The organism is Clostridium aromativorans (assembly GCF_020908015.1).
Lineage (GTDB): Bacteria > Bacillota > Clostridia > Clostridiales > Clostridiaceae > Clostridium_B > Clostridium_B aromativorans.
Window position 1 is genome coordinate 1 of sequence record NZ_JAJJPB010000012.1, and the last position, 57,671, is coordinate 57,671.

Sequence of the window (57,671 nt, forward strand, 5' to 3'; positions counted from 1 at the left end):
TGCTTCATTCCGGTGCTCATTTACCTAAGTAAACTCTGCTCCTCATTCGGCCTTTTCCTTGCTGTACTCGTTACTGTCAATTTCAAGCATATTACTTACGAAATTACTTTCTTTGCTGCTGTCGCAGCTCAAAAGAATTGCTGGTTTATTCTCATATAAGTTTCCCTATATTTATTCTGTTCAATTTTCAAGGATCATCCTAAATATCAACAACTATTTTATTTTACCATATTAGTTTAAGATTATCAATACCTCACAAATATAAACTTTCAATGCCTTTTTAATTAATACAGCTTTTATATTCTAACATCTTAATTGAATAGAGTCAATACATTTTTAAAATTTTTTATCAAAGCTTAATCACAATAACCAGTGGTATATTTAAGTCTATTAAATATACCACTGACAACAATTATAAAAAACTATTTATTTTCAATATCATCACTACAATTTATTTTGGCAATAGCAACTACTCTTTGTTCCTCTCCCGTTTTCATAAGTGTAACACCCATAGTGTTCCTACTCGTAGTAGATATTTCAGATACATTGAGTCTTATAGCCACATTACTGCTATTTATGAGCATAATCTCATCTTCATCTTTTACAATTCTAGCTCCAACTATTAATCCCGTTTTTTCCGTAACTTTATATGTTATCATGCCCTTTCCACCTCTCCTATGGATAGTATATTCATCTATAGGAGTTCTCTTACCAAATCCATTTTCGCTTACGACAAGAACATCTTGACTCTCATCGACAATATCCATAGAAACAGCTATATCACTATCTCTCAATGTTATTGCTTTTACACCTGTAGTATTTCTGCCTGTAGGCCTCACATCTTCCTCGCTAAATCTTATTGCATAACCATTTTTGGTGAAAATAATTATTTCGCTTTTCCCCGTAGTCATTCTAACCTGTATAAGTTCATCTTCATCTTTTAAATTTATAGCATTTAGACCATTTCTTCTTATGGAAGTATATTGATCTATTTTAGTTTTCTTAATTAAACCGTTCTTAGTTGCCATTATGAAATAATTATCCTTATCAATTTCTTTAAAAGCTATAACGGCTTGAATTTTTTCATCTATATCTAAAGGTAGTAAATTAATTAAATTTGTACCTTTAGCAGTTCTACCTGCCTCAGGGATCTCATATCCTTTAAGCTTATATACCTTGCCCTTATTTGTAAAGAATAAAATATGACTGTGAGTTGAAGTAATAAATATATGCTCTACAAAATCATCTTCTTTAGTAGCCATTGCCTGGATTCCCCTTCCACCTCTTCTTTGAGAAGAATAGGTATCTGCTGGGATTCTTTTTATATAACCTTCATGAGTTAAGGTTATAACCACTTCTTTTTCATCAATTAAATCTTCGATATTTATGTCACTATTACTTACTTGTATTTCAGTTTTTCTTTCATCACCATATTTATTTTTTATTTCAATAAGTTCGTCTTTAATTATACTCAATAAAATAGATTTATTTTCCAAAATTTCTTTTAAATGCCTAATTGTTTCCATCAACTCATTGTATTCATTCTCAATTTTTTCTCTTTCAAGACCTGTAAGTCTTTGAAGCCGCATATCCAATATAGCCTGGGCCTGTTTTTCAGAAAGATCAAATTCAGCCATCAAACCCTTTCTCGCAATTTCTGTAGTTTTAGAAGATCTTATTAAATTTATTACTGCATCAATATGATCTAACGCTATTTTCAATCCTTCAAGAATATGAGCTCTAGCTTGTGCTTTATCTAAGTTAAACTGAGTCCTCCTGGTTACAACCTCTTCTTGAAACTGCAAATAATAAACAAGCATTTGTTTTAAACTCAATACTTTTGGTTCATTATTTACAAGAGTCAGCATTATTATTCCAAAAGTATCTTGCATTCTTGTATGTTTATACAACTGATTGAGAGTAACATTGGGATTAGCATCTCTTTTTAATTCTATTACAACTCTCATTCCATCTCTATCTGATTCATCTCTAATATCTGATATTCCATCTATTTTTTTATTTTTCACAAGATCAGCTATATTTTCTATAAGTTTTGATTTATTTACCTGATATGGAATTTCAGTTATAAGTATTCTATTTCTCCCATTTACCTCTTCAATTTCAGTTCTAGCCCTTACTAATATTTTCCCCCTTCCAGTTTTATAGGCATCTTTTATGCCTGAGGTACCAATTATTATACCCGAAGTTGGAAAATCAGGCCCCTTTATAGATGTCATCAATTCATCAATCGTAACTTCTGGATTATCTATTATCATTATCACACCATTTATAACCTCAGTGAGATTATGCGGTGGTATATTTGTAGCCATGCCAACAGCTATCCCCGCTGATCCATTTACAAGTAAATTAGGAAATCTGGATGGTAATACAGAAGGTTCCTTTTCTTCACCGTCAAAATTGGGAACAAAATCTACCGTATTTTTATTTATATCCCTTAACATTTCAAGAGTTATTTTATTCATCTTTGCTTCAGTATATCTCATAGCTGCTGCACTATCCCCATCTACTGAACCAAAATTTCCATGTCCGTCAACTAGAGTATACCTTATTGAAAAATCCTGTGCCATTCTGACTAAAGCATCATAAACAGCTGAATCTCCATGAGGATGATATTTACCAAGCACATCCCCTACAATTCTAGCACATTTTCTATAACCCTTTTCTGGAGTCAACCCAAGTTCATGCATAGAATATAATATTCTTCTATGAACTGGCTTTAATCCATCTCTTACATCTGGAAGAGCACGGCTTACAATAACACTCATTGCATATTCTATATAACTTTTTTTCATTTCTTTACTTATGTCTACTGGTAAAATTTTACCTTCATCAAACATCAACTACACCTCTCTACTATATATCTAAGTTTACAACTTTCCCAGCATTTTCTTCTATAAAATTTCTACGAGGTTCTACCTTATCACCCATAAGTATAGTGAAAATTTCATCAGCAGCCATAGCATCATCTACATTTACTTGAATAAGTGTTCTAGTACTAGGATTCATTGTAGTATCCCAAAGCTGCTCTGAATCCATCTCTCCAAGACCTTTATACCTTTGTATATCCACGTTGCTATCTTTTCCACCTAATTCATTTAACACTATTTCAAGTTCCTTATCCGAATATGCATAGTATTCCTTTTTATTTTTATATACTCTATACAAAGGCGGTTGAGCTATATAGACATGACCATTTTCTACAAGAGCTTTCATATATCTGAAAAAAAATGTAAGTAATAACGTTCTTATATGTGCTCCATCAACATCTGCATCTGTCATTATTATTATTTTTTCATACCTTATTTTACCAATGTCAAATTCTTTTCCTATTCCAGCGCCAAAAGCAGTTATCATAGATCTTATCTCTTCATAACCCAGTATCTTATCAAGTCTCTGTTTCTCAACATTCATTATTTTACCTCTAAGTGGCAATATGGCTTGAAAATTTCTATCTCTACCCTGTTTTGCTGATCCTCCTGCAGAATCTCCCTCAACTAAATATATTTCACATTCAGAGGAATCTTTAGATGAACAATCGGCGAGTTTTCCCGGAAGAGATGTATTTTCAAGTATGGACTTACGTCTTGTAAGTTCCCTTGCTTTTCTCGCAGCTTCTCTAGCACGAGATGCCATTAAAGATTTGTCTAATATTATTTTTGCAACTTGAGGATTTTCCTGTAAAAAATTATTCAACCCTTCTCCCAGTATACTATCTACTATACCACGCATCTCACTATTTCCAAGTTTTGTTTTAGTCTGGCCTTCAAATTGGGGATCTACCAGCTTTACAGATATTACAGCTGTAAGACCTTCCCTTATATCCTCTCCTGATAAATTTTTATCATTTTCTTTCAATATTCCAAACTTTTTTGCATAATCATTTAACACTCTTGTCAAAGCTGACTTAAATCCAGCTAGATGAGTCCCACCTTCAACTGTATCTATGTTATTGGCAAAAGAAAAAATATTTTCAGTATACCCATCATTGTATTGAATAGCAATTTCTACAGAATAATCTTCCTTTTTTCCTTCTATATACACGGGTGCTTTGTGAATTGTCTGCTTATTTCTGTTTAGGTATGTTACAAACGATTTTATTCCGCCCTCATAGTGAAATAGTTCTTCTTTTTCATCTCTTTCATCTTTTAAATTTATCTTTATATTTCTATTTAAAAAAGCTAGTTCCCTTAATCTCTGTGATAATATATCATAATCATATTCTATATCTTCAAATATTTCAGAATCAGGCTTGAAATGAATTTTAGTACCATGCTTATCAGTATCACCTATTATATCTAATCCCGTTGCTACTTTTCCCCTTTTAAAAACCTGTCTCCATATATGTCCTTCTCTCTCTACTTCAACTTCACAGATCTCAGATAGTGCATTTACAACAGAGGCACCTACTCCATGAAGCCCACCAGAAACTTTATATCCTCCACCACCAAACTTTCCTCCTGCATGCAATATGGTCATTATTACCTCCACAGTAGGTTTCTTCATCTTGTGATGCATTCCCACAGGCATACCTCTTCCATTATCTATAACTGTGATTGAGTTATCTTTATGAATAATTACATCTATCTTATCACAATATCCTGCTAATGCTTCATCTATACTGTTATCTACTATTTCATATACTAAATGGTGAAGTCCTCTTGAACTTGTACTTCCAATATACATCCCTGGTCTTTTTCTCACAGCTTCTAAACCTTCTAGCACCTGTATCTGATTTTCATCATAAACTTGTTTTTTTTCCTGCTGCATATCTATCCTCCTATTCGTCTTAAAGTTCATAATCTAAAGCTTTTGATCTTTTAGTTAATGTAGATGAAGATATAGGTGACAAATAAATTTTACTCTTTTTATTTACTTCGGCAATAATAAAAGACTTAGGTTTATCTTTCGTAATCTTTTGAACAAATCCATCTTCTTCAGCCATTCTCAAAAATTGAATCGTGTCAGAATTATATGTTGAAGTATCAACATCAAATATTCCAATTACATCTTTTATTGGAACGACTATATTTTCACCTAAATGTAAAAACATAAATAATCTCCTTTCAAAACTAAATCATAGTTATCTTACCATTTTTTACAACAAATAAATCTGCTTTACTTTGAGAATTTTTTTTAATATCGTCTATTCCTGTACAAGTTATAAATGTTTGTATTTTATTTATAGAATTTAATATATAATTTTGCCTATTTGAGTCCAATTCAGATAAAACATCATCTAATAACAAAACAGGATACTCACCTATAATCTCCTTTATTATTTCAAGAGAAGCAAATTTCATAGTTAAAACTGATGTTTTCTGTTGCCCCTGAGAACCGAAATTTCTGACATTTATTCCATTTATATTTGTGATAAGATCATCTCTATGTGGCCCGCAAAGAGTAGTTCCTCGTTCCATATCCCTTTTTCTGTTTACATTCAACAATTCAAATAAGCTATTTTCTGGTTTATTTACATCTTCTAATTGTGTCACGTATCTAAATTCTATATTTTCAGTTCCTGAGGTTATATCATTATGAATAATTTTTCCTTTTTCGCTAAGCCTTTTTATATATTTATTTCGCATCTCTACTATAAATCCGCCATATTTAGATAACTGTTTGTCATAAATCTTAATTATGTCATAATTATGGTTGATCCATTTTTTTAGTAAAGCATTTCTTTCATTTAAAACTTTGTTGTATTGAACTAGATTATAATAATATTTTTTACTAAATTTACAAAGTTCAATATCTAAAAATTTTCTTCTATAAATCGGTGATTCTTTTACTATTTTCAAATCCTCAGGGGAAAACATTACTACATTAAAAACTCCCATAAGTTGAGATAATTTATTTACCTTTATGGAATTTATATTTATTCCTTTTTTACCTTCTTTAAATATCTTTATTTCTATACTTTTATCTAATTGTTTCTTTTCTATATAAGCTTTTATGTAAGCCTCTTTACCCTGCCAGTTAATTAACTCTTTATCTTTATTTGTCCTAGGAGATCTGCCTATACTGCAGTAATATATACTTTCAAGTAAATTTGTTTTTCCCTGAGCGTTCCCCCCAGTAAATACATTTATACCTTTGTCAAATTTGATATTAAGCTCTCTATAATTTCTGAAATTTATAAGTTTTAAGTATTTAATATACATTTTAAAAACACCTATTTATAATTATATCACATTATATAATACATAATTAATAATAAATTTTAACGTAATTATATAATTTTATAGGTTTTATTTTCAAATTCAACAGTAAAATCTTTATAAAGTTTCCTACTTCTTCTTGTTTCCATTTTTCCATTTACCTTTACCATACCTTTTTTTATAAAAATTTTAGCTTCAGCTCCCTGTGAAACAGCTCCACACCATTTTAAAAACGAATCCAGTTTTATTACATCTGTATTTATTTTAACTTCATACATTTTCTATTATCTCCAATTTATTTATTTTTAACTATTTAAAAGTCTAACTGGCAAAACTAAATAAGTACAATTATCTTCGATCTTATTTTTAATTATACATGGACTTACACTACTGGAAAATTCTAATATAATTTCCTCCTCATCCATTATTTTTAAAACATCGATTAAATACTTTGAATTAAATGCAATTTTTAAAGTATCGCCTTGCAAAATTATATTTAATTCTTCTCTTACCATTCCCAATTGAGAATTAGATGTTATAACCATTCTATTTTCTTCAAGCTCTAGTTTTATTAAATTGGTATTACTATCTTTAGCCATTAATGAAGCTCTTTCAATACAATTTAAAAGTTCATCTTTTTTAGCTGTGACTTTCATATTAAATTCTTCAGGGATTATGGAATTATATTTTATAAATTCACCTTCTAAAAGTCTAGATATAACTTTGGTATTAGATAAGTTAAATAATATATGGTTTGGTGTGAATGTTATATTTACATTTTTATCATTGTCTTCTAAAATTTTAGAAACTTCGTTTAAGGTTTTACCTGGAATTACAGCATTTATTATGTTATCAGTGTTTAGATTTTCCGATCTTAAAGCAAGTCTATATCCGTCTAAAGCTATTAAATTCAATTTTTTATTTTTAATTTCAAATAAAACCCCTGTGAGGATAGGTCTTGTTTCATCTTGTGCTGTAGCGAATATAACACTCTTTATCATGTTTTTTAGTATTTTCTGTGGTATTGAAAAAATCATATTTTCTTTTATATTAGGTATTTCTGGAAAATCTTCAGCATTCATATATATTAAAGTGAATTTTGATTTTTGACATAGTATTTCTACAGAATTATTTTCTATGGTTGAAATACTTATATTGTCATCAGGTAACTTTCTTATAATTTCTCCAAATAGTCTTGAATCAATTACAATCGTTCCTTCTTCTTCAACATCTGCATTTATTTTGGTTTCTATGCTTAAATCTATATCTGAGCCTATTAGTATAATTTTATTATCTGAAGCAGTTAATTTTAATCCATTCAATATAGGCATGCTAGATTTTCCGGTTATTGCCCTTTGAGCCGTAATTATGGCTTCTTGTAAATCTAATTTTTTGCATTTAATTTTCATTTTTATTATATCTCCTTTATTGATAACATATTTTATTTAGATATATATAGATAATAAATTTTTTAGTAGTAGTAGTAGTAGGTATTGTTAGTATGTTCATAAATGCTAGAGGTGTTAATACTACTGAAAAAAATAAAAAAAATAAGTGTGGATAAGTAAATGATTGAAGCTCGTATTATCCACATAATAAAAAAATAATATATATAAAAAATATTATCAACAGCATATCATAAAATAATTATAAACATATGTTGATAATTATTTTTGATTTAAACGTTTTGTTAAATCATTTATAGCATTTTGAAGACTCTCATCTTTCTTTAAATTATTTGATATTTTTTCATAGGCATGTATTACGGTAGTATGATCTCTACCTCCAAATTCTTCTCCTATTTTAGGCAGTGACATATCTGTAAGTTTTCTACATAAATACATTGCTATTTGTCTTGGAAAAGCTACATTTCTAGTTCTTCTAGCTGATTTGAAATCAGACACCTTTAAGTTATAGTAATTTGCTACTACATCTTGTATTAAGTCTATTGTAACTTGTTTAGATTGTTTACTTGAAATTATATCTTTTAATGCTTCTACGGCTAAATCAATGCTTATCTCCTTGTTTGTAAGTGAGGAAAAAGCAGCTATGCGTATTAATGCTCCTTCTAATTCTCTAATATTTGATTTGATTTTTGTAGCTATATATACCATGACTTCATTTGGGATGTTTAAATTTTCCACATCTGCCTTCTTTTTTAATATGGCCATCCTAGTTTCAAAATCTGGTGGCTGTATATCGGCTATAAGCCCCCATTCGAATCTGGATCTAAGTCTATCTTCTAATGTAGGAATTTCTTTTGGCGGTCGATCGCTTGATAAGATTATCTGTTTATTTGCTTCGTATAAAGCATTAAAAGTGTGAAAGAATTCTTCTTGGGTACTTTCTTTACCAGCTATAAATTGGATATCGTCTATTAATAGTACGTCTATATTTCTATATTTATTTCTAAATTCTACATTTTTATCATCTTTTATTGAATTTATGAGTTCATTTGTAAATTTTTCAGATGAAACATAAGTTACTTTAGATTTTTTATTGTTTTCTAATATATAATGGCCTATAGCATGCATTAAATGGGTTTTACCAAGACCTACTCCTCCATATATAAACAGTGGATTATATGCTTTGGCCGGTGATTCGGCTACAGCAAGAGATGCTGCATGAGCAAATCTATTACTATTTCCTATAACAAAAGAATCAAAAGTGTATTTGGGATTTAACATGGTTGTTTCGTCATTTGTGGTTATTGATCTTTTAGTATATTCTTGAGGCTTATTATCTAGTGTTAATGCTTCCTCTGATTTAGATAAAACTAAAAATTTAATATTATATTTTTTTGAGGTAATTAATTTTAATGCATTAGATATTAGGTTTGTATATTTACTGGATAATATTCCTTTAGTTAAGTCATTTGGTACGCTTAGTACGAAAGTATTATTTTCGATGGATACAGGAGTAATACTTTTAATCCATGTGTTAAAACTTACTTCAGTAATTTCACCTTTTATTATGTTTAAAGATTGTTCCCATATTTCGTTTGGATGGGCATTCATTTTGTATCCTCCAGTCTTAAAAAATAAATCTGAGTTTAAATATTCCATTATTATATTTTGTTGACATGTGTGTATAAAAATATTCACATGTGTATAATTAAGTTTATAAAATTAAGGTAAAAAAATTATAATTTTAAGTAGTAAAATAAATATTAACATTATTTACAATGAATAATGTTAGTAAAATAGGAAAATATATAGAAATAAAAAAAATTCAAAACAAGTTATGCACATACTTATCCACAATTGTGGATAAGTAGTATAAATTTTTAAGTTATTAACAATCCTCTATTTATAATATCAAAACAAAACAACCTATTCAAGAAATTATCCACAAAATATATATAAAAATATTAAACGTGAAATTTATACTTTTGAATTTATATTGACATTATAAGTTAGTGAATATATAATTTAATAGTAAAACTTTAAACTGGAGTTGTTTATTTAATAATGAAAATATTAAATTTCATATATGAGAATTGAGTATAGAAAATTAATATTAATAGTGAAAGGAGATTTATGGTATTATGTGGATGACTTATCAGCCAAAAAAGAAACAGAGAAAAAAAGAACATGGCTTTAGGAAGAGAATGAGAACTCTATCGGGAAGAAACATTATTAAGAGAAGAAGACAAAAAGGTAGAAAGAGATTAACAGCATAGGCCGCTTTTGTGGCCTTTTTCTGCAAGTAGAAAAAAGGAGCAAAAATGAAAATTTACAGAATAAAAAAAAATGCAGAATTTCGTGCTGTATACAAAAGAGGAAGATCTTTTTCTAATAGCTTATTGGTATTATATATTTATAAAAATAGGAAAAATATAAATAGGTTAGGTATATCTATAAATAAAAGAGTAGGGAAAAGTGTTGAGAGAAATAGAATAAAACGTTTGATTAAAGAGATTTGTAGGCTAAATAGTGATAACATAAAAATAGGTTATGATTTAGTATTTATAGCTAGAAACTTATCAAATGGTAAAAATTACGTGGAAATAGAGAATTCCATAAAAAATTTAATCAAAAAAGCTGGTTTGTATAATAGATGAAAAAATTTTTAATTTTTTTAATTAAATTATATAGAAAATATATATCACCTCTAAAAAGACCATGTTGCAGATTTTATCCTACTTGTTCACAATATGCATTGGAAGCATTACAAAAATATGGTATTATAAAAGGTGGATTTATGTCTATAAAAAGAATATTGAGATGTAATCCATTTTGCAAAGGTGGATATGATCCGGTTAAATAAATTTCAGGAGGTTTAATATTTTGCAGTATTTAAATGATGCTTTTGTTCGATTTTTTAATTTCTTACATAATAGTGTAATTTCGTTTATACCTAATCCAAATGTTTCTTATGGTATAGCAATAATTTTAATGACTATAATAATTAGGATTATAATACTTCCATTGGGAATAAAACAATTGAGGTCTTCGTTTGCTATGAATGAAATTCAACCGGAAGTTAAAAAACTGCAGGAAAAGTATAAAAAAGATCCACAAAGAGCACAGCAGGAAATGATGAAGTTGTACAAAGAAAAAGGAGCGAGCCCTTTTAGTGGATGTTTACCGCTTCTTATTCAGTGGCCTATTTTAATAGCTCTCTACTATGTTTTTAATAATTTATCTGGCATAAATGGTGTTAGTTTTTTATGGATGAAGGATTTAGCTAAAACAGATATGCTTCTTGCTATTATATCGGGAGCAACTACTTATTTATCAGGAGTTTTGGTGATGCCTTCTACCGGGGAACAAGCTAAACAGAGTAAAATGATGAATATTGGAATGTCTGTATTTATGGTGTACATGAGTATGAGATTTAAATCGGCATTAGTATTGTATTGGGTTGTTAGTAATTTAATTCAAATAGCACAAACTGTAGTTATTAAAAAAATTGAGATGGGTAAAAAAACTAAAACTAGTAAGGCCTAGGGGGTGGCTATGTGGCATGAAGGTTATAGAGACTACAGGAAAAACCGTTGAAGAGGCACTTAAAAATGCATTGCAGGAATTGAAAGTTGAAAAGGATAAAGTGGAAGTTGAGGTATTAGATGAAGGAAATAAAGGGTTTTTAAATTTTATAGGGGTACGACCAGCTAAAATAAAGGTTAAAGTAAAAAGGGATTACATATATGAGGCAAAAGTATTTTTGAAAAGTATCTTAGATAAAATGAAAGTAAAGGCAGAAATAAAAATAAAGGAAGAGAATAATGTAATAAAAATATATTTAACCGGTTCAGATATGGGAATACTCATAGGTTATAGAGGAGAGACTTTGGATGCAATTCAGTATCTTTTAAGCCTTGTGATAAATAAAAATCATGAAATGGAATATAAAAGAGTAATTTTAGATACTGAAAATTACAGGGCAAAAAGAGAGGAGACTTTGAGGAGGCTTGCTAGAAGAGTGGCCGAAAAAGTTAGAAGGACAGGTAGAATAGTTAAGTTGGAACCGATGAACCCTTATGAAAGAAGAGTAATTCATTCTGCTCTCCAAAATGATTTTTATGTAAATACCTATAGTGAGGGTCAAGAGCCTTTTAGAAGAGTTGTAGTGGATTTGAAGAAAGCCTAGAGGCTTTCTTTTTTACATATTAAGAGAATTGTGAATGAAGAGACTATATATTAGTATTTTATCAAGTGATTAGAATTAAGAGGAAGTGAAATAATGGAAAGAGTTAATACAATAGCTGCAATAGCTACAGCTTTAGGTGAAAGTGGAATATCAATTGTAAGAGTTTCGGGAAAAAATTCTCTTGAAATAGTAAATAAAATATTTAGGGGAAAAAATAATAGAACATTGTTAGATATAAGATCGTACTCAATGAGATATGGCTTTATAGTGGAAGAGAAAACTGGAGAATTATTGGATGAAGTTTTGGTAAGTTTTATGAAAGCCCCTAAAAGTTACACAGCTGAAAATACAGTTGAAATAAATTGTCATGGTGGAATTCTAGCTGCTAAGAAAGTACTTGAAGAAGTTATAAAATCTGGAGCTAGAATGGCAGAACCAGGGGAGTTTACTAAAAGAGCATTTTTAAATGGAAGGATTGATTTAAGTCAGGCTGAGGCAGTAATTGATATAATCAATTCAAAAACTGAAATTTCTATGAAAACTGCAGTTCAACAGTCTAAGGGGAAAATTTCCAAAGAAGTTAATTTGTTAAGAGAAGATCTTTTGGAAATAATTGCATCAATTGAGGCTACTGTTGACTACCCAGAAGCTGATTTAGAGGAAATAACATCTGATGAAGTTTCTTTAAAGTTAAAGAAAATATTAAACAGAATGGATTATATGTTGAGTAATGCGGAAGAAGGCAAAATAATTAGGGAAGGATTGAGCATAGTAATTGTTGGAAAGCCGAATGTAGGCAAATCTTCTCTTTTAAATTCGCTGATAATGGAAAATAGGGCTATAGTTACTGATGTACCAGGTACTACAAGAGATGTTATAGAAGAATATATGAATATAGATGGAATACCTGTGAAGATAATTGATACAGCTGGAATCAGAAAAACCGATAATTTAGTAGAAAAGATTGGAGTTAAAAAATCCAAGGAGAGAATTGATAGTTCGGATTTAATTATATTGATGTTGGATTCAAGCAAAGAATTGGATGATGAAGACGAAGAAATAATAAATTATATAAATGATAAAAAATATATAATTTTATTAAATAAAATAGATATAGGTGATAAAATAGATTTAGATAATATTTGTGGACTGAATTCGAAATTTGTAATAAAGACTTCAATTAAATTAGGTAAGGGATTGGATAAAGTTAAAATCTGTATTAAAGAGCTGTTTTTTAAGGGCGAAATCAAGCCTGCAGATTTATTTATAACTAATGTTAGACATAAGGAAAGCTTAATTAGAGCCAGGGAAAACTGCGTTGAAGCGTTAGATGCATTAAAAAATACTTCTGCTATAGATTTAGCTTCTATAGATATGAGAAATGCCTGGATTAATTTGGGAAAGATAACTGGTGATACTTTAGAAGAAAATATAATTGATAAGATATTTTCACAATTTTGTTTAGGAAAGTAGGTAGTTGATATTGGAATACTTTTCGGGTAAATATGATGTAATAGTTGTAGGAGGAGGTCATGCCGGATGTGAGGCAGGGCTTGCTGCAGCTAGAATGGGATGTAAAACTTTGATGTGTACTATGAATTTGGATAGCATAGGATTTATGCCTTGTAACCCTAATGTCGGAGGAACGGCCAAAGGTCATTTGGTTAGGGAGATAGATGCGTTGGGAGGTGAAATGGGCGTAAATATCGATCATACTTTTATTCAATCAAGAATGTTGAATACTTCAAAAGGACCTGCAGTACATTCATTGCGGGCTCAGGCTGATAAGAGAAATTACTCAGGGAGAATGAAAAGAGTAATTGAGAAACAGCACAACTTGTATTTGAGGCAGCTGGAAGTAGTAAAAATAAAAACAGATAAAAATAAAAGAGTTTGTGGAGTACTTACTAAAAATGGGGCATATTTTCAAGCGAAGGCTGTAGTTTTGGCTACAGGAACTTATTTAAAAGGTAAAGTAATTATAGGAGACGTTAGTTATAGTTCTGGTCCCAATGGTTTTATGCCATCTAATGATCTTTCACAGAGTTTACTTGATTTAGGGATAGAACTTAGGAGGTTTAAAACGGGTACACCTGCTAGGATAAATAAGAGAAGTGTAGATTTCTCAAAGATGATAGAGCAACCGGGTGATAAAAGGATAATTCCATTTTCATTTATGAGTGAAAAATTAGATAGAGATCAAGTTTCCTGCTATTTAACTTATACTACAAAAAATACATCGAAAATTATAAGAAATAATATAGATAGATCACCACTTTATAATGGATCAATAAAATCTGTAGGTCCAAGATATTGTCCATCGATTGAAGATAAGATAGTTAGATTTCCAGATAAGGAACAACATCAAATATTTATAGAACCTGAGGGAGAAAATACAGATGAAATGTATGTGGATGGTGCTTCTACATCTATGCCTGAAGACGTACAAATTGCCATGTATAAAACTATAATTGGGCTTGAAAATGTAGAATTTTTAAGAACAGGTTATGCTATTGAATATGACTGTATAAATCCACTTCAGTTAAAGCTTTCTTTAGAATTCAAAAAAGTTGAAGGTCTATTTGGAGCAGGTCAGTTAAATGGGAGCTCTGGATATGAGGAGGCAGCTTCCCAAGGAATAATTGCGGGTATTAATGCTGCTCTTAAATCTAAAGGAAAGGAACCTTTTATTTTAAAGAGATCTGATGCTTATATAGGTGTTTTGATAGATGATTTAGTTACAAAAGGAACTGAAGAACCTTATAGAATGATGACATCTCGATCTGAATACAGGTTATTGCTTAGGCAGGACAATGCAGATTTAAGGCTTACGGAAAAAGGGTATAAAATAAGGCTGGTCGATGAAAAAAGATATAAAAGATATTTGAAAAGAAAGTATAATATAGAAAAAGAACTGAGTAGAATTAAAAGTGTCCAAATAACACCGAAAAAAGAAGTGATTGATTTTTTAAATTCATTGAATTCTTCTGAATTAAAAAAAAGTGTTAGCTTATATGAACTGATTAAAAGGCCAGAGCTTAATTATTTTAATGTAGAGGGGTTGGATATGAACAGACCTGAATTAAGTGAGGACGTTCAGGAAGAGGTTAATATAATTTCAAAATACGAGGGATATATAAACAAACAACTTGAGCAGGTAGATCAATTTAAAAAATTTGAAAACAAACTTATACCTGGTGATATAGATTATGCTGAGATTAAAGGACTGAGGATAGAAGCTATACAAAAATTGGATAAAGTGAAACCTATGAATATTGGCCAGGCCTCTAGAATTTCAGGGGTTTCACCGGCGGATATTTCTGTATTGCTGATTTATATGGAAAAAAGAATCAGAGAAAGAGCTTTATCTAAGGGCTAATTGCTTTTTTCTAGATTCTTCTAAAGCTCAGATACAAAAAAGCATTTCTTATCTGAACTTTAGAATTATTTGATAGTCATTTAAAATAACAATGATGTGGAGAAATTTTATGAATCATTTTCAAATTATGAAAGAAGTATGTAATGATATTGAATTGAGTTTCAATGAAGAAAAGTATAACAAGTTTATGAAATATAAAGATATATTAAAATTATGGAATAATAAAATGAATCTTACTGCAATAGTAGAAGACGAGGATATTGTTAAAAAGCATTTTATAGATTGTATAGAAATATTTAAATTTTCACCTATAAAAGCTGCTTTAAATATTATAGATGTTGGAACAGGAGCTGGATTTCCAGGAATTCCTATTAAGATACTTGATGAAAGAAAAAGAATCACACTGTTAGATTCTTTAAATAAGAGGATAAATTTTTTAAATCAAGTTGTGTTAAAACTTAAATTGGATGAGATAAACTGTATACATGGAAGAGCAGAAGATTTTTCTAAAAAACTGGAATATAGAGAAAAGTTTGATATGGCTGTGTCAAGAGCAGTGGCAAATTTGGCAGTTTTAAGTGAATTTTGTATTCCATATGTAAAAACAGATGGATATTTTATAGCTATGAAAGGTCCTGCAGTGGAGAATGAAATAAAAGATGGTAGAAATGCAATTAATATTTTAGGTGGGAAAGTAGAGGATATAATCAAGGTAGAAAATTATGGGTTTAATCATAATTTAGTCGTAATAAAAAAGATTAGGGAAACTCCTAAAATTTACCCAAGAAAATCGGGAGTAATTATTAAAAAACCACTGAAATAAATGTAGCAATTTGTCATACGAAATTTATACGAACTAGCAGGATTTTATAAAAGAATAAAGAAATGTTAATAATAGGAAACATAAGAGGGATGATTAAATATGCAAAAGAATATTAATTATATACCTGTAGATTTAATTTTGCCTAATGTATATCAGCCACGAAAATATTTTGACGAAGAGAGTTTGGAAGGATTGGCTCAATCCATAAATGCATACGGGGTAATTCAGCCTTTGTCAGTGAGAAAATTAGGTGAAAATAAGTATGAATTGGTTGCTGGAGAGAGAAGACTTAAAGCGGCAAAAAAGGCAGGATTAACTGAAGTACCTGTAATAATAGTTGATATAAGTGATAAACAATCTGCGGCTATAGCACTTTTAGAAAATTTGCAAAGAGAAGATCTTAATTTTTTGGAGGAAGCAGAGGCATATTACAATTTAATAAAAGATCATTCTTATACTCAAGAAAAATTAGCTGAGGTTATAGGAAAAAAGCAATCTACTATTGCAAATAAGATCAGGTTATTGAAATTAGATAATGAAATTAGGAATATATTATTGGATAATGGTTTAACTGAGAGACATGCAAGAGCACTGCTTAAGCTTCCTACTGTGGAGCTTCAGAAAAAGGTATTGAAAGATGTAGTTAAAAAAAATTTAAATGTGAAGAAGACAGAAGAACTCATCAGTAGGGAATTGGATAAAATCATAAACAGAAAAACAAAAAAAAGTAAGGCAAAAAAAATAAAGGGGATATTTTCTCCTAAAGTTTATATAAATACAGTTAAACAGATATTTGATAAATATGGGTTAAATGCGAATTATAAATCCCAGAATTTTGACGATAGAATACAAATAATAATTACAATACCTAAAAAATAAGATGTTTCATGTGAAACATCTTATTTTTTATAAACTAAATAATTATATCGTAAAATCATACACTTTAAAAAAGTATATGATTATTTTATTTTAAAATTAAATTTATATGAAAACTCTTTTATTATTTTAAATAAAAATATATAATTAAAAATAAAGTAAAGAATGAATTGAGGGGGTGAACAGTATAAAAATTATATCAATATTTAATCAAAAAGGTGGAGTTGGAAAAACTACTACGTGTATTAATTTGAGTGCATATTTAGCTATACAGGGATATAAGGTATTGGATATAGATATCGATCCACAGGGAAATACTACTAGTGGGTTAGGTATTGATAAAAGAGGTATAGAAAATTCTATATATGATGTGTTAAACTCAGAAATCAGTATAGATGATAGTGTAAGAAAATGTGAGCTCATAGATAATTTTTTTATAATTCCTTCTACAATGGAGTTAGCTGGTGCTGAAGTAGAGCTTATAGATAAAAAGAATAGAGAAAATATATTGAATAACAAATTAAAAAGCTTAACACAAGAATATGATTTCGTATTCATAGATTGTCCACCGTCTTTGGGACTATTAACTATAAATGCACTTACAGCATCTCATAGTGTTATTATACCTATTCAATGTGAATTTTATGCATTAGAAGGAGTTGGACAACTAATAAGCACGATACAATTAGTTAAAAAGTCACTAAATAAGAATTTAGAAGTTGAAGGTGTAATTATGAGTATGTGTGATATGAGAACTAATTTATCTACTCAAGTTATTTCGGAAGTGAAAAAGTTTTTTAAAGATAAAGTATATAAAACTACTGTACCTAGAAATATAAGGCTGGCAGAAGCTCCGAGTTTTGGGCTTCCTGTAGTGCTTTATGACGATAAATGTAAGGGGGCGGAAGCCTATGAATTATTGACTAAAGAGTTTTTACATAGGCAAAAGGAGTGAATAGGATTTGAGTAAAAAATATGGATTAGGTAAGGGACTTAGAGCATTGATACCTGATAACACTTTAGAGGATGAAGGAGAAGGAGCCCAAAATGATATAAATTATATTAATATTGATTTTATAAAAGCTAATAAGACTCAACCTAGAAAAAGTTTTGATAAGGATAAAATAGAACAACTTTCTCAATCAATAAAAGAACATGGTATAATACAACCTCTTATACTTAATAAAATTGAAGATAATACGTATAACATAGTAGCAGGTGAAAGAAGATGGAGAGCAGCTAAACTTATTGGTATTAAAGAAATACCTGCAATTATAATGAATTTATCTGATAGAGAGATTTTGGAAGTTTCCCTTATAGAAAATATACAGAGACAGGATTTAAATCCCATAGAAGAGGCTTTAGCCTATAAGAGGTTAATTAATGATTTTAATATAACTCAAGAAGAATTAAGCCGTAGAATAGGAAAGTCCAGAACGGCAATTTCTAATTGTATGAGACTCCTAAATCTAGATGAAAGAGTTCAAAAATATCTTATAGATGGGGTTATTAGTGAAGGGCATGGAAGGGCACTTTTGGGCGTAGAAAATGGAGAATTGCAGTATAAGTTAGCTTTGAATATAATAAATAAAAATTTAACGGTAAGAGATGTAGAAAAAATTATTAAAAATTTGAATTCTACAAAAAAAGATGAAGAAAAATCTGTTAAAAAGGAAAATATTTATTATTTAGATATAAAGGAGAGATTAGAAAATTTATTTGGAACTAAGGTTTTATTGATGAATAAAAAGGATAAGGGGAAAATACAGATAGAATACTATTCTCAGGAAGATTTACAGAGGATATTAGATATATTAAAAATTTAATAAATTTTGATGTTTCACGTGAAACATTTTTATATCATGAAGGGAGAAAAATATGCAAAATATCATTAACTTAATAAATAATTTGCAATTGTATATTGTAATTGGACTAGTTGTATTAGTGATAATATTGTTAATCATGAATGTTATAATTTTTAAATCACTAAATAGATTGGAAAAAAGGTATAGAAAACTTATGCGTGGCTCAAATGGCAAAAATTTGGAGGAACTTATTGTAAAATATTTAGATAATATAGATAATGTAAAAAAAGAATCTGATGATATTAAAAAATTGTATAGTAATCTAAATTCAAAAGTAAAAAATTGTATTCAGAAATTATCAATCATACGATATAGGGCTTTTGAAGATGTAGGTAGTGATCTTAGTTTCTCAATTGCATTATTGGATGAAAATAATGATGGTGTGATAATTACTGGAATATATGGAAGAGATGAAAGTACAACTTATGCAAAGCCTATAGACAGTGGTATGTCTAGATATGAACTGTCCCAGGAGGAAAAACAGGTCCTAGAGGAATGTATAAATAAAAGAATATAGATTATTTACATAAAAAAACTCCTTAAGGGAAAATTACTTTTTAAGGAGGTTTTTTATATGAAAATATATATTCCAAAGGATTTAAATTACATAGGAGATGAATTGCGAAAAAAAGGATATATAATAGTAAATGACAATGAAGATACAAAATATGATGCTGTAATTTGCAAATTGAAAGATAATGGACTTGCAGATTTGCACATAAAAAATAAGAATACCTTGATAATTGATTTAGGGAGAAAAAATGCAGAAGAAATAGAATATATACTTAGGGATAGAGTTTTTTGAAATATTAAGTTTCTGCATTTATAAAAACATTGTTTGAGTTTTCTACGCCTACAGTTTTTAACATAGAATGATATATTCCTCTAGAAATTGTATCAGCAAGCTGCATTACAGTAAACAATCTGGTATTTTGCAATACCATAAATTCCATAGCACCACATATGTTTACAATTCCTGTGATGCTTAGATCACCAACTTGAGGCAGAGATTTATTCATTGCAGATCCTGGGTGAAGTGGTTTTGTCTCGATTATTATCTTACCTACATTTTGAATTGCACCTAAGCAGGCATCAATAGCTATAATAAATGGATTATTGTATTTAGAATTTATTTCATTTATCACATCTGTTATATTTTTTGCATGTACTGGATATTGTAAATTACCATATAACTCAACTTTATTTTTCATTAAAAGTTTTAGTTTATATCCAACTATAGGACCTAAGCTATCTCCAGTAGATCTATCTGTACCTATGCATAGTATTATTATAGTTCTTCCGGACTTTATGATAGGATATATTTCGTTGCTTATAACATCTCTTAAGATAAATATTGAATTTGAAGATGATGGATCTATTATCATTTTTTTAATCATAAGAAAACCTCCTATAATGTAGTTTTTACCATAAGGAGGTTATTTATACATATAATAATATTTCATAAATCTAAGGTGCTATAACATATCTAATTTTCTAAATATATTAAAGAAAATAACTAAAAATATACAAAATATTACTCCTGAGATACCGTTGACCTTTAATCCAATGAATAAGGATGCTAACACTGCCACAGGATGTATACCTAAAGAGGAAGATACTATTTTAGGTTCAATAATCTGTCTAATAATCGAGACTATAAGGTAAGATACTATCAATCCAAGGCAAATAACATAATTATTTGTAGTAATCAGATAAATGAGTGCTAAAGGTATATATATAATTCCTATTCCTATAATAGGTAATATATCTGCTATAGCACATATAATGCTTAATATCAGTGCATATTTGATTTTAAATATTGAGAATACTATTAAAGTTTCTATAAAAGTAAGTGAAATGATAATCATATATGATAATAAATAATTTCCAATCATTTTTTTACTTTCATTATATATTTTGTATAGCTTAGCTGTTTTGTTATCTGGAAGTAAATTAGGTATACTTACATTGGAGGAAGTCATATCTTTTGTAAAAAAATATGTTGTCAGCAATGTAAAGAGTATCACCATTAATACATAAGGTATTGTGGCTACTAAATTTACTAGATAACTTACAAGTTTCCCGGAAAAGCTTACTGCTATATTAGATGCCTTATTAATAAAATTTGTAAAATTTCCCTCGAAGGTATTTATTATATATGGATCTAAATTGTTGTAATATTTTTGCAATTTATATATAGAGTTATATATATTATTGTAGTTATTAGAAATATATGATTGAACATTTTTTCCAAATTGGATGGCTTCTTGGGTCATGACTACTATTCCAAAGGAGAGTATAATTAATATTATTGTAAAAAATACTGTAGTTGTAATTAAAGAGGCAATTCCGTTGCTGAGCTTCAGTTTCTTGGTAATAAATATAGTTGGCCTTCTGAGTATTAGTGCACATACTAAAGCTAATACAAAAGGCAGTGTATAATCAATAGTGCTAAAAAATATTAAAAATATTAATGTATAAAGTATAAAAAATAAAGCAATTTTATCAATTTTGTTTATCAGTTCTTTCACAGAGTGATGACAACTCCTTTTTGTTTTTTCATAAATGTTAATAGCAATATAAAAGTGTGTATGCAGGATTGAAAAGCTTTTGTAAAATAATTATAAATGATATATATTTTATAAACTTGCAGTAATATTTCTGTTATAATAATATATAAAATAGTAAATTAAGTATATACATAATTATAAACTAATAAATTGATATTGTATATAATTATTGTAAAATTTTACAGGAGGTTACAGTTTTATTTAGGCTGTTATTATAATTATGAAAGATTATTATATAATAACTTTTAAGAATACTCATGGCGCTATAAATGGAGAAAAGCTTTTAAAAGAAAAAGATATTAAAGTTGCTGTTATGCCGACACCAGCTGTTATTACCAGGAGTTGTGGAATAAGTATAAAAATCGATGATGAGGATATAGAAATGGTAAAAAAATTGATTGAGCAGGAACAACTGGTTGTTAAAAATATTTATAAAAGAAGTGATAATGGATATATACAAGTGTAACTTTGGAGGTAAAATATGTTATTCAATAAGATGTTTTCCTTTTTAAAATTTGTTGTAGAAGATGATGCTGTTAAAATAGGAAAAATATCTATATATAAAGAAAGCATTTTTAATTTTATAGAAGTAATTTTTAAGATAACATTAATATTGCTCTTTATGTATTTAATTATTAAAATAGGAAATAAGATTATAACAAAATATGTTTCAAGACAAAAAAATTTTAAAATATCATTGAATGATAAAAAGGCCAAAACGGTTGGAGCCATTTTAAAAAGTATATTGAAATACTCGGTATATTTTTTTGGTATATTTACTATAATTTCAATAATATCACCGAAGATAAGTGTTACTGGATTAACTTTTGCAGGAATAGGCGGAGTTGCAATTGGTTTTGGAGCGCAAAATATCATAAAAGATATTATCAATGGTTTTTTTATACTATTTGAAGATCAGTTTTCAGTTGGGGACTATATTAGTATAGATGACAAAAGTGGTGTTGTGGAAAGTATAGAACTTAGGGTTACTAAAATAAGAGATTTTAATGGCGATTTACATATAATACCAAATGGGCTTATTACAAGAGTTACTAATCATTCCAAGGGAAATGTGAGAATTGTAGTGGATATTGATGTTTCTTACGAAGAAGATATAAATAGAGTTATAAGTCTGCTGTCCAATTTATGTAGTAAATTTAAGGAAGAAAACGGTGCTATTACAGAAGGACCAATTGTTCAGGGAATAATGAAAATAGCAGATGACAAAGTGACAATTAGAGTATCTGGTAAAACTAAACCAATGACTCAGTGGAATATGGAAACTAAACTTAGAAGAGAAATTGGAGAGATGTTTAAACTAGAAAATATAAAAACTCCTTGTTTATCGATAAAATTGTTAAAGGAGGGATAATGAATGAAAAAAGTTTTTTATATGGGTGATATAGTAGAGATGAAAAAGGGCCATCCTTGTGGAAGCAATGAATGGGAAATAATAAGACTTGGGGCTGATATAAAAATTAAATGCTGTGGATGTGGAAGAATAGTAATGCTTCCAAGAAACAAATTTTCTAAAAATGTGAAGAGAATTATTAAGCAGAATCCTGACAATATAAAAACTACGTAAATGAGTTAAATTGATTGATTTTATGTGAAATCAGTGGTAAAATAATAAGCTGTAGTCCCTGCTGTAAAGTTTACAGCCATTAGTCCAAAGGGAGGAGGTGGAATCAATGAAAAAATATGAAACTATATTTATATTGCATCCATCATTAGATGAAGAGGCTTTTAAATCTAATGTAGAAAAATTTAAGGATGTGATAGAAAATGGTGGAGGAGTAATAGAAAACGTTGATATTTGGGGTAAGAGAAAACTTGCCTATGAAATAAATAAAATTAACGAAGGATATTATACCTTAATAAATTTTAGTTGCGATTCTAAATTACCCAAAGAATTAGATAGAATATTTAGAATTACAGACACAGTTATAAGGCACATAATAGTAAAGGATGAAAAATAGGTGGTGTTTTAATTGAATAAAGTTGTTTTAATTGGAAGATTGACTAAAGATCCAGAACTGAGATTTACACCGGGAATGGGTAAGGCAGTTACAACCTTTACTATAGCCGTTGATAGAAGATTTTCTAAGGATGGACAGAGAGAAGCGGATTTTATTCCCATTGTTGTATGGGGAAAGCAAGCTGAATCTACAGCAAACTATATGAGCAAGGGAAAGCTTATAGGTGTTAGCGGTAGAATCCAAACTAGAAGTTATGAAGCTAAAGACGGCAGTAGGAGATATGTTACTGAAGTTATTGCAGAAGAAGTTCAATTCCTTGAATGGGGAGAAAAAACTGCAAGAAATTCATATAATGAAAATCCATCAGAAAATTTAGATAAAACTAAAGGTTTTAATGAAGAGATTTATGGAGAGGATATTACACCAGTTGATGATGGAGATATCCCATTTTAAAGGTAAGGAGGAATGAATTTTATGGCCAATAGAGAGGGCGGAAGAAGAAATTCTGGTAAGATGAGAAGATCTAAGAGAAAAGTTTGTGCTTTTTGTATGGATAAAGCTGAATCTATAGATTACAAAGACATAAATAAATTGAGAAAATATGTTACAGAAAGAGGGAAGATTCTTCCAAGAAGAATTTCTGGAAACTGTGCAAAACATCAAAGAGAACTTACTGAAGCTATAAAGAGAGCTAGAAATATAGCATTATTGCCATTTACAACAGAATAATTTTTAAGGGTGAGGAATTTTATTCTTCACTTTTTTTTATATTAAAAATAATAATCTTTTAAATTACTATTTTAGCTTAATATTATATTCTAACTTATGTATAATAATATTATACATAAGTTAGAATTATAGGAATAGGATATGTTTTGTAAAATTATATAAGAGGACTAAAGTCAAGTTAAATGATGGGGGGGTAAAAGGACGTATGAATAAAGAGAATTTTAATATAATGTATGATGTTAAGATTATAGAAGATTTAAAAGCAGATCTTTTGTGTATAATAGGAGATTTTTTCAAATTGCTTACAAAGGGAAGCAATGTGGCAAGGGAATCCATACTGGATTGTATTTCCGGGGCAATAATAATTTTATATTTGCTTGCGGAAAGATTGGGATATTCCCATGTGGAAGTAGATGAAACCATGAAAAAAAAATTGAAAGTTGGTATAATTGAGGAAGATAAAATAGAACAACATGGAAAAAATTTAAGTAAATTATATAATCATCTGAAAGAAAAGAGTTAGCGGAGGTAAAAATGCAAAAAAGGATGTATAATACAAAGGCACTTATTGAAGGCAGCTTAACTACAGCACTTATAGTAGTAATAATGCTAATAAATATATATGTACCCATATTTTTTATATTTGTTAATTTTATATTGCCAATACCTATAACTGTACTGTATATTAGACAAGATTATAAGATAGCTTTGATTTCTGTCATAGCTAGTGATATATTGATATCAATGTTTTATAATCCCATAGCTGCATTATCTTTAATAGTATTAATAGGATTAACAGGAATGACTTTAGGATATTGCATAAAAAATAAGAAGAAATTTGGAACTACTATAATATTTTTATCTATATCTATGGCAGTGGGAATAATTTTTTATTTTGCTGTACATATAATGCTTATAAGTAAAGAAGGAATATATGGATTTGTCAATGGGATGTTGGAAAATTTTAAGCAGTCCATGAATTTAAGCAAAAGCATGTATGAAAAAGCTGGTGTATCAAGTAATCAATTTGCTTCTATGGAAAGTATGCTTAAAGTACTTACACCAGAATATGTTATGAGACTTATTCCTGCAGGAATAATAATTATTTCATTTATTTTGTCATATCTAAATTACATAATAACCAGAGCCATACTTATAAAATTAAAATATCAAGTTAATGGAATTAAACCCTTAAACCAATGGTATATGAATACTAGGCTGGGAACATTAGTGGGATTAATACTTGTTAGTGGAATTTTATTTGATAGAGAAAATATGGCTATTGGACAGTATATGATTACCTCTTCAGAAATTATATTACAACTTATATTCCTTATAGATGGATTGGCATTGTTAACATATTATTTAATGAAAAAATTTAGAATATCTAAAAAAATTGTTGCTATCATTATAGTATTTACAGCTTTATCCAGTTTATCATTATTTTGTGTTTTGGCAGGTTTTATAGATATGATATTTGATTTTAGGAAACTTGACCCTTATAGAAAATCAAAAAAACAATAACTGGAGGCTTATATTAATGGATAATAAGTACAATTATTTTATAAATAGCAATAAGGTATATATGATAATAATTGCAGTGCTTATTTTAATGCTGATATTATATGGGCATATAAATATAGGTATTACAGCTACTTTTTTATATGTATTTCTTATAATTTATAATATAAAAAATACCAGATCTAGAAAGAACAGATGGAAGGAATTTATAGAGGATTTTTCATCTAAACTTGATGTAGCTACTAGAAGTACTCTTGTAAAGTTGCCATTTCCACTTGTTATAATAAAAATGACCGGTGATGTATTATGGTATAATCAGAATTTTTCACTTATATTAAAAGGTAAGGATATATTGGGGCAGAATATTAAAAATATAGCTGGAGATTTTAACATAAAACAAGCTGCAAATGGAAGAGAAAATATATTCAGATATATAAAGATTGAGGATAAACACTATGATATATATGCAAATATAGTGGAAACTTCTGAAGACTCCAAAGATAAGATTATGATATTATATTTTTATGATGTGACGAATTCATATAATATTATGTCTTCTATAGATGCGAATAAAAATACAATAATGCTGATAGAAGTAGATAATTTTGATGATGTTATAAAAACTATGGAGGAAGATGATAAGCCTCTTATAATAGCTGAAATAGAGAGAACTATAAATATATACGCTCAAAGTTTAAATTCCATGGTAAGGAAGTATGAATCAAATAAATATGTATTTTGTGTACAAAACAAATATATAGAACAAGAAATGGAAAAGAAATTTGAAATACTTGATGCTGTAAGAGAAATAAATATGGGAAATAAACTTTCGGTGACATTGAGCATAGGTGTTGGAAGAGGAGGAGAAAGTCCACAAGAAAATGAAAAATATGCGGTATCAGCCAAAGAATTGGCACTAGGAAGAGGTGGAGATCAAGCAGTAGTAAAAACTCAAGATAAGTTATTGTTCTATGGCGGCAGGACCAAGGAAGTTGAAAAGAGGACCAAAGTAAAAGCAAGGGTGATAGCACAGGCACTTGTAGATATAATAAGGGACAGCAGTAATGTATTTATTATGGGTCATATTAATCCTGATATAGATTGCTTGGGCTCTTCAGCAGGTTTACATAGCGTAATAACTCAATTGAATAAGAAATGCTTTATAATACTGGATAATAGTAATGAGAGTATAAAACTCATACTGAATAAGATAAAAGAAGAGGAAGAATATGGGAATGCTTTTGTACACAGTAGGGATTGCGAAGATAATGTAAATGAAAACAGTCTTCTCATAATAGTAGATGTTTATAGTAAAGGATATGTTCAAAATATGGATTTGGTTAAAAAGTTCAATAGAATGGCCATAATTGATCATCATAGAAAACCTCCGGATTTTATTGAAAATTCTCTTCTGAATTATATTGAACCATATGCTTCTTCTACTTCTGAACTAATTACTGAAATGTTACCATATATGGTGGAAAAACCGAAAGTAAAAACTATAGAGGCAGAAGCTCTTCTTGCAGGAATATGTGTGGATACTAAAAATTTCTATTTTAAAACTGGAGTGAGAACTTTTGAAGCTGCCTCTTTTTTAAGAAGATTGGGAGCAGATACTATAAATGTAAAAAAATTTTTTTCTGACGATCTGGATACCTATTTAAAAAGAGCTGAAATTATAAAATCAGCAAAAATATATAATAACATTGCCATAGCAATATGTCCTGAAGAAATAGGAACTATATTGCTAATTGCCCAGGCAGCAGATGAACTGCTAAATATTACTGGTATTCAAGCCTCTTTTGTTTTTGTTAAAATAAAAGACGAGATATTTATTAGTGGAAGATCTTTAGGTGATATAAATGTACAGATTATACTTGAAGCTTTAGGGGGTGGTGGTCATATGACTATGGCAGGAGCAAAATTAGAAGCTGTAACTATAGATGAAGCACTGGAAAAATTAAAAACTGTTATAAAGAAATATGTCGAGGAGGATGAAAATTAAATGAAAGTTATATTACTAAAAAACGTGAAATCATTAGGGGAAAAAGGAGAGGTAGTAAAAACTTCAGATGGATATGCAAGAAATTATTTGATACCCAAAGGACTTGCTGAGGAAGCAAATGATGTAAATCTTCATATATGGAACAATAAAAAGGAGGCACAGAGAAAACAGAAGATTTCAGAAATAGAAGCGGCACAAAAACTTGCAGAAAATTTAAAGGGGAAAGAAATAAGACTGACAGTAAAATCGGGAGAAAATGGAAGATTGTTTGGTTCAATAACGGGTAAGGATATTTCGGATGAGCTTAAAAAGAAATTTAATATAAACGTAGATAAGAAAAAAATAGTGATTAATAATATAAGGCAACTTGGTGTCTATTTTGTAGAGATTAAATTGTACCCTGAAATATCTACTAAGATAAAAGTGGTTATTGAAGAAGAATAAGGAGGAAAATTTGTGAAACTGCAGTTTATGGACGGATTAAAAAAGGATATAAATAATTCTGTATCATTAGATACTCAAGTGAATGTACTGAATAATTTATTGAAAAAAATGATGGATAAGGGCACTATAAAATCCAGGATAGTAAAGTATAAGCTTCAAAACTATGTAAATAGTAAAAATGTATTAGAGAGATTATATGCTCTAAATAAAATAGTAAGTGATGGAAAAGGTCTGGATATTGTACCAAATCAATCAGAAGCACAGAATGCGTTAGAGGATACTAATAATTGGATTGCAGAAATTTTGGCGGAAAGGTATGTTAGAAACAGTATTGAAAAAGAAGTGGAGAAAAATCTTATAGAACGTCAAGATAAATATATGGATGATATAAGGCTTAATATTATAAGGAAACAAAAAGGGTGCGAAAATGCAAAGACTTTAAAAAAGTATGCAAAGCTTGAAGTGATGGATTCCAAAATATTTGGGAAAAACATTCAGGAACTTTTGAGACCTGAAAGCTTTGAAGAAATTGTGGGTCAGGAAAGGGCCATAAAATCAATGATTTCGAAAATAGCATCGCCTTATCCGCAGCATATAATTTTATATGGGCCTCCAGGAGTAGGTAAAACTACAGCTGCCAGAATTGCCCTTGAAGAAGCTAAAAGGTTGAAATTTACTCCTTTTAGCAGTGATGCTAAGTTTGTAGAAGTAGATGGAAGTACTTTAAGATGGGATCCTAGAGAGATTACAAATCCTCTTCTAGGTTCTGTACATGATCCTATTTATCAGGGTACGAAAAGAGATCTAGCGGAAGTTGGTATACCAGAGCCTAAATTAGGGCTTGTTACTGAGGCTCATGGAGGAGTACTTTTTATTGATGAAATAGGCGAATTAGATGAAATGCTTCAGAACAAGCTTCTTAAAGTGTTAGAAGATAAGAGAGTTCAGTTTTCATCTTCATATTATGATCCAGATGATGAAAATATCCCCAAATATATAAAGTATTTGTTTGAAAAAGGAGCTCCAGCAGATTTTTTACTAATAGGTGCTACTACAAAAGCTCCTAGTGAAATAAATCCTGCATTGAGATCTAGGTGCACTGAAGTTTATTTTGAACCACTTTCTATAAAAGATATAAAAAGAATAGTGGAAAATGCAGCTGATAAGCTTCATATAGAAATAGAAGATGGTGTATCTGAGCTTATAAGCAAATATACCATTGAAGGAAGAAAGGCAGTCAATATATTAGCGGATGCCTATGGTTATGTACTCTATAATAGTGGAGCTGAGGGTATAAAGGATAAAGTTAATATCTCAGTAGATGACTTGCAAAAGGTTATATCCATAAGTAGACTTGTTTCTTTTGAAGAAATTATTCCAAGAAAGAAATATGAAGTAGGGCATATTTATGGATTAGGAGTGATGGGATATATAGGAGATACTATAGAAATAGAATCAGTGGTGTTTAAAGCTAAAGAGAATGGGAAGGGAATTGTAAGATTCAATGATACTGCAGGAAGTATGACAAAGGATTCGGTGTTTAATGCGGCTTCGGTTATAAGAAAGACTACTGATAAGGATATAAGGGATTATGATATACATGTGAATATAATAGGAGGTGGAAAGATTGACGGACCTTCAGCAGGGGCTGCTATTACGGTATGTATTATAAGTTCTCTATTAAATAAACCTTTAAGGCAGGATATAGCAGTAACAGGTGAAATATCTTTAAGAGGTAATATAAAGCCTGTAGGGGGTATCTTCGAAAAGATCTACGGTGCAAAAAGAAAGGGAATAAAAACTGTATTAATACCTGAAGAAAATTTAGGAGATGTATCTGATGATATCGAGGATATAAAGATAAGAACTATATCCAATATAGAAGAACTTATGGATATAATGTTTGAATAGATATCGTGGGTATTGTGAATCTAGATAAATTTACTTAATATTAAAATCTTAGGAGTGAGGTTCCCATGGATGTACCTTTTAAAAATATACCTCATAATATAGAGGCTGAACAAAGTGTAATTGGATCAATGCTTATTGATAAAACCGCCATAGTGGAGTCAATGCAGGTCTTAAAGGTTGAGGATTTTTATAAAGATGCCCATAAAGTTATATTTGATTCCATACTTGATCTATATAGAAAAGATATTGCTGTTGATATAATAACATTGACAGAAAATTTAAAATCAAAGTCCAAGCTTGATGCTGCCGGAGGAATAACTTATATAAGCGAGCTAAGCGGATCTATTGTATCCACAGCTAATTTGCAATCTTATATAAAAATTATCAAAGATAAATCTACCCTTAGAAAGCTTATTAAAGCTTCTACAAAAATAATAGAGGAGAGCTATAATAATCAAGATGATGTGGAAAAAACCATTGATATGGCTGAAAAATCTATATTTGATCTTTCCAACAATATGAAAACATCGGAGTTTGAGCCTATGAATGTGGTGCTTGAAAGAGGATTTTTGGAGATAGAAAGATTATTTAACAATAAGGGTGAAACTACAGGAATAGCTTCAGGATTTAGAGAACTAGATGCCAAAACTTCAGGATTTCAAAAAGGAGATATGGTTCTAGTAGCAGCAAGACCTTCCATGGGCAAAACGACTTTTGCACTTAATATAGCAGAATATGCAGCTTTGAGAGAAGGGAAAAAAGTAGCTGTATTTTCTCTTGAAATGTCAAAAGAACAGCTGGCGTATAAATTATTATGTTCTGAAGCCCATATAGATATGTTAAAACTCAGGACTGGAAATTTGGAAGATAAAGATTGGGAAAATATTGCTAGAGCTTCAGGGCCTTTGGCTGCTTCAAAAATTTTTATAGATGATACAGCTGGTATATCAATTATGGAAATGAGATCTAAATGCAGGAGATTGAAAATAGAGAAGGGTATAGATATCATAATTGTGGATTATCTTCAACTTATGAGAGGAGGAAGAAGTTCAGAGAATAGACAGCAGGAAGTGTCGGAAATATCAAGATCTATTAAAGCTCTTGCCAAGGAAATGCAGTGTCCTATTATTGCTATATCTCAGTTATCACGTGCCCCAGAAGCAAGAACAGATCATAGACCTATGCTTTCTGACTTGAGAGAATCTGGATCCATAGAACAGGATGCGGATATAGTTATGTTTTTATATAGAGATGAATACTATAACAAGGAAACAGAAGAGAAAAATATAGCAGAATGTATTATTGCGAAACAGAGAAATGGTCCTACGGGGACGGTAAAACTGGCATGGATGGGACAGTTCAGTAAATTTGGGAATCTTGACGTAATTCATCAAGAGTAAGTCAATATATCATTGTGAATTGTTAGTAAAGAATAATATTGTGAAATAAAATTAATTTATATTTGATTATAGTCAGGATTTGTATTAAAATAGTATTGTGTCTTTGCTCCTATAGCTCAGTAGGTAGAGCAACTGATTCGTAATCAGTAGGTCACAGGTTCGACTCCTGCTGGGAGCACCAGTTAAATCAACGGTTTTGTCCCATCTATTTACTATAGTAAAATTTAGTAAATGGCTGGGGCTTTTTTATGTGTATAGAAATGAATAATAAAATAAGTTCTTAAAAATTAAGAAAGGGTATATAGCTATTTGTTAATAATATCATAAAAGACTTCACACTCTTGACTCTCTACTCAAATATAAAAAAATATAACTGAAAATCAAAATTCCCAGTTATATAAAACTAAATCAAATCTATTTTACATAAATCTGTCTATATTCTCCATTTATCCCCCAAGTCCTATTCCTCAATTCTTGTAATTGCTTTTGCTAAGGATTTTTTATGGTCCAAATTACCTTGTCTAGCTATCATTATTCTCTGTGCCTGAGGTGAACCTGCCCCGTGCATGGATTCAGTCCTATAGCTTACTGCAGCTGTACCAAGACATAAATTCTCTATAAGTCTCAGCACTTTCATTCTGTCTTCCGTAGGTATACTAGAAGTTCCCTTAAAGTATTTTTCCAAATACTTGCCGGTAACAGGATTTTTGAAATCTTTTTCGGAAGGCATAGTAACCATCAAACCACCTGCAATATCCTCAGCTAACCTTGAAATCTCATAGGGGAATCTAGTCACGTTCTGCTTGCAGACATTGGCTAACAGCAAATTAACCAGGTAATTTCCTGCTGCGAGTTTACAACCTTCACAGGAACATGCAACACCGCAGGAATATAAAGTCTCATTTAAATGCATCATCTCTATTAATTTATCTTTTATATGGGACTTCCTGGGTACTCCATTGTATTCAGCAGCTAAAGCTGCTGCTCCTATGAGCACATCCCCCATCCCAGATTTACATCCACCGTAGCTCTGCCTGTGATAGCCTGCAAACCTTTCAACAAGTACTCCTGCAAATTCAGTTTCTCCATTTAAAAATATTCTGTCATTCGGTACAAACACATCGTCAAATATTACCAGGCCTTCCATTCCTCCAAAATTCTTATTGCCAACATCAATGTCAGAAAGTTCTTCAAGTTTTCTCGTATCACAGGACTGTCTGCCGACTACAATCATTATGCCCTCAGTATCCACAGGTACAGAAAATGCAACTGCATAATCCTTATCCTCCGGTCTCATTGAAACTGTCGGCATTACCAGGACTTCATGCGAATTACAGATTCCAGTCTGGTGAGCTTTCGCCCCCCTCACTACAATTCCATCAGGTCTTCTTTCAACTACCCTTAGAAACAAATCCGGATCTGCCTGTTTACTCGGTGACAAGCCTCTATCACCTTTTGGATCTGTCATGGCTCCGTCAACAGTCAGATCGTTTTTCTGCACATATTTTATAAAGCCAGTAATATTGTCAAGATAATTAGTATTATATTCCTTATCTACTTCATAAGCTGTACTGTAAACGGCATTTATGGCATCCATTCCCACACATCTCTGAAAACACGAAGCTGTTTTTTGTCCTAATAATCTCTGCATTTTTACTTTTTTAACTAAATCCTCCGTGCTCTGGTGCAAGTGGGTAAATCTATTGATCTTTTCCCCCGTTAAGTTTGAAGTCGCTGTCATCAGATTTTGATATTCCGGTATCTGCGCTAGATCATATGTCATTTTTACAGAGTTACGTGATGGTACAAGCATTGGGTTATCTACTGGGTTGCTCAATTTTTCTCCAAACAAATATATATTTAATTTTAATTTACGCAAACTTTCTACGTATTCCTCTCCTGTCATTAAAGACATAAGATCCTACCCCCTTTTAATTTTCTAATTTCATGGAAATTTCTCTAGCTGTTTTAACCACCTTATCCTTGATTTTAGTACAGATTTTATCATTAACCCTTACAGTAGGTATAGATACACTAATTGCCGCTACTATTTTATTTCCAAATGCCCTTATAGGCGCTGATATACATACAAGCCCAATTTGAAATTCCTCATAATCCAATATATATCCATTTTCTCTTCCCTTTTTAAGGTTTTTCATCAATGCATCCATATTTACAATGGTCTTATCGGTAAATTTTTTAAGAGGAAATTTCAATAACATTTTTAACTTATTTTCGGGAAAATCCATCAAAAGACATTTCCCCAGTCCCGAACAATGGCAAGGGTATTTAGATCCGATTTCCAAATTAGGTCTTAAAACATGTGAAGAACCTATTGAATTTATATATATTGCATTATCCTCGTCCCTTACTGCTAAATTAACTGTTTCATTGAATTCACGCTGCAATTCCATCATACAGTTATTGGCTTCCATGCTCCAACTTTTGAAATTGTTCATTCTATTAACTGTTTTTAACAAGCTTAACCCAAGTCTGTATTTTTTATTTTTTTTATTTTGGATTAAAATTCCCCTGTATTCCAGTGTGCTCAATATTCTGTACACTGTACTTTCAGATAAATTTACAATACCGCTTATCTCCTTTATACCCATCTCGGTATTATCATCTTTAAAGCACTGAAAGACATCTACCCCTCTTATAATTGATTGAATTAATAATTTAGACTCTAAATTTTCCATTTTGTACTCACCTTTTTCCTCATATTTTTTATATTTTTAGCTTAATCTGATTTTTTTTGCATAGTCTCTTATAATAACTAATTATAATAATAATATCTTTGAGTACAAAAATCATATAATTTATAGACTAAAGTAAAAATAATTTATATGTCAATTCATTTTTAAGCTAATCACATATATCTACTATTTTCCCAGGATTTAAGATGAGATTGGGATCAAGCGCCTTTTTTATTCTCTTTGTCATCTCTATCTGTACAGGCTCCAGAACAAATTTCAAATATGGTTTTTTCTTATTTCCTATACCGTGCTCGCCTGTAACCGAACCGCCCAGATCCGCACACAATTTATATATATCCGACATCAATCTAGGTATTTTTTCATACCATTCATCCAAGGTAGAATTTGGGTTTTTATGAGGATTTGGATGAAGATTTCCGTCACCTGCATGTCCATAGCATGGAATAGGAATATCATATTTTTTAGACAATTCCTGCATTTTTCTCATACATTCAGGTATCTTGGACACTGGAACAACCACATCGTCTAGCACTACATGAGGATTTGTCTGCTTCCATGCATCAGTTATATTCCTTCTTATTTTCCACATTCTTTCAGATGTAGTAGCATTATCTGCGATATATACATCAATAGCCCCATTATCCATGCATAGATTCCCAATTATCTCACTTTCATTATCCAATTCATCTTTACTATTTCCATCCAACTCAATTAAAAGCATTGCACCTGAGCCTTCAGATGAAATATTTTCGTTTAGGTATTTACAAGAATTTTCAAATGATGCCGCATCCATAAACTCTATGGAAGTTGGTATAACTTTTCCAAAAGTCATTATTTTGGGAACCATGCTTATTGCACTATCTATATCCTTAAATAATACAAGCAAATCTATTGTTTCTTTAGGAAGAGGCATAAGCTTTATATATATCTTGGTAAATATACCAAGAGTACCTTCTGAACCTATCATTAAATGTATTAAATCATAGCCTGCCACATCTTTTACTCTTTTTCCACCCAGATGAGCTATTTCACCAGTTGGCGTTACAACATCAAGACCGTAAATATATCTTCCAGTGACGCCATATTTGACAGCTTTTCCACCTCCAGCATTTTCAGCTATATTTCCACCTACATAGCATGACTCAACGCTCATAGGGTAACCTGCATAAAATAATCCATCTTCTTTTACCGCATCATTTATTTCATTTGTTACAACTCCAGGCTCCACGACAATCATTAAGTTTTCCTTATCTATTTCAAGTATTTTATTCATTTTCTCAGTGGATATTACTATTCCCCCATATTGCGGAACAGCTCCGCCAGATAAACCGCTGCCCGCTCCTCTCGGAGTTACCGGTATTAGATATTTATTTGCCAATTTCATTATTTTTGAGATCTCTTCTTCACTTGATGGTTTAAGTGCGACTTCTGGCATATGAGCATAAACCTTTTCTGCTATTTCATCATGTGAATACTGCTCCAAATTTTCATTATCATAAATGACATTTCTCTCTCCGACAATTTCTATAAGCTCATCAATAATCTGTGGTGTAATTTTATTGTATTTCATTTTTAAGCCTCCTTTTTCTTATATTCTTTGATCCCTTTTATTAAAGGCGGAAGAATTTCATTTAAATCACCTATAATACCAAGGTCTGCCACTTTAAAAATTTGCGCATCGGGATCATTATTTATAGCTATAATATTTTCTGAAGTTTGCATACCAGCAATATGTTGAATTGCACCTGAAATGCCTATTGCCATATATAGATTAGGTGAAACAGTTTTGCCACTTAATCCAACTTGATGAGGATAGGTCATCCAATTTTTATCAACAACATCTCTGGAAGCACCAACTTCCCCTCCAAATATTTCTGCTAATTCTTCCAAAGCATTAAAATTTTCAGCCTTTCCTAATCCCCTGCCTCCAGCTACAATAATTTTTGCATCTTGTATACCTACCTGTTGGGTTTCATCTTTTAAAAATTTAATGAATTTGGTCTTAACCTCTGAGGAATCATCTATAAATTCTCTTTTTATAACTTCTCCCTTTCTACTTTCATCAGCTGCCATAGGTTTCATTGAATGTGGTCTCACCGTAGACATTTGAGGTCTTGTATTAGGTGTCTTTATAGTTGCAAGTATATTACCACCTATTGCTGGTCTTGTCTGAAGTAAATTACCTGTGCCCTCTTCTATATCGAGGCCTGTACAATCTGCCGTCAATCCCGTTTTCATTTTTATGGCTACGTAAGGCATCAGAGTCCTTCCTGTAGTCGTAGCTGCTGCAAAAAATATATCCGGCTTAAATTCCTTAAGAAGAGATATTAAAACTTTTGCATAGGATTCAACGATGAAATGTTCAAGATGGCTGTCATTAACAACATAAACCTTATCTGCACCTCTTGCTATCAATTCATTGATATCTTCAGTCTTAATATTATTTCCTATAATAACAGAAGAAAGTGGTGCGTCTAATTTCTTTGCAAGTTCCTTACCCCTATTTAATAGTTCAAAAGATATACTATTTAAACTGCCACATCTAAATTCCGCAAGTGTCCATATTTCTTTCATATAAATGCCTCCTACTTTAATAATTTAAAATATTCTTTTACAGTAAAAAATAAGTTTAATTAATAACTTGTACACTTATTTATATTATTGCTTTAGATGACAGATAATTTAAAATATTTCCTACAACCTTATCTACATCTTCTTCACTTTTAACTTCAAATTTTTGACCCTCTCGAGCTACTTTAGGGCTATCTATTTTAACTACTCTTGTTGGAGAGCCCTTGAGCCCTAAAAATTCGTCCTTAGCTTCTATATCTTCAGCATTCCATACTTTAACATCCATTTTTCTGGCCTTCATTTTGCCTTTAAAATTTGGAAGTCTTGGAGCACATATCTCCTTCGAAACAGTTAGCGCAGCAGGTAATTTCATATCTAAAAGTTCATACCCATCTTCCACAAGTCTTTTTATACCTATATCGTTTTCACTTACGGAAACTATTTCACTTGTAAATGTAGCTACAGGCAAGTCAAGAAAAGATGCAATTCCCGGCCCAACTTGAGCTGTTTCTCCATCTGTTGCTCTTTCACCGCAAATTACAAGATCAAAATCTTTTATCTTTTTTACAGCACGTGATATAACATATGATGTAACCCATGTATCCGATCCTGCAAATTTTCTATCCGATAACAATATTCCATCATCGCATCCCATAGAAACTGCTTCTTTAATCGAGGCCACAGCACTCTGGGGTCCCATGGATAAGGCAATAACTTCTCCACCATATTTTTCTTTTAGCTGTACAGCTGTTTCTACTGCATATAAATCCATAGGATTTATTATACTTTCAACACCACTTCTAACAATAGTACCTTTTTCCGGATCCATTTTTACATTGCTTGTTTCAGGCACTTGCTTAACTGGAACTATAATTTTCATATGTTACACTCCTTATCTTTTTAAAAATCAAAACCATGTTTTTGAATAATATTGTTTTATTTCTAATCTTCGTTTAAACGATATATAAAATATATAATTTCACATAGTAAAATCATATATTTTATTTTACATGTGTATTATAAAACAAATATAAAATTAGTTCAATACTCAAATAGAAAATTATCTAAAAATTTTCTATAATGTAATCCATTGCACATTCAATAATTATTTAAAGCCATTAAATGTAATCATTATCATGTAAAAATAAATTTATTATTCTGAATTATCTGTCATCTATAAATATTTTATTCTTATAGTTAATATAGCATATATTAAAATAGCTCATTTCATTATATACTATTTTTCTGTGTTAATTTGAAATCGTCTTTCTCTTTTATTAAAATACCCTATAATATAGGAATATAAAAAATTTCTATATTATAGGGTATTTTAATAAAGTTATCTAATTTCTTAAATTATCTTTTTCTTCTGGCTACAGCCAGACGTGACTTGTTGACCTCTTTTATACTGGAGGGTCCCATCTTTAAAATCAATTTCACATAGAGTATATCTATAATAACGAGTTGTACAATACGGGAAACCATTGCATCTGAACGATATTTTGTCTCATTTGTAGAACTCAACAATACAGCATCCGCAACTTCAGTTATTGTGGAATGAATATAACTTGTTAAAGCTACAACTTTAACACCATTTTCTTTTGCTATGTCTATACAATCCAGATCTTCATAGCTTTCACCTGAATGTGAAACTATAAACAACAGATCAGAGGGAACCGTATGAGCACATACTATATTCATTATATGAGAATCATCACAATTGAAAACATTTAACCCAATTCGCGAAAGCTTATGAAATGCATCTTTCGCAATTATTCCGGATGCACCCATTCCAAAAAACAACACCCTTCTAGCATTTAAAATTAAATCTGTCACTTTATCAATCGACTCGTCATCTACCATATTGCTGATATCCCTTATAGAATTTACTGTTGAAAATATAACTTTTTCCTTAACATCACTTGTACTGTCATCAGGCTTGATCTCTTCATATATGGCCTGAGTTGAATCTGCGGATATGTCCTGAGCAGTTCTCACCCTAAACACCTGATAGGAGCTAAACCCTATTTTTCTTAAGAATCTCATTATGGTTGTCTCACTGGTATTACATTTACTTGCAAGATCGCTTATGGAAAGAAGGATAACCTCATTCCTGTTATTTAAGATAAAATCTGCAATATTCTTTTGTACAGGTGACAGAAGGTTATATTTTGTTCTTATTATAGTAAATACATTATCTTTCACAACAATTTTCTCCTTAACATTAATTAAAAGTACTATATACTATTTAATACTAATTTGATGGACTAAATATAGTAAATATACCACCCTTATATATAAAAATTAGTAATTAATTTACTATCATTAATAGTAATACATTTATCCATATATGTCAATGACCATAAATAGTAAAACTCCAGCATTGATTCGCTAAACCCATAAATGTTATACTTGTTTAAAATCCCAATTATACGAATTTTACATAGGTAAAATGAGCTTTTAATTATATAAAATTTCTGGTTGGTACAATTTTCGATTTCTGGTTGCAGACATCTTCCTGTAAAAGCATTTATAATTGATTATATCAACTATAAATGCTTGGAGATGAAAAAGTAATGAAATACTTTATACAGGGACTACTGCTTGGAATTTCTTATGTAGCACCTATAGGCATGCAGAATCTATATGTCATTAATTCTGCCATGTCAAATAAAAAAACCGATGCCTACAAAATAGCTTTCATAACAATATTCTTTGATATTTCTCTTGCCATTACTTGCTTTTGGGGAATTGGAACTATAATTGAGAGGTTGAAAGTTTTAAAAATTTTCGTTTTACTTGTAGGCTGTATAGTTGTCATATATATTGGGCTAAATCTTATACTAAGTACAACATATATAAACAGGAAAGCAGCTGTAGAAAAAAATTTAACTAAAACAATAGCTTCTTGTTTTATAGTCACATGGATGAATCCCCAGGCTATTATTGACGGCTCCTTACTTTTAGGTGGATTTAAGGCATCCATGTCCTATGAAAATTCTGGATTTTTTATATTTGGATCCTGTACGGCCTCGTTTTTCTGGTTTATATTTCTCACAACCATAGTATCCATCTTTAAGCATAGTTTTAACAAAAAATCCATAAGAATCATCAATATAATATGCGGTATAGTAATAATTTATTATGGATTGAAACTGGGCCTTAATTTTATTCAAGAATTGTCAAATACTAAATTCATAGATAATCTCTTAAATTATATTATTGTAAAAGGATCTGAACATATATGTTAAATATAGATTGGAAACCCCAACGAAATTCTTCCACTGCGCTGTACAGACAAATTGTAGATTATATAAAAGAGAAAATAGGAAATGGAGAGTGGACTGTAGGAACACGACTTCCAGTACAAAGAGAGCTGGCAAAAATATTTGAAGTAAACAGAAGTACTGTGATAGAAGCCTTAGATGAATTAAAAGCAGATGGGTTGATTGAAGGCAGAGGTAAAAAAGGTACTGTAATTATAAATAACACCTGGTCTTTAATGGCTTCAACACCTGCTGGAAATTGGGAGCATTATATAAAAAATGGAATACAGCAGCCCAATTTACCTACGATTCAAATTATAAACAAACTTGAGTACAGTGATAATATAATAAGACTTGGAACAGGAGAACTTTCTCCTGAGTTATTCCCAGAAGAAATGATGAAAAATGTATTCAGTACTATCTCCAATAAAATAAAATCCCTGGGATATGAGAGGCCTAAAGGTTTATTATATTTAAGAGAAATTATAAGCCAGCATATTAAAAAATTTCACATAAATGCATCGCCTTCTTCTATATTGATCGTCTCAGGATCTCTTCAAGCACTTCAGTTGATTTCAATGAGTATATTAAAACCCGGTTCTACTGTGCTTGTAGAAAAACCCTCTTATATAAAATCACTTCACGTATTTGAATCCTGGGGGACTAAATTAAAGGGGATATCTATGGATAAAGATGGAGTTAAATTAAATGAGATCTTGAAAAACTTGGATAATACCACTTCGCTTTTATACACCATACCTACATTCAATAACCCTACAGGTACAATTATGTCACAGGATAGAAGGGATGATTTATTAAATTTATGCACTCGTGAAAGACTCCCTATTATTGAAGACGATGCTTACAGGGAATTATGGATGGAAGAAATTCCTCCTGACACTTTGAAGTCAAGGGACAAAAATGGAATAGTGCTCTATATGAATACCCTTTCAAAATCTTTAGCTCCGGGAATGCGAATCGGATGGGTAATAGGACCTGAAGCTGTTATAGAGCGTTTAGGAGATGTGAAAATGCAAACAGACTATGGGGCAAGTTCTATCTCACAGTATGCAGCTGCAGAATGGATAAAGAGCGGATTATATGAAGCATACCTCAAAAAACTCAGGAGAAAACTTAAATTAAGAAGAGACATTACAATAAAAATTCTTGAGAAATATTTTTCAGACATAGCTCTGTGGAATATACCAAAAGGAAGCTTTTATATATGGATGAGATTGAACAGCAAAATAAATATGACCAAACTTTTTTACAGGTGCTGTAAAAACGGAATTCTTATCAATCCAGGATATATGTATGATTTCAATACAAATTATAATATAAGAATTTCATATTCTTATGCTTCTATACAGGATTTGCAATTTGGACTAAAAAAACTTTCCGATATAATTAGGAATTCACATTTTGACTTAGAATAATTAAAATATAATGCTCTACTCTTCAGAAATCTGTAAAGCAGAGCACTATCATTGTATCTATAAATTATTTAATTGCCATTATCTCTTCAATTAAATAATTTATAGATATCACCCTTTTCCAAAGCATTATAAAGACTGTTCTTTCTCTTCAAAAGTTCTTTATATTTTATTACATAGTTCTTATCCGGTTCAAATACCTCCTGTCTGGCATTACATATGTTTTTAAATGCTTCATTATAATCATCATAAACACCTAATGTAACAGAAGAGCTTATCAATGCCCCAAGAGAGCTTGCCTCACTATTTTCATATTTTATTACATTTTTATCGAATGCACTGGCCTGAATTTTATCAAATAAATCAAATTTAGTCATTCCACCTGCTACATTGACGCTGTTGATTTCACCGGATATATTTTCAATAAGGTTAATATTATCGGCTATTTCAAGAGCAATTCCTTCAAGTACAGCTCTCGCCACATCTCCTCTTTTAGTTCCCAAGGTAAGATTGAAAATCACACCTTTTGCCATAGGATTCCAGTAAGGTGCCGCACTACCCTGAAAATGTGGAAGCAGCAATACACCATTCGCACCTACTGTAGATTCAATGGCCTCATCATTTAACATCTTAAAAGAATCTCCACTGCTTTCTTTGTAAAACTGTTCCTTAAGCCATCTATATATAGCACCTGTATTAAAGATACCAGCTTCAGCTATCCATTTGCCAGGAACAGCTGCAGCACTGCATAACGTTCTCATCTGCCCGTCAAAAGCAGGCTTTTCAGAAAACGCAATTACAAAAGATCCTGTACCCGTATTAGCTTCTGCAGAACCCGGTGCCAATATATTTAAGGCCAAAGCTGCACACTGTTGATCTCCACCCCCTATAATTACAGGAATATCTGATTTTAACCCGGTAATTCTTGACATCTCCTGTGTCAAATTCCCCACTATTGAGCCTGGGGCACAGAGTTCAGGCAGCAATTCTTTATCTATCCCAATTTCATTGAGCAATTCCTCATCCCAGTTAAAATTCTTTATATTCATAAGCATAGTTCTCGATGCCTGTGTCCAATCCGTAATAAACTTCCCGGTAAGTAAATATATAACAAAATCTTGTACACCTAATAACTTATGTGTATTTTTATATATTTCAGGCTGCTCTTCTTTAATCCAAAGCATTTTAGGTGCTGAAAAATAAGGATCTAACCTCAATCCAGTTTTACGATAGATCTCATTTGCACCAATTATATTTGAAATCTCAAAACACTGTGTATTACTCCTTTTATCCTGCCACATAACAGAATTAAACAATGGTTTACCTTTTATGTCTACCGGAATTACAGATGCCCTCTGAGAAGTCACCGCAATTGTACATATATTCAACCTATTTCTATTTACATACTGAGCAGTATTCATAAGTGTAAAAACCAATGCATTGTGCCAGCTTTCAGGATCCTGCTCCACTTCATTACCATTCGTTATCACTGTATGATATTCCTTAGACTCCTCATGTATAAACTGACCTTTTAAGCTATAAACTATAGATCTCAAACTGGATGTACCTACATCAATTATAATTGCGTATTCCATAACTTACCTCCATTTAAAAGTTATTTTATAAAACGTATTCATTTTATAACAAATTATTTTACACCCCAGTAATTCAGCAGATTGTCCTTCTTTTTAATTAAGCTTACAAAAAGGTATTAATTAAACTATTTTTTAAAGGAACATATCCATATGTTCCTCTAAAAATAGTTCAATATTTTAATCCTAAAGATATAAAATCACATCAATTATCGTTCATAAAAATCACTTTATGCATCATAAAACATGTTCATATATTTTTTTACAACTTCTTTAACATATTTTACTTCCATTAAAGACACTTTTGAAAGATGATAATTCGTATCTGACTTAAGTGCTCCCTTTATCTTATTTACAGTATACATCGATATTTCAGTGTTTACATTTATTTTGCAGATGCCATTGTATATGCACTCTTTAATAGTGGCTTGAGGGGTTCCTGAACCGCCATGCAATACCAGGGGTATGTCTATCTTTGAGGATATTGCCTTTAGCACTCCTATATCTATCTTAGGTTCCCCCTTATACATACCATGAACAGTTCCTATTGATACGGCAAGAGCATCCACTTCTGTCTTTTTTACAAATTCTTCTGCTTGATCCGGGTCTGTGTAAATCTGTTTTCCCTCGTCTTCATTTGAATAATCTCCACGTGATAATGCCCCAAGTTCCGCTTCTACCGTTACCCCCACTGCATGCGCAATAGATACTATTTGAGCTGTCTTACGTAAATTCTCTTCAAAGCTAAGGCTGGATCCATCAAACATCACAGATGTGAATCCTGCTCTAATGGCCTGAATAATATGCTCAAAGGATTTACAATGATCCAGATGAAGGGCAACTGGAGTACTGATATTTTTAGCCAGGGAATTTACTACTGCATACACAGTATTTAAATCCATATTGCCTAAATATTTTTCTCCAAATGCCACTATGACAGGTTTCTTTAACTCATCCGCCGACTCCAGTACACCTTTTATAGTTTCAAAATTATATACATTAAAAGAACCTATAGCATGCTTCTTCAAATGAGCATCTTTTAACATTGATGATAAATTTACTAACATCCTCTCACCTCGTTGAGCCACTTTTTAAATTCTTTATTCTCAAGCACTTCAGGGTTTACTATAAATCTGGTCTCTTCTGTCTTCAACAATTTTTCGATGTCTTCCATAAGAAGTTCCGGCGATCTGCTCAAAGCTTCCTTAGTTGTGCCTGCTATATGAGTGGATAAAGTCACATTGTCCAGTTCCAAGAACTCACTGCCCTCAGGTATAGGTTCTGTCCAGAACACATCCAGTCCTGCACCGGCTATTTTTTTCTCTTTCAATGCCTTCAACAGTGCTTTTTCCTCCACAAGTCCTGCTCTTGCAGTATTTATAAGATAAGCTGTAGGCTTCATAGATCCTATTTCTTTCTCACCTACTAGATTTTTAGTTTCTTCACTTAAACGAGCATGAAGTGTTATAAAATCACTTTCTTTAAATAAAGTTTCTTTATCTACGGGAGTACAACCTGCTTTTTTTATAACTTCATCATCCACAAATGGATCATATACCATGGTATTTGTTTCAAAACCAGAAAGCTTTTTAGCTACAAGTCGTCCTATATATCCAAATCCCACAATACCAACATTTTTTCCTTTCAATTCCGGAACCCAGCTGGAATTGGAAAACTCTTTTCTCCATTTTCCTCCTTTAATTGAATGAAAAGCTCTGGCAATATTTCTACATTCACTCAACAGCATTCCGACTGCATAGTCAGAAACTGCCTCTGCATTTCTTCCCTTTACATTAAAAACAAGTATTCCCCTTTTTGTAGCTTCTTCAACATTTACGTTTTCAAGTCCTGCACGGGATACCCCTACTATACGCAGTTTCGGCATAGCTTCAAAAACTTTTGAAGAAACGGGTAAAAATAGTCCCATGAGCATGGAAGCATCTTTTCCTTCAGCTTTTATCAGTGAATCGACTTCTTCTATTTCAGGTCCCTTTTTCTCTACTTCCAGCCTTCTATTTTGAAGTTTACCCCAGTCAGATTCCCAATTGCCAACCTTAGTTTCTCCTACAAATTCATTCAGATACTTTTTACAAGCTCCTTCGAAGCTTTCTCCCGGAATCATAGCATCTCCTATTAACAATGCCTTTACTTTCTTTCCCATAATTATGTCCTCCTCTTATTAAAACAGTTTATTTAAATTTTCACGGCAATAAATATAAGTTTTCTCTAAAATCTAAATATATTTTACATCAGTTTATTTACGACTTATTAGTATATTTAGCAGTAAATTTATTACTAAATACAGTATGTCATAATTTATTTTATTTGTCAACAGCTACTTTCCGTGTAAACTAAGTTAATTAAACATGGATTTATAACATAGTCCAATTGGACTGTATTATAAATCCATAAATTCTCATCAATACAAAACAAAAAATCAAGTTATAGGTTTATCAACTTATAATCTCTAGAACCGAGACCTATTTTTTCTCCATAAGCAAGTTGAACCTCACCGTAAGTATTCTTTCTCATAGCTTTAAATTTATCCTCACAGTGGTGATAATCATGGTCATGGTGCTCATTATCTTTTAAAAATGTATTATTCAATTCTACTGCTTTATTTACTAAATCATAACAAGCGGTATCCAGAGCCACTGGATCTACAGATGCCAGTATTCCTATATCCGGCACTATGGGAGTATCACTCCAGGGAACACAATCACAGTCAGGTGTTACATTAATTATAAAGTTTATATATCCTACTTTTCCCTCTTTTCCCTTCACTGCCCCATAAGCATATTCGGTAAGTTTTTCAGTAAATATTTTTGATTCCACTTCACCGCCTGATTCAATGGCCTTAACAGGGCAAACTGTCATACATTCACCACATCCTACACATCTCATCTTATCTATGGATGACTTTTTATCCTCAAGGGTTATGGCTTTTTGAGGACATACCTTTGCACACTGCCCACAGCCTATACATTTTTCTATATTCACACTAGGCCTTATGGAATGTTGATCTTTTTTACCTGTAGGATTTGCACATCCCATGGCCAAATTCTTAATGGCTCCACCAAATCCCGCAACTTCATGACCCTTAAAATGAGACATTACAATCATACTATCAGCCCCAACTATGACACCGGATATCCTCGTATTTTTAAAATGTCTCTTATTTATTTCCACTTCCCTTACATTCTCACCTTTCAAGCCATCTGCTATTATCACAGGTGCATTTACTACCGCATAATTAAATCCATGCAATATTGCTGTGTTTACATGGTCAACCGCATTTGATCTGCTTCCAGAATACAATGTGTTTGAGTCAGTTAAAAATGGATTCGCACCAGCTTCTTTTACCTTGTCGACAATTTGTCTTACAAATACAGGGTTGATATACCCATCGCTTCCAAGCTCACCAAAATGAATTTTTATAGCAGTTAAATCTCCCTTATTAAGAAGATCTTTAAATCCCGCTTTATCAAATAATTTTTTTATCTTGGTTATTTTATTTTCTTTTGCTTTTCTAGCCCTTAAGGTTACAAAATATACGCTACTTTTCATAAGATCACCTCATTATGATCATTCAAGACTCTCAACAGCTTTTTTAGCCCAACTGGAATCCCTATATACAGCTCTGCCTACTCCAATGAGATCTGCCTTATTTTCAGACAGCAGTGTTTCAGCAGCCTGAACTTCTGTAATTCCGCCCGTTAAAATGACAGGAATGGATATAACTTTTTTAATTTCTTCAGTAAGAGGTGAAAAATACCCCTGCGAAGTATTTCCAGGCAAAGTATACCTGCAAAATCCACCGGAAATATCAAGTACATCAACCCCTGCTTTTTCAAATTCCAGGGCTGCAATTTTACTATCTTCAACAGTACTTCCTCCCGGCATATAATCAGAAGCACCTAGGCGCAAAAAAATGGGGAAATCATCGCCTACAGATTCACGGATCGCCCTGATGATATCAAGATGTATTTTAATTCTAGCTTTTACATTTCCTCCATATTCATCAGTTCTTTTATTGGTAAGAGGAGAAAAAAATTGATTTAAAAAATAACCATGAGCAGAATGAATTTCAACACCGTCAAATCCGGCCCTTTTTACACGAATTGCCGCTTCCTCAAACTGCTTAACTATATTTTCAATTTCCATACAGGTAAGTTCTTTCGGCATATCTCCTTTTATCGGATTTGCCACAGCAGAAGGACCAACTACTTCAGCACCCGTAATACTCCTACTGGCAGCACTGCCGGCATGGTTAATCTGCATTATGGTTTTAGAACCATTCCTGTGAATAATTTCAGATAATCTTTTCAAGCCTTCCACTAAACCGTCATCTGATATAGAGAGCTGTTTCTTGCTTGCCTTTCCTGCCTGAGCAATAAAACTATGTTCAATAATGATAAGCGATATATATCCTCCCTTTGACTTTTCATCATAATATTTCAATATATCCTCACTTACTTTTCCATCTTCCCTGGACTTTGAGGTAGCCATCGGCGGCATAATCAACCTATTCTTTAAAGCTAATTTGTCTGTTTCAAGCGGTTTAAGTAAATATGACATATTCATACCCCCAATTACAATCTTTAAATAACATTATACCACATCCCAAATCACGCATTTTAACCTTACCTTAAAAAAGTTCGCATTTTAAAGTAAAAAATAAATAAGAGTTCTCTAAAAACTATATAACTCTCATTTTTTAGAAAACCCTTATTTTAAAACACATAAATTCTAAGCTTCTTCTTTAATTTCCGTTTTTTTATCTTCTCTAACAAAAATATTTACATCCAGATTCTTTTTATTGCCAAGCAACACCAATAAACTCAACACTATGCCTACGGCAAGACCCCAGGCAGCACCTCTTGCAACTATTACAGCAGCCATTACACCTGCAATTCCCAAATCATTTATAGTACGTGCTTTCAGTATTCCTATTCTCACAGAAACATACCCTTGAACCATCATGGTCAAAGCCAGTGCTATATTTAAAATTGGAGTGACAAGAGTAACTATAGGCATTAAGAAATAACCTGTTAAAGTACCAAACCTGAATGAACCTGCACCTCCGTTTATAGAATCCATGGCTTTTCTACCATGTTTATATCTGTCACATACCACAACCTGCATAGCTGCCCATAGAGGGCCGCACATAGTTATATCAGGGCCTATAATTGACATTAAACAATTACGCAGTCCAAATATTAAATGCGATCTGTTAGGATTATAGTCTATAAACTCATCCGGGCGAACTTTTCCTGCATCTTCCAATAATGCCTGTGCCTGAATCATTTCACCAAATAATATTACATAAGCTGAAAATACCATTGGTATGGCCTGTATAAACATTTTCGCCGATGGAAAGCCTATGGACCAGAATGTCCAATGACTCCACAGTTCTCCAAAGGAAGGGTTCGAAAATCCCCATTTAATACTTGGCCACATAGTTTCTCCTACGAGCGGAGCTACTACTACTGCCAGCAATATACAGGGCAAAATCCCCAGATTTGAAATTACCTGAAGAACTTTGTTTTTATTTCTCAAGCTCTTAAAATAATTTGAAAATAACAGCCAAAATGCCAAACCTATACATATTGCAATTGACCAGGGATATTTTTGGAAATATCCAGTTTTTCCAAATACAGTATTTACGGCTGCAATTCCAGCTCCCATTATGATACCAGCCTGCATACAGTTTGGTATCAGTGTAATTATTTTCTTGCCCAACCCTGTAATACCAAGGAAAGCAGCAAAAACACCTAAACTCAATTCAAATGCAATAAGTGCTTGTACTCTTTCAGGACCCATAGGGAATTCACTGACATACAACATTAAAAGTGGTATGGCAGGTGTAACCCATCCCGGTACAACCGGATCACCCAGCAAGACATGAGTGCAGTAAAGAATTCCATTAAGAACGACAATGGCCAATGCAACTTCAAATGGCATTCCCAAATACTGCTGAAGCATGGGGATAGCACCAAGACAAACAGCACACATCAAAAGTCCCTGAACATAATCTGCAATTTCAAACCTATAGTGCACTCCTGGAATACGTATTTTGAACGGACCTGCTGGTATATAAGGGCACTCTTTTCCATATTCTCTTTTATGTGCCATGAATTATTCTCCTTTACTCATTTTTATTTTTACATATATCCTTCACTCATTTTTATTCTTTATATATTTACTAAAATTTATCATTAAATCTCTTCTCAAATTCTCTAATCAACGGTTCTCTAAAATCCGGGTGAGTGACATTTATCAAAGCTCTAGCCCTATCTCTCAGAGTCTTTCCCTTAAGATGAGCAATACCATATTCTGTAACCACATAATCTGCATCACATCTATTAGTAGTAACCGTAGCACCAGTATCCAGCAGTGAAACTATTCTTGAAACTTTTCCCCTTGCCGCAGTAGAAGGTATGGCTATAATTGCCTTACCATCCCTGGCCATATTGGCTCCCCTTATAAAATCCACTTGTCCTCCAACTCCGCTTATCTGTTTTAATCCTATACTTTCAGAACATATCTGTCCCATTAAATCTACTTGAACGCAGGAATTTATTGACACCATCTTATAGTTTTGCATAATAATTCTAGGATCATTTACATAATCTACAGGATAAGAGGCTATAATAGGGTTATCGTCTACAAAATTATATAATTTTTTCGTACCCATTAAAAATGTCACAACTATTTTCCCAGGATGAAGAGTTTTTTTGCTATTATTAATAACCCCTGCATTTACTAAATCTACCACACCATCTGATATCATTTCAGAATGTATCCCCAAGTCCTTTTTATCTTTCAAAAACATAAGTACAGCATCTGGAATGGCACCTATACCAAGCTGAAGAGTTGAACCATCTTCAATTAAAGATGCACAGTATCTCCCTATGGACTTCTCCACTTCTCCCAATTTAGCCGGCTTCAGTTCTATAAGCGGATGCGAAACTTCCACTATATAGTCAATGTCCGATACATGTATAAATGAATCTCCCAAAGTCCTTGGCATATTTTCATTTACTTCCGCAATTACAAGTTTGGCATTTTCCGCTGCCGGTTTGGTATAATCATTGGAAACTCCAAAACTACAATAGCCATATTTATCCGGCCTGCTTACCTGTATGATTGCCACATCCACCGGCAAATAGCCATTCCTAAATAAATCCGGTACCTCATAGAAATAGCAAGGTGTATAATCACCTCTGCCTGAATTTACAGCATCCCTGGTGGTAGCTCCTGCAAACAGTGAATTGTGGTGAAAATATTTTTCCATTCCGGGTTTAGCATATTCACCTTTGCCCATGGCTACCATATGAACTATCTCTACGTTTTCATAATTTTCTTTATTTTTAACCATCGCATCTACTATATCCAGGGGTTCCCCAGTAGCATGTGCAATAACTACCCTGTCATTAGATTTTATTTTAGAAACAGCTTCTTCTGCATTCACCAATTTTTTCTTATATATATCCTTCCAATTCATAAAGATAATTCCCCCTATATTTCATCGGAATATTGATCTAACAGATTTTTAACTTCATTAAAATCTTCTTCAGATCTCACCAATATTTTTTTAAACTTAAATTTAAGTTCGCTGTAGTTAACACAGCAGCTACTACATCCACACAAAATTATCAATATATCATACACTTTATCCAATTGAGCTACTTCAAAATTGTACCTAAAACTTTTTTTCAAATTATATAAAAATTTCTTTCTATCATATCTGGAATTACACCCTCCGCAATATTTAATCCCCACGTTCAGCACTCAGTCATCCAAATCCTTATTTAATATTTTTTTTGCTAGATCTAAAGTGTCCTGACTTATATAATCTACAACTTCTACTTTTTTTACCTGTTCGATTTTTAATTTCAAAGAAGTTTCAATTACGTTTTTTACAGTGTCCTTGGATAAAGCACAATTGCTGCACTGGCCCAAAAGCCTAATTTTAACTACTCCATCTTTCACTCCAATAAATTGGATATCCCCATTATGACTATTTAAATAAGGTCTTATGTTTTTATCAATTACTTCCAATATTTTTTCTTCCATAATGCAGCACCTCATTTTACTCATGGGGTGAAAATCACCCCATCTTTATATTCACTATTCTTCTATTCTGGCTATAGCTTTTGCCAACAATTTCTTCTGGCCCAGATTTCCCTGTCTTGATATCATTATTCTCTGTGCCTGTGGTGAACCTGCACCGTGCATGGACTCAGTTCTATAGCCCACTGCTGCAGTGCCTAGGCTCAAGTTTTCTATAAGCCTGAGTACTTTCATTCTGTTCTCTACGGGAACAGATGCAGTCCCTACTAGATATTTTTCTACATATTTGCCTACTTCAGGGCTCTTATAATCCTTTTCTGAAGGCATTGTAACCATAAGACCTCCTGCTATATCTTCCGCCAGCCTTACAATTTCATATGGAAATCTCGTTACATTCTGCTTACATACATTTGCAAGCAATAAATCTATCTGATAGTTGCCCGCTTTTGTTGGATATCCCTCAGAAGAGCAGGCAATTCCACAGGCATACAGTGTTTCATTCAAATGCATCATTTCTATCAACTTGTCCTTTATATGAGATGCCCTTGGCACTCCATTATAATCGGCAGCCAGTGCGGCAGCTCCTATAAGTACATCTCCCACTCCAACTTTGCAACCACCATAGCTCTGTCTGTGATATCCTGCAAACCTTTCCACCAGCATACCTGCATATTCAGTTTCACCATTTAAAAATATTCTGTCATTTGGAACAAATACATCGTCAAATACCGTCAGTGCTTCTACACCGCCAAAATTCTTATTACCTACATCAATGTCAGCATCTTTTTCCAGTTTTCTTGTGTCACAGGACTGTCTCCCAATTATCATGGTTATTCCCTTTGTATCAGTAGGAACTGCAAAAGATATTGCATAATCCTTATCCTCAGGTTTCATAGCCTGTGTAGGCATTACCAGAACTTCATGAGAATTACAAATTCCTGTCTGGTGAGCCTTTGCACCTCTAACTACTACTCCGTCCGGCCTTCTTTCTACAACTCTCAAGTACAAATCCGGATCAACTTGTTTACTTGGGGATAATCCTCTATCTCCCTTAGGGTCTGTCATTGCTCCATCAACTGTGAGATCCTTGTCTTGAACATATGCCAAATATTTTTTAAAGTTTTCAAAATAATTAGTATCGTACTGTTTGTCTATCTCAAAAGTAGTGCTGTATACTGCATTAAATGCATCCATTCCAACACATCTTTGGAAACAAGCGGCAGTTTTTTGTCCACATAATCTCTGCATTTTAACTTTCTTTACCAGATCTTCGGTACTTTGATGCAAATGAGTAAATCTATTTACCTTCTCGCCTGTTATATTTGATTTTACCGTCATAAGATCCTCGTATTCCGGCTGCTGAGCCAGATCATAAGTCATCTTCACAGAATTAAGAGATGGACGAAGTACGGGATTATCTACAGGGCTTTCTACTTTTTTCCCCAGATAATAAACGTTTAACTTTAGTTTGCGCAAACTCTCCACATATTCTTCTCCTGTCATTAAAGACATCGCAATCATTCCTTTCATCTCATATAGATATAATTTTTTACTTACACAACCTTATTAAAGCAATTTTAGTACCAGTTTTTTATACAAAATACAAAAAATTCGCACAGTCCTCAATTTAGCAGGCAATTGCAGAACTATACGAATTTCTGTACTATAAAAATACTACAGTCGGATTCATAGATTTATTGCATAATCGCAACATAATATCTTTTGCTTATTCAATTTATCAAATATATCTCTTATTTGCATAATTGCAACTGATTTCATTTTTGCAACATACATTTATTCCTGTACCTCTTCCTCTTTCTAACTAAAGTGGAGGCATTTATTCCAAGTTCCCTCGCTGCATCCCTCACATTTCCACATTTTCTAAAAGCACTTTCTATCATAGACTCTTCCAGATTTTCAACCGCATCCTTTAGAGTTAAATGATTCTTTATCATGCCACTTTCCTCGCTCTCAAATTTGCTGCTGTCCCAAACTTCCCTTATGGGCAGATCGCTTCTCAGTATCTTGTCCCGTGTAGTCATAATTATAACTCTTTCTATTATATTTTTTAATTCCCTTACATTTCCCGGCCATCTATATTCTTTTAAAGAATCCACTGCTGCACCGGTAATCACTTTATTAAAATCATATTTCTTATTAAATACACCCATAAAATAATTTATAAGTGGCTCAATGTCACCCTTTCTCTCTCTAAGAGGCAAAATCGTAATGGGCACTACATTCAATCTATAGTATAGATCTTCTCTAAATATCTTTTCATCAACCATTTTTTCCAAATTTCTATTAGTTGCGGCAATCACCCTTATATTAATTTTTATAGTACTTGTACCGCCTACTCTCCTGATTTCTCTCTCTTGAATCACCCTCAAAAGTTTAGCCTGCATATCCATGTCGAGTTCCCCAATTTCATCCAAAAAAACCGTACCCTCATCTGCTAACTCGAAAAGACCCATCTTCCCCTCCTTGCTTGCACCTGTAAACGACCCTTTTTCATAGCCAAAAAATTCTGATTCTATGAGGTTATGAGGTATAGAACTACAGTCTATTTTTATAAAATTCTTATTGCTTCTCCTGCTGTTTTTATGTATATATTTAGCTACTTTTTCCTTGCCTACACCAGTTTCCCCCAGCAAAAGCACAGTTGTATCCACTTTTGCCACTTTTTTTGCCATATTAAGTGTATTGATCATCTTTTCATCTTTCACTATAATATCTGAGCATTCAAGAATCTGCTTTCTCATTGCCTCCAGCTGTAAATGATATTTTCCCATGATCTCCCTATTTTTCTCCAGTTGTTCCTTCAATTCATAGAGTTCCGTAACATTTCTCACATTTGTGACCACCATGGTTATTTCGCCATTTTCATCGAAAATAGGGCTGCTGGAAACCAATGCTGTCTTGCCCGTTTTAAACTTCTGTTCGATTGTAACATTTCTTCTGCTGTTCAATACTATAAGTGTCCCGGATTTGGAAATATAATTGTTTTTCTCCAGGTATCTCATATTTTTGCCAAGCATTTCACTTTTCCTCATTCCGGTGATTCTCTCATAGGACTTATTTAGAAATATGGTATTTGCATTTCCATCTGTTATATATATCCCATCATAGGAACTTTCAATAACCTGATACAGTTGTTTTATTCTGGATTTCAAAAATTTTGCATCTCCTTCCAGCAAATTATCAAAGCTTACCAATTCCCTGTCTTTCATGAATTAAACCCCCTTCTAAAATCATATAACATAAAATATAACTAAATGTGCAGTACTCTACATAAAAAATCATATCATATATTTAACCGTTTTCATGATAAAATATGCCTATAAACCCTAGCTTTCAAAGCACCAATCACGTATTTTAATAATTTATGCTATTTTGACGGCGGCATAACAAAAGCTTCACCTGTCAAAACCTTATGACCTGTTGAATTGGTACAGGTAGTTTTAAGCTTTGCTATATTCTCATTTTTATATATTTCTAAAACCTCTATTTCCACTTTTATAGTATCTCCAAAATATACAGGCAAATTGAATTTTGAGTTTTGACTTAAATAAATAGTACCTGGACCTGGAAGGTACATCCCTATACAGGCAGATAAATATCCTGCTATCAACGCCCCATGTGCTATTCTTTTCTTAAATACATCTTTGTATTTTTTTTCATCTACATGAAGTGGATTGAAATCCCCAGTTATTTCAGCAAATGAATATACATCATCTTCAGATACAATCTTTTCAAAATAAGCTCTATCTCCAATTTTCAATTCATCAATGGTTAAGCCTCTCATATAATATAACCTCCCTTATATAAGAAAGTCAGGAGCCTTACTTAAAGGTCTCCTGCCAGCAATCTTAAAGATAATCTAAATATTCAGATTACACCACATTACAAGTTCATTTATCATAAAATATCCATCCCAGGGGGAATCATAATTATTCATGGTTCCAAAACCCACCACTCTGTTTACACCCGCTGATGTAACCATACCTGCAAATTTAAAAAGCTTGTCTTTATCATCAATAGCATAACCTATTGTCTGTATCCTGCGGGTAATCAAATCCTTTATATCAAATATACTATTTATCTGCTTTACAAAAATACAACTTCCCCCTACAGGTTCTTCTAATTTTATTTCATCATCAATCAAAATAGTATATTCCAATCCGTCACTGCAGCAAATATCCTTGGTCAAATCAAGGCTGTACATTCCCCTCTTGTTTATAATTTCTGCACAGGTATTCTGATCTGGAATATTTTTATACCTTTTACCTATTCTTTGAAAAGATCTTTCAAGCATTTCAACGATATATTTCAAAGGAATATCACTTTTTTCTACAAAAAGCACATGAGGTGAAGAACAGGCTTTCTGTCCGAACAAAACTACGTCCGTTACAAACTTGTTTATATATTCACTGCAGCTATTACTTTCAACAGCATATCTGTCAAACACGGCAAAAGAATATTTTGGCCCAAAAACTATATCCTTACAGGTAGTTTTTTTAGGAAGTGAGGCAATATGATTTACTGCGTTTTCTCCTCCCCATATAATCCTTGAATCCGCAATACCAGACATGGATTTATTTAAAAATTCATCTTCTCTAGGAAAATATATCAGGGATATATTTTTCAATATATTTTTAGAAGAATATACCTGATCATTGTAGATTACCCGTATATTATCCAGAGGTTTTAATAATTTTAAAACTATAGGGATGTTTTTTTCAGGTAGTCTCACAAGATTTGAATTTTTAGCTATGAGTGACTGAAAAATTGAATAAATAGCAAGAGTAGGTACATTTCCTGCTATCCAGTGACAGCTGATTCCCCTCCCCTGTGCTTTTATGAATCTGCCGCTACCTATAGGAACAAATTTATTTAAATATTTTTTATCTTTCAAATTGATTTCTATCAGCCTTTCTATATTTGATTTTCTAAAATAGAAGGAAAGATACGCTGTTCCTGTGATTTTAAGAAGTTGTTTATCTCTAGACAATTTTTTACTGTATTCTTCCAATATGAGAATAACAGCCTCCACTGGTATTGAATTTAACAATTCTACATTTTCTCTTAAAGTATTACTTATTTCATCAAATTTATCAAAAATTTTTTTCTCTCTATAAAAGGATCCATCCAACAGGTAACAATCTATCATTTAATGGCCTCCTTTTCTGCAAATGTATCTCCACAGCCCCTGATTTCAGCTTTCTCCATCCTGGACTTGAATTTAAAATATTTACCCCGCCTTCCACATCTGCAATCATCAACCCCCACAAGCTCTCCAACATCTTCCGTCAAAATGCCCTGCGAAGGATAGCTGGAACCTAAAATACTCATAACTTCTATAATTCCACACTGACCGATCTCAACTTCTTTCAAAGTGTTAAAATCTCTTATTATAACATCTGCAAAATCCGGTACATGCTTATATCCACATTCACAATCCACAAATACCACTCCCAGTTGTTCCACCATACCATAAAAATCCAATATATTTTTTTCTTCAGTCCCAAAGACCTCTGCTGTCCTCCTGTTAAACTCCTTTTTTTCAACACTTTCAGAAACAAGTTTCTTCCACCCGCCGCTGTGGAGAAGTTTCATCTTAGGAAGCAATAGCCTAATATTCCTCTTTTCCAATTCTCTTACAAATCTGCTCCATATTATATAGGTAAAACCATATACCAATACTTCCCTATCTCTATTTTCATCTTCAAATTTTCTCAATCTGGACAAATTTACTTCCAAATGCCCATCCTTTTTATCCATAACATAAGTTATACTGCTGGCAAAATTACTGATTCCCCTAATAGCTGCTCCCCTCGCATTCAATACAGCATTTTTTTTGTTCACGTCTTCCGTATCCAGGATAAGAAGAGGTCTCCTATTCCCTCCAAGAAAATCCTTTAAAGTATTTATAAGACCCTGAATCTGCCTTATAGACGTAGTTTTATCCAGATATATCTTGCTGGGAATTCCAGAAGTAGTGGAACTGGAATTTAAAATTCTTATTACATCTTCACTGCTGCAGGTTAAAAGAGCAAATTTTTTGAACATGTTTACTGGGATAAATGGGACTTCTGAAAGTTTCGAAATCTTGGGAATATTTATAGAAAATTTTTTATACATACTGCTTATATTGGGGCTGACTTTATTCAATTCAAGCTGCTTCTTGATTATATCGAGCAGTATACTTTCCTTTTTCTTTTGAGATATTTTAAATTGATTACCTAATACTATGTTTTCTATTAAATGGTCTATTTCCACATATATCCACCTACCTTGTTTTACCTTACATATTCTTCAGCTTTTTAAGCAGTACTTTGCCTGATGAATTTTTGGGAAGTGACGGTAAAAACTGTACATATTTGGGTACCTTATACCTTGGAAGCCTTTCCATACAGTAATCCACTATATATTTTGAATCTATGCTGCTGTTACTATCTTTTAAAACTACAAAAGCCTTTATTGCCTCGCCTAAAATATCGTCCTCAACCCCTATAACAACACACTCCACAACCTGTTTTATACCACAGATTGTATTTTCAATCTCTCTGGGGCTTATTCTATTTCCAGCACATTTTATTATATTCTTTTCTCTGGAAACTACAAATATATATCCATCCTCATCTTTAAAGGCTAAATCACCTGTATACAAAAGACCATTCCTAAGAACCTTTTTTGTTTCCTCTTCGTCATTAAAATATCCCTTCATCACATTTCCACCT

Annotated in this window: 57 protein-coding genes and 1 tRNA gene (1 of these 58 running past the window's edge); 28 read left to right on the forward strand and 30 right to left on the reverse strand. The window is 31.8% G+C overall.

What is annotated here, in order from left to right; translation table 11 throughout:
- Positions 1–422: 422 nt before the first annotated feature.
- The 7 genes from gyrA to dnaA all read right to left on the reverse strand — a co-directional run bounded on the left by gyrA (position 423) and on the right by dnaA (position 9,196).
- A complete protein-coding gene (gyrA, locus tag LN736_RS10225; RefSeq protein ID WP_150358858.1) occupies positions 423–2,858 on the reverse strand; it encodes a DNA gyrase subunit A in 2,436 nt (811 codons plus the stop codon).
- A 16-nt stretch (positions 2,859–2,874) separates the two neighbouring features.
- The gene (gene gyrB, locus LN736_RS10230) at positions 2,875–4,788 is read right to left on the reverse strand and encodes a DNA topoisomerase (ATP-hydrolyzing) subunit B (RefSeq protein ID WP_150358857.1); all 1,914 of its coding nucleotides are present in this window, start codon (positions 4,786–4,788) and stop codon (positions 2,875–2,877) included.
- A 19-nt stretch (positions 4,789–4,807) separates the two neighbouring features.
- Entirely contained in the window at positions 4,808–5,071 is a 264-nt protein-coding gene (gene remB / locus LN736_RS10235) for an extracellular matrix regulator RemB (RefSeq protein ID WP_150358856.1), read from the reverse strand.
- 19 nt (positions 5,072–5,090) lie between these two features.
- The gene (recF, locus tag LN736_RS10240; protein ID WP_150358855.1) at positions 5,091–6,182 is read right to left on the reverse strand and encodes a DNA replication/repair protein RecF; all 1,092 of its coding nucleotides are present in this window, start codon (positions 6,180–6,182) and stop codon (positions 5,091–5,093) included.
- 68 nt (positions 6,183–6,250) lie between these two features.
- The gene (locus tag LN736_RS10245) at positions 6,251–6,457 is read right to left on the reverse strand and encodes an RNA-binding S4 domain-containing protein (RefSeq protein WP_150358968.1); all 207 of its coding nucleotides are present in this window, start codon (positions 6,455–6,457) and stop codon (positions 6,251–6,253) included.
- Positions 6,458–6,484: 27 nt separating this feature from the next.
- Complete coding sequence (gene dnaN / locus LN736_RS10250; protein ID WP_150358969.1) at positions 6,485–7,588, reverse strand: DNA polymerase III subunit beta; 1,104 nt, start codon at positions 7,586–7,588, stop codon at positions 6,485–6,487.
- Positions 7,589–7,846: 258 nt separating this feature from the next.
- Entirely contained in the window at positions 7,847–9,196 is a 1,350-nt protein-coding gene (dnaA, locus tag LN736_RS10255) for a chromosomal replication initiator protein DnaA (RefSeq protein ID WP_150358970.1), read from the reverse strand.
- A gap of 530 nt (positions 9,197–9,726) precedes the next feature.
- Between dnaA and rpmH the strand changes: the two genes are divergently transcribed.
- From rpmH to LN736_RS10320, 13 genes are all read left to right on the forward strand, one after another.
- On the forward strand, positions 9,727–9,861 hold the full coding sequence (gene rpmH / locus LN736_RS10260) for a 50S ribosomal protein L34 (RefSeq protein WP_179978245.1): 135 nt from the start codon (positions 9,727–9,729) through the stop codon (positions 9,859–9,861).
- A gap of 45 nt (positions 9,862–9,906) precedes the next feature.
- Positions 9,907–10,242, forward strand: a complete 336-nt coding sequence (gene rnpA / locus LN736_RS10265; protein WP_150358972.1) for a ribonuclease P protein component — start codon at positions 9,907–9,909, stop codon at positions 10,240–10,242.
- Positions 10,239–10,448, forward strand: coding sequence for a membrane protein insertion efficiency factor YidD (gene yidD / locus LN736_RS10270; RefSeq protein ID WP_106010981.1), 210 nt, complete (start codon positions 10,239–10,241; stop codon positions 10,446–10,448). Before rnpA ends, yidD begins: the two co-directional genes overlap by 4 nt.
- Before the next feature lie 20 nt (positions 10,449–10,468).
- A complete protein-coding gene (locus LN736_RS10275) occupies positions 10,469–11,131 on the forward strand; it encodes a membrane protein insertase YidC (RefSeq protein ID WP_150359026.1) in 663 nt (220 codons plus the stop codon).
- Positions 11,132–11,147: 16 nt separating this feature from the next.
- Positions 11,148–11,774, forward strand: a complete 627-nt coding sequence (gene jag / locus LN736_RS10280; protein WP_179978244.1) for an RNA-binding cell elongation regulator Jag/EloR — start codon at positions 11,148–11,150, stop codon at positions 11,772–11,774.
- A 93-nt stretch (positions 11,775–11,867) separates the two neighbouring features.
- On the forward strand, positions 11,868–13,247 hold the full coding sequence (gene mnmE / locus LN736_RS10285) for a tRNA uridine-5-carboxymethylaminomethyl(34) synthesis GTPase MnmE (RefSeq protein ID WP_179978243.1): 1,380 nt from the start codon (positions 11,868–11,870) through the stop codon (positions 13,245–13,247).
- A 10-nt stretch (positions 13,248–13,257) separates the two neighbouring features.
- Positions 13,258–15,153 (forward strand): tRNA uridine-5-carboxymethylaminomethyl(34) synthesis enzyme MnmG, encoded by a 1,896-nt coding sequence (gene mnmG, locus LN736_RS10290; protein ID WP_229981523.1) that lies wholly within the window; start codon positions 13,258–13,260, stop codon positions 15,151–15,153.
- Between the two features lie 109 nt (positions 15,154–15,262).
- Positions 15,263–15,976, forward strand: coding sequence for a 16S rRNA (guanine(527)-N(7))-methyltransferase RsmG (gene rsmG, locus LN736_RS10295; RefSeq protein WP_229981510.1), 714 nt, complete (start codon positions 15,263–15,265; stop codon positions 15,974–15,976).
- Between the two features lie 99 nt (positions 15,977–16,075).
- Positions 16,076–16,855 carry a nucleoid occlusion protein gene (gene noc, locus LN736_RS10300; protein WP_229981511.1) on the forward strand — a complete coding sequence of 260 codons (780 nt, stop codon included), beginning with the start codon at positions 16,076–16,078 and terminating at the stop codon, positions 16,853–16,855.
- Positions 16,856–17,039: 184 nt separating this feature from the next.
- Positions 17,040–17,807, forward strand: coding sequence for a ParA family protein (locus tag LN736_RS10305; RefSeq protein WP_150358938.1), 768 nt, complete (start codon positions 17,040–17,042; stop codon positions 17,805–17,807).
- Positions 17,808–17,814: 7 nt separating this feature from the next.
- Entirely contained in the window at positions 17,815–18,678 is an 864-nt protein-coding gene (locus tag LN736_RS10310) for a ParB/RepB/Spo0J family partition protein (protein ID WP_229981512.1), read from the forward strand.
- 52 nt (positions 18,679–18,730) lie between these two features.
- A complete protein-coding gene (locus LN736_RS10315; RefSeq protein ID WP_150358936.1) occupies positions 18,731–19,234 on the forward strand; it encodes a DUF4446 family protein in 504 nt (167 codons plus the stop codon).
- Positions 19,235–19,291: 57 nt separating this feature from the next.
- Complete coding sequence (locus tag LN736_RS10320; protein WP_150358935.1) at positions 19,292–19,522, forward strand: YkuS family protein; 231 nt, start codon at positions 19,292–19,294, stop codon at positions 19,520–19,522.
- A gap of 4 nt (positions 19,523–19,526) precedes the next feature.
- Here LN736_RS10320 and yyaC read toward each other — a convergent pair whose 3' ends face one another.
- Both yyaC and ytvI read right to left on the reverse strand, forming a co-directional pair.
- Positions 19,527–20,114 (reverse strand): spore protease YyaC, encoded by a 588-nt coding sequence (gene yyaC / locus LN736_RS10325; RefSeq protein WP_150358934.1) that lies wholly within the window; start codon positions 20,112–20,114, stop codon positions 19,527–19,529.
- A gap of 78 nt (positions 20,115–20,192) precedes the next feature.
- Positions 20,193–21,248, reverse strand: a complete 1,056-nt coding sequence (gene ytvI / locus LN736_RS10330; protein ID WP_150358933.1) for a sporulation integral membrane protein YtvI — start codon at positions 21,246–21,248, stop codon at positions 20,193–20,195.
- A 259-nt stretch (positions 21,249–21,507) separates the two neighbouring features.
- Between ytvI and LN736_RS10335 the strand changes: the two genes are divergently transcribed.
- The 13 genes from LN736_RS10335 to LN736_RS10395 all read left to right on the forward strand — a co-directional run bounded on the left by LN736_RS10335 (position 21,508) and on the right by LN736_RS10395 (position 31,457).
- The gene (locus LN736_RS10335; protein WP_150359100.1) at positions 21,508–21,753 is read left to right on the forward strand and encodes a DUF3343 domain-containing protein; all 246 of its coding nucleotides are present in this window, start codon (positions 21,508–21,510) and stop codon (positions 21,751–21,753) included.
- 15 nt (positions 21,754–21,768) lie between these two features.
- The gene (locus LN736_RS10340) at positions 21,769–22,659 is read left to right on the forward strand and encodes a mechanosensitive ion channel family protein (protein ID WP_179978239.1); all 891 of its coding nucleotides are present in this window, start codon (positions 21,769–21,771) and stop codon (positions 22,657–22,659) included.
- Positions 22,660–22,662: 3 nt separating this feature from the next.
- Complete coding sequence (locus LN736_RS10345) at positions 22,663–22,872, forward strand: DUF951 domain-containing protein (RefSeq protein WP_150359053.1); 210 nt, start codon at positions 22,663–22,665, stop codon at positions 22,870–22,872.
- A 106-nt stretch (positions 22,873–22,978) separates the two neighbouring features.
- The gene (gene rpsF, locus LN736_RS10350; RefSeq protein WP_150359052.1) at positions 22,979–23,266 is read left to right on the forward strand and encodes a 30S ribosomal protein S6; all 288 of its coding nucleotides are present in this window, start codon (positions 22,979–22,981) and stop codon (positions 23,264–23,266) included.
- 12 nt (positions 23,267–23,278) lie between these two features.
- Positions 23,279–23,719 carry a single-stranded DNA-binding protein gene (locus LN736_RS10355; RefSeq protein ID WP_229981513.1) on the forward strand — a complete coding sequence of 147 codons (441 nt, stop codon included), beginning with the start codon at positions 23,279–23,281 and terminating at the stop codon, positions 23,717–23,719.
- 21 nt (positions 23,720–23,740) lie between these two features.
- The gene (gene rpsR, locus LN736_RS10360) at positions 23,741–23,995 is read left to right on the forward strand and encodes a 30S ribosomal protein S18 (RefSeq protein ID WP_179978238.1); all 255 of its coding nucleotides are present in this window, start codon (positions 23,741–23,743) and stop codon (positions 23,993–23,995) included.
- A 205-nt stretch (positions 23,996–24,200) separates the two neighbouring features.
- Entirely contained in the window at positions 24,201–24,518 is a 318-nt protein-coding gene (locus tag LN736_RS10365; RefSeq protein WP_150357037.1) for a MazG-like family protein, read from the forward strand.
- An 11-nt stretch (positions 24,519–24,529) separates the two neighbouring features.
- A complete protein-coding gene (locus tag LN736_RS10370) occupies positions 24,530–25,519 on the forward strand; it encodes a YybS family protein (RefSeq protein WP_229981514.1) in 990 nt (329 codons plus the stop codon).
- Positions 25,520–25,535: 16 nt separating this feature from the next.
- Complete coding sequence (locus tag LN736_RS10375; RefSeq protein ID WP_179978236.1) at positions 25,536–27,521, forward strand: DHH family phosphoesterase; 1,986 nt, start codon at positions 25,536–25,538, stop codon at positions 27,519–27,521.
- Positions 27,522–27,965 (forward strand): 50S ribosomal protein L9, encoded by a 444-nt coding sequence (rplI, locus tag LN736_RS10380; RefSeq protein ID WP_150357034.1) that lies wholly within the window; start codon positions 27,522–27,524, stop codon positions 27,963–27,965.
- Between the two features lie 12 nt (positions 27,966–27,977).
- Positions 27,978–29,876, forward strand: a complete 1,899-nt coding sequence (gene lonC / locus LN736_RS10385) for a Lon family ATP-dependent protease (RefSeq protein WP_150357033.1) — start codon at positions 27,978–27,980, stop codon at positions 29,874–29,876.
- A gap of 65 nt (positions 29,877–29,941) precedes the next feature.
- Positions 29,942–31,276 (forward strand): replicative DNA helicase, encoded by a 1,335-nt coding sequence (locus tag LN736_RS10390; protein ID WP_179978235.1) that lies wholly within the window; start codon positions 29,942–29,944, stop codon positions 31,274–31,276.
- 105 nt (positions 31,277–31,381) lie between these two features.
- A tRNA-Thr gene (locus tag LN736_RS10395) sits at positions 31,382–31,457 on the forward strand.
- Between the two features lie 279 nt (positions 31,458–31,736).
- On the opposite strand, the gene LN736_RS10400 is transcribed toward LN736_RS10395, so the two are convergent.
- The 6 genes from LN736_RS10400 to LN736_RS19115 form a co-directional block, all read right to left on the reverse strand.
- Entirely contained in the window at positions 31,737–33,191 is a 1,455-nt protein-coding gene (locus LN736_RS10400; RefSeq protein ID WP_229981515.1) for a 4-hydroxyphenylacetate 3-hydroxylase family protein, read from the reverse strand.
- A 16-nt stretch (positions 33,192–33,207) separates the two neighbouring features.
- The gene (locus LN736_RS10405) at positions 33,208–33,975 is read right to left on the reverse strand and encodes an IclR family transcriptional regulator (protein ID WP_150355339.1); all 768 of its coding nucleotides are present in this window, start codon (positions 33,973–33,975) and stop codon (positions 33,208–33,210) included.
- A 166-nt stretch (positions 33,976–34,141) separates the two neighbouring features.
- Positions 34,142–35,563, reverse strand: coding sequence for an FAD-binding oxidoreductase (locus tag LN736_RS10410; RefSeq protein WP_229981516.1), 1,422 nt, complete (start codon positions 35,561–35,563; stop codon positions 34,142–34,144).
- 2 nt (positions 35,564–35,565) lie between these two features.
- Positions 35,566–36,567, reverse strand: a complete 1,002-nt coding sequence (locus tag LN736_RS10415) for an electron transfer flavoprotein subunit alpha/FixB family protein (RefSeq protein WP_150355341.1) — start codon at positions 36,565–36,567, stop codon at positions 35,566–35,568.
- 79 nt (positions 36,568–36,646) lie between these two features.
- Positions 36,647–37,444, reverse strand: a complete 798-nt coding sequence (locus tag LN736_RS10420; RefSeq protein ID WP_150355342.1) for an electron transfer flavoprotein subunit beta/FixA family protein — start codon at positions 37,442–37,444, stop codon at positions 36,647–36,649.
- Between the two features lie 476 nt (positions 37,445–37,920).
- Positions 37,921–38,769, reverse strand: a complete 849-nt coding sequence (locus tag LN736_RS19115) for a MurR/RpiR family transcriptional regulator (RefSeq protein WP_207707983.1) — start codon at positions 38,767–38,769, stop codon at positions 37,921–37,923.
- A 371-nt stretch (positions 38,770–39,140) separates the two neighbouring features.
- Between LN736_RS19115 and LN736_RS10430 the strand changes: the two genes are divergently transcribed.
- Both LN736_RS10430 and LN736_RS10435 read left to right on the forward strand, forming a co-directional pair.
- Positions 39,141–39,815 carry a LysE/ArgO family amino acid transporter gene (locus LN736_RS10430; RefSeq protein WP_150355344.1) on the forward strand — a complete coding sequence of 225 codons (675 nt, stop codon included), beginning with the start codon at positions 39,141–39,143 and terminating at the stop codon, positions 39,813–39,815.
- The gene (locus LN736_RS10435; protein ID WP_150355345.1) at positions 39,809–41,266 is read left to right on the forward strand and encodes an aminotransferase-like domain-containing protein; all 1,458 of its coding nucleotides are present in this window, start codon (positions 39,809–39,811) and stop codon (positions 41,264–41,266) included. The genes LN736_RS10430 and LN736_RS10435 overlap by 7 nt, the downstream gene beginning before the upstream one ends.
- A gap of 86 nt (positions 41,267–41,352) precedes the next feature.
- On the opposite strand, the gene LN736_RS10440 is transcribed toward LN736_RS10435, so the two are convergent.
- From LN736_RS10440 to LN736_RS10510, 15 genes are all read right to left on the reverse strand, one after another.
- Positions 41,353–42,858, reverse strand: a complete 1,506-nt coding sequence (locus LN736_RS10440) for an FGGY-family carbohydrate kinase (protein WP_150355346.1) — start codon at positions 42,856–42,858, stop codon at positions 41,353–41,355.
- A 227-nt stretch (positions 42,859–43,085) separates the two neighbouring features.
- The gene (locus tag LN736_RS10445) at positions 43,086–43,922 is read right to left on the reverse strand and encodes a class II fructose-bisphosphate aldolase (protein WP_150355347.1); all 837 of its coding nucleotides are present in this window, start codon (positions 43,920–43,922) and stop codon (positions 43,086–43,088) included.
- Positions 43,916–45,016, reverse strand: a complete 1,101-nt coding sequence (locus tag LN736_RS10450; protein WP_150355348.1) for a 2-hydroxyacid dehydrogenase — start codon at positions 45,014–45,016, stop codon at positions 43,916–43,918. The genes LN736_RS10445 and LN736_RS10450 overlap by 7 nt, the downstream gene beginning before the upstream one ends.
- 281 nt (positions 45,017–45,297) lie before the next feature.
- A complete protein-coding gene (locus LN736_RS10455) occupies positions 45,298–46,422 on the reverse strand; it encodes a DUF362 domain-containing protein (protein ID WP_150355349.1) in 1,125 nt (374 codons plus the stop codon).
- 18 nt (positions 46,423–46,440) lie between these two features.
- Entirely contained in the window at positions 46,441–47,433 is a 993-nt protein-coding gene (locus LN736_RS10460) for an NADH:flavin oxidoreductase (RefSeq protein ID WP_150355350.1), read from the reverse strand.
- Positions 47,434–47,604: 171 nt separating this feature from the next.
- The gene (locus tag LN736_RS10465) at positions 47,605–48,990 is read right to left on the reverse strand and encodes a hypothetical protein (RefSeq protein WP_150355351.1); all 1,386 of its coding nucleotides are present in this window, start codon (positions 48,988–48,990) and stop codon (positions 47,605–47,607) included.
- 70 nt (positions 48,991–49,060) lie between these two features.
- Entirely contained in the window at positions 49,061–50,362 is a 1,302-nt protein-coding gene (locus LN736_RS10470; RefSeq protein WP_150355352.1) for an acetyl-CoA hydrolase/transferase family protein, read from the reverse strand.
- A 14-nt stretch (positions 50,363–50,376) separates the two neighbouring features.
- Positions 50,377–50,640, reverse strand: coding sequence for a hypothetical protein (locus LN736_RS10475; RefSeq protein ID WP_150355353.1), 264 nt, complete (start codon positions 50,638–50,640; stop codon positions 50,377–50,379).
- Positions 50,641–50,649: 9 nt separating this feature from the next.
- Entirely contained in the window at positions 50,650–50,934 is a 285-nt protein-coding gene (locus LN736_RS10480) for a NifU family protein (protein ID WP_150355354.1), read from the reverse strand.
- A gap of 54 nt (positions 50,935–50,988) precedes the next feature.
- Entirely contained in the window at positions 50,989–52,443 is a 1,455-nt protein-coding gene (locus LN736_RS10485) for a 4-hydroxyphenylacetate 3-hydroxylase family protein (protein ID WP_150355355.1), read from the reverse strand.
- A gap of 263 nt (positions 52,444–52,706) precedes the next feature.
- Complete coding sequence (locus LN736_RS10490; protein WP_150355356.1) at positions 52,707–54,161, reverse strand: sigma-54 interaction domain-containing protein; 1,455 nt, start codon at positions 54,159–54,161, stop codon at positions 52,707–52,709.
- A 158-nt stretch (positions 54,162–54,319) separates the two neighbouring features.
- Positions 54,320–54,736: a MaoC family dehydratase gene (locus LN736_RS10495; protein ID WP_150355357.1), complete on the reverse strand. Its 417-nt coding sequence runs from the start codon at positions 54,734–54,736 to the stop codon at positions 54,320–54,322.
- A 75-nt stretch (positions 54,737–54,811) separates the two neighbouring features.
- Entirely contained in the window at positions 54,812–56,101 is a 1,290-nt protein-coding gene (locus tag LN736_RS10500) for an acyl-CoA reductase (protein WP_150355358.1), read from the reverse strand.
- On the reverse strand, positions 56,098–57,210 hold the full coding sequence (locus LN736_RS10505) for a LuxE/PaaK family acyltransferase (RefSeq protein WP_150355359.1): 1,113 nt from the start codon (positions 57,208–57,210) through the stop codon (positions 56,098–56,100). The genes LN736_RS10500 and LN736_RS10505 overlap by 4 nt, the downstream gene beginning before the upstream one ends.
- Positions 57,211–57,235: 25 nt before the next feature.
- On the reverse strand, positions 57,236–57,671 hold the final stretch of the coding sequence (locus LN736_RS10510; protein ID WP_229981517.1) for an AMP-binding protein. 1,034 nt of this gene lie beyond the right edge of the window; the window shows 436 of its 1,470 coding nt (coding positions 1,035–1,470); its start codon lies off the right edge, out of view — the gene reads right to left on this strand; it ends in the stop codon at positions 57,236–57,238.

Bases quoted from the DNA above. Each gene is read 5' to 3' on its own strand.
- gyrA (WP_150358858.1), bottom strand. From the start codon at position 2,858: ATGTTTGATGAAGGTAAAATTTTACCAGTAGACATAAGTAAAGAAATG.
- gyrB (WP_150358857.1), bottom strand. From the start codon at position 4,788: ATGCAGCAGGAAAAAAAACAAGTTTATGATGAAAATCAGATACAGGTG.
- remB (WP_150358856.1), bottom strand. From the start codon at position 5,071: ATGTTTTTACATTTAGGTGAAAATATAGTCGTTCCAATAAAAGATGTA.
- recF (WP_150358855.1), bottom strand. From the start codon at position 6,182: ATGTATATTAAATACTTAAAACTTATAAATTTCAGAAATTATAGAGAG.
- LN736_RS10245 (WP_150358968.1), bottom strand. From the start codon at position 6,457: ATGTATGAAGTTAAAATAAATACAGATGTAATAAAACTGGATTCGTTT.
- dnaN (WP_150358969.1), bottom strand. From the start codon at position 7,588: ATGAAAATTAAATGCAAAAAATTAGATTTACAAGAAGCCATAATTACG.
- dnaA (WP_150358970.1), bottom strand. From the start codon at position 9,196: ATGAATGCCCATCCAAACGAAATATGGGAACAATCTTTAAACATAATA.
- rpmH (WP_179978245.1), top strand. From the start codon at position 9,727: ATGTGGATGACTTATCAGCCAAAAAAGAAACAGAGAAAAAAAGAACAT.
- rnpA (WP_150358972.1), top strand. From the start codon at position 9,907: ATGAAAATTTACAGAATAAAAAAAAATGCAGAATTTCGTGCTGTATAC.
- yidD (WP_106010981.1), top strand. From the start codon at position 10,239: ATGAAAAAATTTTTAATTTTTTTAATTAAATTATATAGAAAATATATA.
- jag (WP_179978244.1), top strand. From the start codon at position 11,148: ATGAAGGTTATAGAGACTACAGGAAAAACCGTTGAAGAGGCACTTAAA.
- mnmE (WP_179978243.1), top strand. From the start codon at position 11,868: ATGGAAAGAGTTAATACAATAGCTGCAATAGCTACAGCTTTAGGTGAA.
- rsmG (WP_229981510.1), top strand. From the start codon at position 15,263: ATGAATCATTTTCAAATTATGAAAGAAGTATGTAATGATATTGAATTG.
- noc (WP_229981511.1), top strand. From the start codon at position 16,076: ATGCAAAAGAATATTAATTATATACCTGTAGATTTAATTTTGCCTAAT.
- LN736_RS10315 (WP_150358936.1), top strand. From the start codon at position 18,731: ATGCAAAATATCATTAACTTAATAAATAATTTGCAATTGTATATTGTA.
- LN736_RS10320 (WP_150358935.1), top strand. From the start codon at position 19,292: ATGAAAATATATATTCCAAAGGATTTAAATTACATAGGAGATGAATTG.
- yyaC (WP_150358934.1), bottom strand. From the start codon at position 20,114: ATGATTAAAAAAATGATAATAGATCCATCATCTTCAAATTCAATATTT.
- LN736_RS10335 (WP_150359100.1), top strand. From the start codon at position 21,508: ATGAAAGATTATTATATAATAACTTTTAAGAATACTCATGGCGCTATA.
- LN736_RS10340 (WP_179978239.1), top strand. From the start codon at position 21,769: ATGTTATTCAATAAGATGTTTTCCTTTTTAAAATTTGTTGTAGAAGAT.
- LN736_RS10345 (WP_150359053.1), top strand. From the start codon at position 22,663: ATGAAAAAAGTTTTTTATATGGGTGATATAGTAGAGATGAAAAAGGGC.
- rpsF (WP_150359052.1), top strand. From the start codon at position 22,979: ATGAAAAAATATGAAACTATATTTATATTGCATCCATCATTAGATGAA.
- rpsR (WP_179978238.1), top strand. From the start codon at position 23,741: ATGGCCAATAGAGAGGGCGGAAGAAGAAATTCTGGTAAGATGAGAAGA.
- LN736_RS10365 (WP_150357037.1), top strand. From the start codon at position 24,201: ATGAATAAAGAGAATTTTAATATAATGTATGATGTTAAGATTATAGAA.
- LN736_RS10370 (WP_229981514.1), top strand. From the start codon at position 24,530: ATGCAAAAAAGGATGTATAATACAAAGGCACTTATTGAAGGCAGCTTA.
- LN736_RS10375 (WP_179978236.1), top strand. From the start codon at position 25,536: ATGGATAATAAGTACAATTATTTTATAAATAGCAATAAGGTATATATG.
- rplI (WP_150357034.1), top strand. From the start codon at position 27,522: ATGAAAGTTATATTACTAAAAAACGTGAAATCATTAGGGGAAAAAGGA.
- LN736_RS10390 (WP_179978235.1), top strand. From the start codon at position 29,942: ATGGATGTACCTTTTAAAAATATACCTCATAATATAGAGGCTGAACAA.
- LN736_RS10400 (WP_229981515.1), bottom strand. From the start codon at position 33,191: ATGTCTTTAATGACAGGAGAGGAATACGTAGAAAGTTTGCGTAAATTA.
- LN736_RS10405 (WP_150355339.1), bottom strand. From the start codon at position 33,975: ATGGAAAATTTAGAGTCTAAATTATTAATTCAATCAATTATAAGAGGG.
- LN736_RS10410 (WP_229981516.1), bottom strand. From the start codon at position 35,563: ATGAAATACAATAAAATTACACCACAGATTATTGATGAGCTTATAGAA.
- LN736_RS10415 (WP_150355341.1), bottom strand. From the start codon at position 36,567: ATGAAAGAAATATGGACACTTGCGGAATTTAGATGTGGCAGTTTAAAT.
- LN736_RS10420 (WP_150355342.1), bottom strand. From the start codon at position 37,444: ATGAAAATTATAGTTCCAGTTAAGCAAGTGCCTGAAACAAGCAATGTA.
- LN736_RS10430 (WP_150355344.1), top strand. From the start codon at position 39,141: ATGAAATACTTTATACAGGGACTACTGCTTGGAATTTCTTATGTAGCA.
- LN736_RS10435 (WP_150355345.1), top strand. From the start codon at position 39,809: ATGTTAAATATAGATTGGAAACCCCAACGAAATTCTTCCACTGCGCTG.
- LN736_RS10440 (WP_150355346.1), bottom strand. From the start codon at position 42,858: ATGGAATACGCAATTATAATTGATGTAGGTACATCCAGTTTGAGATCT.
- LN736_RS10445 (WP_150355347.1), bottom strand. From the start codon at position 43,922: ATGTTAGTAAATTTATCATCAATGTTAAAAGATGCTCATTTGAAGAAG.
- LN736_RS10450 (WP_150355348.1), bottom strand. From the start codon at position 45,016: ATGGGAAAGAAAGTAAAGGCATTGTTAATAGGAGATGCTATGATTCCG.
- LN736_RS10455 (WP_150355349.1), bottom strand. From the start codon at position 46,422: ATGAAAAGTAGCGTATATTTTGTAACCTTAAGGGCTAGAAAAGCAAAA.
- LN736_RS10460 (WP_150355350.1), bottom strand. From the start codon at position 47,433: ATGTCATATTTACTTAAACCGCTTGAAACAGACAAATTAGCTTTAAAG.
- LN736_RS10465 (WP_150355351.1), bottom strand. From the start codon at position 48,990: ATGGCACATAAAAGAGAATATGGAAAAGAGTGCCCTTATATACCAGCA.
- LN736_RS10470 (WP_150355352.1), bottom strand. From the start codon at position 50,362: ATGAATTGGAAGGATATATATAAGAAAAAATTGGTGAATGCAGAAGAA.
- LN736_RS10480 (WP_150355354.1), bottom strand. From the start codon at position 50,934: ATGGAAGAAAAAATATTGGAAGTAATTGATAAAAACATAAGACCTTAT.
- LN736_RS10485 (WP_150355355.1), bottom strand. From the start codon at position 52,443: ATGTCTTTAATGACAGGAGAAGAATATGTGGAGAGTTTGCGCAAACTA.
- LN736_RS10490 (WP_150355356.1), bottom strand. From the start codon at position 54,161: ATGAAAGACAGGGAATTGGTAAGCTTTGATAATTTGCTGGAAGGAGAT.
- LN736_RS10495 (WP_150355357.1), bottom strand. From the start codon at position 54,736: ATGAGAGGCTTAACCATTGATGAATTGAAAATTGGAGATAGAGCTTAT.
- LN736_RS10500 (WP_150355358.1), bottom strand. From the start codon at position 56,101: ATGATAGATTGTTACCTGTTGGATGGATCCTTTTATAGAGAGAAAAAA.